General features: G+C 39.3%; 58 protein-coding genes and 1 tRNA gene (2 of these 59 running past the window's edge). 41 read left to right on the top strand and 18 right to left on the bottom strand.

The genetic code is table 11. The annotated features are described in order from the left end of the window. Both IV514_RS06680 and queF read right to left on the bottom strand, forming a co-directional pair. Positions 1 to 292, bottom strand: partial view of a GGDEF domain-containing protein gene (locus IV514_RS06680; protein WP_206484190.1) — the start only. The gene continues 1292 nt to the left of window position 1, outside the view; 292 of the gene's 1584 nt are visible here — the first part of the coding sequence; the start codon lies at positions 290 to 292; its stop codon lies off the left edge, out of view. Between the two features lie 195 nt (positions 293 to 487). After that, entirely contained in the window at positions 488 to 1333 is an 846-nt protein-coding gene (gene queF / locus IV514_RS06675; RefSeq protein WP_206484189.1) for an NADPH-dependent 7-cyano-7-deazaguanine reductase QueF, read from the bottom strand. A 64-nt stretch (positions 1334 to 1397) separates the two neighbouring features. On the opposite strand from queF, the gene syd reads away from it, so the two are divergent. Beyond that, complete coding sequence (gene syd, locus IV514_RS06670; protein WP_206484188.1) at positions 1398 to 1970, top strand: SecY-interacting protein; 573 nt, start codon at positions 1398 to 1400, stop codon at positions 1968 to 1970. Between the two features lie 6 nt (positions 1971 to 1976). Here syd and IV514_RS06665 read toward each other — a convergent pair whose 3' ends face one another. Beyond that, on the bottom strand, positions 1977 to 2297 hold the full coding sequence (locus tag IV514_RS06665; RefSeq protein WP_206484187.1) for a hypothetical protein: 321 nt from the start codon (positions 2295 to 2297) through the stop codon (positions 1977 to 1979). A 173-nt stretch (positions 2298 to 2470) separates the two neighbouring features. Between IV514_RS06665 and IV514_RS06660 the strand changes: the two genes are divergently transcribed. Beyond that, positions 2471 to 2851 carry a DUF3192 domain-containing protein gene (locus IV514_RS06660; RefSeq protein ID WP_206484186.1) on the top strand — a complete coding sequence of 127 codons (381 nt, stop codon included), beginning with the start codon at positions 2471 to 2473 and terminating at the stop codon, positions 2849 to 2851. 69 nt (positions 2852 to 2920) lie between these two features. Here IV514_RS06660 and yhbY read toward each other — a convergent pair whose 3' ends face one another. After that, positions 2921 to 3217, bottom strand: a complete 297-nt coding sequence (yhbY, locus tag IV514_RS06655; RefSeq protein ID WP_206484185.1) for a ribosome assembly RNA-binding protein YhbY — start codon at positions 3215 to 3217, stop codon at positions 2921 to 2923. 125 nt (positions 3218 to 3342) lie between these two features. Between yhbY and rlmE the strand changes: the two genes are divergently transcribed. From rlmE to IV514_RS06620, 7 genes are all read left to right on the top strand, one after another. Beyond that, entirely contained in the window at positions 3343 to 3972 is a 630-nt protein-coding gene (gene rlmE / locus IV514_RS06650; RefSeq protein ID WP_206484184.1) for a 23S rRNA (uridine(2552)-2'-O)-methyltransferase RlmE, read from the top strand. A gap of 99 nt (positions 3973 to 4071) precedes the next feature. Beyond that, positions 4072 to 5997 carry an ATP-dependent zinc metalloprotease FtsH gene (ftsH, locus tag IV514_RS06645; protein WP_241242235.1) on the top strand — a complete coding sequence of 642 codons (1926 nt, stop codon included), beginning with the start codon at positions 4072 to 4074 and terminating at the stop codon, positions 5995 to 5997. A 134-nt stretch (positions 5998 to 6131) separates the two neighbouring features. After that, complete coding sequence (folP, locus tag IV514_RS06640; RefSeq protein ID WP_206485266.1) at positions 6132 to 6941, top strand: dihydropteroate synthase; 810 nt, start codon at positions 6132 to 6134, stop codon at positions 6939 to 6941. A 7-nt stretch (positions 6942 to 6948) separates the two neighbouring features. After that, entirely contained in the window at positions 6949 to 8289 is a 1341-nt protein-coding gene (glmM, locus tag IV514_RS06635; protein WP_206484182.1) for a phosphoglucosamine mutase, read from the top strand. 97 nt (positions 8290 to 8386) lie between these two features. Then, on the top strand, positions 8387 to 9160 hold the full coding sequence (gene tpiA / locus IV514_RS06630; protein ID WP_206484181.1) for a triose-phosphate isomerase: 774 nt from the start codon (positions 8387 to 8389) through the stop codon (positions 9158 to 9160). Further along, positions 9160 to 9555, top strand: coding sequence for a preprotein translocase subunit SecG (secG, locus tag IV514_RS06625; RefSeq protein WP_206484180.1), 396 nt, complete (start codon positions 9160 to 9162; stop codon positions 9553 to 9555). The genes tpiA and secG overlap by 1 nt, the downstream gene beginning before the upstream one ends. Positions 9556 to 9574: 19 nt before the next feature. Then, a tRNA-Leu gene (locus IV514_RS06620) sits at positions 9575 to 9659 on the top strand. A gap of 66 nt (positions 9660 to 9725) precedes the next feature. Here the strand turns inward: IV514_RS06620 and IV514_RS06615 are convergent. Then, positions 9726 to 10220, bottom strand: a complete 495-nt coding sequence (locus IV514_RS06615) for a GFA family protein (protein ID WP_206484179.1) — start codon at positions 10218 to 10220, stop codon at positions 9726 to 9728. 165 nt (positions 10221 to 10385) lie between these two features. Here IV514_RS06615 and IV514_RS06610 point away from each other — a divergent pair, with 165 nt between their 5' ends. The 10 genes from IV514_RS06610 to IV514_RS06565 all read left to right on the top strand — a co-directional run bounded on the left by IV514_RS06610 (position 10386) and on the right by IV514_RS06565 (position 22468). Further along, positions 10386 to 11372, top strand: coding sequence for an AraC family transcriptional regulator (locus IV514_RS06610; RefSeq protein ID WP_206484178.1), 987 nt, complete (start codon positions 10386 to 10388; stop codon positions 11370 to 11372). A 108-nt stretch (positions 11373 to 11480) separates the two neighbouring features. Next, on the top strand, positions 11481 to 12401 hold the full coding sequence (locus IV514_RS06605; RefSeq protein ID WP_206484177.1) for a bile acid:sodium symporter: 921 nt from the start codon (positions 11481 to 11483) through the stop codon (positions 12399 to 12401). Next, positions 12398 to 13360, top strand: coding sequence for an NAD-dependent epimerase/dehydratase family protein (locus tag IV514_RS06600; RefSeq protein ID WP_206484176.1), 963 nt, complete (start codon positions 12398 to 12400; stop codon positions 13358 to 13360). The genes IV514_RS06605 and IV514_RS06600 overlap by 4 nt, the downstream gene beginning before the upstream one ends. Continuing rightward, positions 13353 to 15185: a hypothetical protein gene (locus IV514_RS06595; protein WP_206484175.1), complete on the top strand. Its 1833-nt coding sequence runs from the start codon at positions 13353 to 13355 to the stop codon at positions 15183 to 15185. The genes IV514_RS06600 and IV514_RS06595 overlap by 8 nt, the downstream gene beginning before the upstream one ends. Position 15186: 1 nt before the next feature. After that, complete coding sequence (locus tag IV514_RS06590; protein WP_206484174.1) at positions 15187 to 16377, top strand: MFS transporter; 1191 nt, start codon at positions 15187 to 15189, stop codon at positions 16375 to 16377. After that, complete coding sequence (locus IV514_RS06585) at positions 16370 to 17152, top strand: SDR family oxidoreductase (RefSeq protein WP_206484173.1); 783 nt, start codon at positions 16370 to 16372, stop codon at positions 17150 to 17152. The genes IV514_RS06590 and IV514_RS06585 overlap by 8 nt, the downstream gene beginning before the upstream one ends. Before the next feature lie 108 nt (positions 17153 to 17260). Then, positions 17261 to 19861 (top strand): TonB-dependent receptor, encoded by a 2601-nt coding sequence (locus IV514_RS06580; RefSeq protein ID WP_206484172.1) that lies wholly within the window; start codon positions 17261 to 17263, stop codon positions 19859 to 19861. Between the two features lie 37 nt (positions 19862 to 19898). Then, entirely contained in the window at positions 19899 to 21368 is a 1470-nt protein-coding gene (locus tag IV514_RS06575; RefSeq protein ID WP_206484171.1) for a serine hydrolase, read from the top strand. 162 nt (positions 21369 to 21530) lie between these two features. After that, entirely contained in the window at positions 21531 to 21815 is a 285-nt protein-coding gene (locus tag IV514_RS06570) for an autorepressor SdpR family transcription factor (RefSeq protein WP_206484170.1), read from the top strand. After that, entirely contained in the window at positions 21812 to 22468 is a 657-nt protein-coding gene (locus tag IV514_RS06565; protein WP_206484169.1) for an SdpI family protein, read from the top strand. The genes IV514_RS06570 and IV514_RS06565 overlap by 4 nt, the downstream gene beginning before the upstream one ends. Before the next feature lie 65 nt (positions 22469 to 22533). Here IV514_RS06565 and IV514_RS06560 read toward each other — a convergent pair whose 3' ends face one another. Next, positions 22534 to 22962 carry an Lrp/AsnC family transcriptional regulator gene (locus IV514_RS06560; protein WP_206484168.1) on the bottom strand — a complete coding sequence of 143 codons (429 nt, stop codon included), beginning with the start codon at positions 22960 to 22962 and terminating at the stop codon, positions 22534 to 22536. Between the two features lie 165 nt (positions 22963 to 23127). Between IV514_RS06560 and IV514_RS06555 the strand changes: the two genes are divergently transcribed. From IV514_RS06555 to IV514_RS06525, 7 genes are all read left to right on the top strand, one after another. Beyond that, positions 23128 to 24321, top strand: a complete 1194-nt coding sequence (locus tag IV514_RS06555; RefSeq protein ID WP_206484167.1) for a glycine C-acetyltransferase — start codon at positions 23128 to 23130, stop codon at positions 24319 to 24321. Continuing rightward, positions 24322 to 25350: an L-threonine 3-dehydrogenase gene (gene tdh, locus IV514_RS06550; protein WP_206484166.1), complete on the top strand. Its 1029-nt coding sequence runs from the start codon at positions 24322 to 24324 to the stop codon at positions 25348 to 25350. It begins immediately after the preceding gene. A gap of 413 nt (positions 25351 to 25763) precedes the next feature. After that, positions 25764 to 26447 (top strand): ABC transporter ATP-binding protein, encoded by a 684-nt coding sequence (locus IV514_RS06545; protein WP_206484165.1) that lies wholly within the window; start codon positions 25764 to 25766, stop codon positions 26445 to 26447. Then, entirely contained in the window at positions 26432 to 27391 is a 960-nt protein-coding gene (locus tag IV514_RS06540) for an HlyD family efflux transporter periplasmic adaptor subunit (RefSeq protein WP_206484164.1), read from the top strand. The genes IV514_RS06545 and IV514_RS06540 overlap by 16 nt, the downstream gene beginning before the upstream one ends. Then, the gene (locus IV514_RS06535; protein WP_206484163.1) at positions 27384 to 28520 is read left to right on the top strand and encodes an HlyD family efflux transporter periplasmic adaptor subunit; all 1137 of its coding nucleotides are present in this window, start codon (positions 27384 to 27386) and stop codon (positions 28518 to 28520) included. Before IV514_RS06540 ends, IV514_RS06535 begins: the two co-directional genes overlap by 8 nt. Then, entirely contained in the window at positions 28517 to 29698 is a 1182-nt protein-coding gene (locus IV514_RS06530; protein WP_206484162.1) for an HlyD family efflux transporter periplasmic adaptor subunit, read from the top strand. Before IV514_RS06535 ends, IV514_RS06530 begins: the two co-directional genes overlap by 4 nt. Further along, positions 29699 to 30934: an ABC transporter permease gene (locus tag IV514_RS06525; RefSeq protein WP_206484161.1), complete on the top strand. Its 1236-nt coding sequence runs from the start codon at positions 29699 to 29701 to the stop codon at positions 30932 to 30934. Positions 30935 to 31118: 184 nt separating this feature from the next. Here IV514_RS06525 and IV514_RS06520 read toward each other — a convergent pair whose 3' ends face one another. After that, positions 31119 to 32459 (bottom strand): dicarboxylate/amino acid:cation symporter, encoded by a 1341-nt coding sequence (locus tag IV514_RS06520; RefSeq protein ID WP_206484160.1) that lies wholly within the window; start codon positions 32457 to 32459, stop codon positions 31119 to 31121. Between the two features lie 202 nt (positions 32460 to 32661). On the opposite strand from IV514_RS06520, the gene IV514_RS06515 reads away from it, so the two are divergent. Then, a complete protein-coding gene (locus IV514_RS06515; protein WP_241242234.1) occupies positions 32662 to 34728 on the top strand; it encodes a hypothetical protein in 2067 nt (688 codons plus the stop codon). Positions 34729 to 34818: 90 nt separating this feature from the next. Here IV514_RS06515 and IV514_RS06510 read toward each other — a convergent pair whose 3' ends face one another. Beyond that, entirely contained in the window at positions 34819 to 35922 is a 1104-nt protein-coding gene (locus tag IV514_RS06510) for an arginase family protein (protein WP_206484158.1), read from the bottom strand. 411 nt (positions 35923 to 36333) lie between these two features. Here IV514_RS06510 and topA point away from each other — a divergent pair, with 411 nt between their 5' ends. Continuing rightward, a complete protein-coding gene (gene topA, locus IV514_RS06505) occupies positions 36334 to 39000 on the top strand; it encodes a type I DNA topoisomerase (protein ID WP_206484157.1) in 2667 nt (888 codons plus the stop codon). 72 nt (positions 39001 to 39072) lie between these two features. Here topA and IV514_RS06500 read toward each other — a convergent pair whose 3' ends face one another. Continuing rightward, positions 39073 to 39444 (bottom strand): ribosome recycling factor family protein, encoded by a 372-nt coding sequence (locus IV514_RS06500; protein ID WP_206484156.1) that lies wholly within the window; start codon positions 39442 to 39444, stop codon positions 39073 to 39075. Between the two features lie 318 nt (positions 39445 to 39762). Between IV514_RS06500 and IV514_RS06495 the strand changes: the two genes are divergently transcribed. Then, the gene (locus IV514_RS06495) at positions 39763 to 40488 is read left to right on the top strand and encodes an AzlC family ABC transporter permease (protein ID WP_206484155.1); all 726 of its coding nucleotides are present in this window, start codon (positions 39763 to 39765) and stop codon (positions 40486 to 40488) included. Continuing rightward, positions 40489 to 40803: an AzlD domain-containing protein gene (locus tag IV514_RS06490; RefSeq protein WP_206484154.1), complete on the top strand. Its 315-nt coding sequence runs from the start codon at positions 40489 to 40491 to the stop codon at positions 40801 to 40803. It begins immediately after the preceding gene. Here the strand turns inward: IV514_RS06490 and IV514_RS06485 are convergent. Continuing rightward, positions 40800 to 41729, bottom strand: a complete 930-nt coding sequence (locus IV514_RS06485) for a hypothetical protein (RefSeq protein WP_206484153.1) — start codon at positions 41727 to 41729, stop codon at positions 40800 to 40802. The two genes, IV514_RS06490 and IV514_RS06485, sit on opposite strands and share 4 nt — an antisense overlap. Positions 41730 to 41862: 133 nt before the next feature. Between IV514_RS06485 and IV514_RS06480 the strand changes: the two genes are divergently transcribed. Continuing rightward, a complete protein-coding gene (locus IV514_RS06480) occupies positions 41863 to 43296 on the top strand; it encodes a hypothetical protein (RefSeq protein ID WP_206484152.1) in 1434 nt (477 codons plus the stop codon). A 175-nt stretch (positions 43297 to 43471) separates the two neighbouring features. Here the strand turns inward: IV514_RS06480 and IV514_RS06475 are convergent, their stop codons facing one another. The 3 genes from IV514_RS06475 to IV514_RS06465 form a co-directional block, all read right to left on the bottom strand. Beyond that, positions 43472 to 44317 carry an HDOD domain-containing protein gene (locus tag IV514_RS06475; protein ID WP_206484151.1) on the bottom strand — a complete coding sequence of 282 codons (846 nt, stop codon included), beginning with the start codon at positions 44315 to 44317 and terminating at the stop codon, positions 43472 to 43474. Positions 44318 to 44389: 72 nt separating this feature from the next. Continuing rightward, on the bottom strand, positions 44390 to 45499 hold the full coding sequence (locus tag IV514_RS06470) for a 1-acyl-sn-glycerol-3-phosphate acyltransferase (RefSeq protein ID WP_206484150.1): 1110 nt from the start codon (positions 45497 to 45499) through the stop codon (positions 44390 to 44392). Positions 45500 to 45665: 166 nt separating this feature from the next. Continuing rightward, a complete protein-coding gene (locus IV514_RS06465) occupies positions 45666 to 45995 on the bottom strand; it encodes a DUF3718 domain-containing protein (RefSeq protein WP_206484149.1) in 330 nt (109 codons plus the stop codon). A gap of 203 nt (positions 45996 to 46198) precedes the next feature. Here IV514_RS06465 and IV514_RS06460 point away from each other — a divergent pair, with 203 nt between their 5' ends. The 5 genes from IV514_RS06460 to IV514_RS06440 all read left to right on the top strand — a co-directional run bounded on the left by IV514_RS06460 (position 46199) and on the right by IV514_RS06440 (position 49305). Then, positions 46199 to 46708, top strand: coding sequence for a GNAT family N-acetyltransferase (locus IV514_RS06460; RefSeq protein WP_206484148.1), 510 nt, complete (start codon positions 46199 to 46201; stop codon positions 46706 to 46708). Between the two features lie 138 nt (positions 46709 to 46846). Next, positions 46847 to 47203 carry a ribosome-associated translation inhibitor RaiA gene (gene raiA, locus IV514_RS06455; protein ID WP_206484147.1) on the top strand — a complete coding sequence of 119 codons (357 nt, stop codon included), beginning with the start codon at positions 46847 to 46849 and terminating at the stop codon, positions 47201 to 47203. A gap of 56 nt (positions 47204 to 47259) precedes the next feature. Then, complete coding sequence (arfB, locus tag IV514_RS06450; protein ID WP_206484146.1) at positions 47260 to 47685, top strand: alternative ribosome rescue aminoacyl-tRNA hydrolase ArfB; 426 nt, start codon at positions 47260 to 47262, stop codon at positions 47683 to 47685. Positions 47686 to 47809: 124 nt separating this feature from the next. Continuing rightward, on the top strand, positions 47810 to 48781 hold the full coding sequence (nudC, locus tag IV514_RS06445; protein WP_206484145.1) for an NAD(+) diphosphatase: 972 nt from the start codon (positions 47810 to 47812) through the stop codon (positions 48779 to 48781). Between the two features lie 77 nt (positions 48782 to 48858). Continuing rightward, the gene (locus IV514_RS06440) at positions 48859 to 49305 is read left to right on the top strand and encodes a GNAT family N-acetyltransferase (RefSeq protein ID WP_206484144.1); all 447 of its coding nucleotides are present in this window, start codon (positions 48859 to 48861) and stop codon (positions 49303 to 49305) included. A gap of 71 nt (positions 49306 to 49376) precedes the next feature. Here IV514_RS06440 and fur read toward each other — a convergent pair whose 3' ends face one another. The 5 genes from fur to IV514_RS06415 form a co-directional block, all read right to left on the bottom strand. After that, positions 49377 to 49820 (bottom strand): ferric iron uptake transcriptional regulator, encoded by a 444-nt coding sequence (gene fur / locus IV514_RS06435; RefSeq protein WP_206484143.1) that lies wholly within the window; start codon positions 49818 to 49820, stop codon positions 49377 to 49379. A gap of 226 nt (positions 49821 to 50046) precedes the next feature. Next, complete coding sequence (gene fldA, locus IV514_RS06430; protein ID WP_206484142.1) at positions 50047 to 50574, bottom strand: flavodoxin FldA; 528 nt, start codon at positions 50572 to 50574, stop codon at positions 50047 to 50049. Positions 50575 to 50595: 21 nt separating this feature from the next. Next, positions 50596 to 50877, bottom strand: a complete 282-nt coding sequence (ybfE, locus tag IV514_RS06425) for a LexA regulated protein (protein ID WP_206484141.1) — start codon at positions 50875 to 50877, stop codon at positions 50596 to 50598. A gap of 2 nt (positions 50878 to 50879) precedes the next feature. Then, on the bottom strand, positions 50880 to 51101 hold the full coding sequence (locus tag IV514_RS06420) for a DUF2788 domain-containing protein (RefSeq protein ID WP_206484140.1): 222 nt from the start codon (positions 51099 to 51101) through the stop codon (positions 50880 to 50882). A gap of 131 nt (positions 51102 to 51232) precedes the next feature. Further along, positions 51233 to 52042 (bottom strand): alpha/beta fold hydrolase, encoded by an 810-nt coding sequence (locus tag IV514_RS06415; protein WP_206484139.1) that lies wholly within the window; start codon positions 52040 to 52042, stop codon positions 51233 to 51235. 127 nt (positions 52043 to 52169) lie between these two features. On the opposite strand from IV514_RS06415, the gene seqA reads away from it, so the two are divergent. The 5 genes from seqA to IV514_RS06390 form a co-directional block, all read left to right on the top strand. Next, positions 52170 to 52712, top strand: coding sequence for a replication initiation negative regulator SeqA (seqA, locus tag IV514_RS06410; RefSeq protein ID WP_206484138.1), 543 nt, complete (start codon positions 52170 to 52172; stop codon positions 52710 to 52712). 12 nt (positions 52713 to 52724) lie between these two features. After that, positions 52725 to 54371, top strand: coding sequence for a phosphoglucomutase (alpha-D-glucose-1,6-bisphosphate-dependent) (gene pgm, locus IV514_RS06405; protein ID WP_206484137.1), 1647 nt, complete (start codon positions 52725 to 52727; stop codon positions 54369 to 54371). 79 nt (positions 54372 to 54450) lie between these two features. Further along, the gene (locus IV514_RS06400; RefSeq protein WP_206484136.1) at positions 54451 to 55185 is read left to right on the top strand and encodes a GGDEF domain-containing protein; all 735 of its coding nucleotides are present in this window, start codon (positions 54451 to 54453) and stop codon (positions 55183 to 55185) included. A 147-nt stretch (positions 55186 to 55332) separates the two neighbouring features. Next, positions 55333 to 56400: a succinylglutamate desuccinylase gene (astE, locus tag IV514_RS06395; protein ID WP_241242233.1), complete on the top strand. Its 1068-nt coding sequence runs from the start codon at positions 55333 to 55335 to the stop codon at positions 56398 to 56400. Positions 56401 to 56693: 293 nt separating this feature from the next. Further along, positions 56694 to 57671, top strand: partial view of a thiamine pyrophosphate-dependent dehydrogenase E1 component subunit alpha gene (locus tag IV514_RS06390; protein ID WP_206484135.1) — the 5' portion only. It continues 207 nt past the right edge of the window; the window shows 978 of its 1185 coding nt (coding positions 1-978); the start codon lies at positions 56694 to 56696; its stop codon lies off the right edge, out of view.

The raw sequence follows: 57671 nt of genomic DNA, 5'->3' as shown, positions 1-57671 counted from the left end.
CATGATCGTTTTTCGATGAAAACTTTTGTAATTGCAATGAGATCTCTTTGGTAAGTTTCTCGACCTCATCAATTGAAGCAGACTTAACAAACAGTGTTCTAAGTTTTGCTAATTTATTATCAAGAGCAATATCAATTCCTTTACAGGTTTGACTTAATTTAATAATAAATTCAGTGAACAATGTATTTTGATGTTTCAATTGTTCATCAATGGTTGAGCGGGATTCAATTGCGCAATCCAACTTACGCTTTAATGCAATCAGTTCTCTATCAGCTGTAGCGTTATTAGCCATGAAAAATCAAAATCCTTGTCAGCCTTAGCTCATTTATTTTCGCTAGTTATGTTTAATAGTAGGCTATTAACAATAAAATAATAGTCATTAATAGCTAAATATTCATCATATACACCTGAAATAAAATTGTCAGTATAGAAAGTTAATATCTGATTAATAAATGTAAACTTTCGTAATGATTGCTTGAATTTTGAACTATTGCCTTAACGTTCTGGCATGAGGAGGCTTATTTGTGGTTGAACTTCGATAAGGGTTGATATCTAAACCTCCACGGCGAGTGTATCGAGCAAACACTGTTAATGATTCTGGTTGGCATTGCTGCTGGATATCGCAAAATATTCGTTCAACACATTGTTCATGGAACTCATTGTGTTGGCGAAATGAGATCAAATATTTTAATAATGAGCTCTTATCAATTGCTTGGCCTGAATAATTAATATAAATACTCGCCCAGTCAGGTTGGTTAGTGATCAGGCAGTTAGATTTTAATAAATGTGACGATAAGCTTTCAGTGACAACGGCCTTATTGTTAGAAAGCTGCAACAGTTCAGGTTGTAACTCATAAGAGCTAATTTCAATATCTATGTCATCTATGCACTCGGCTTCTGGGTGATTAATCATTAATGCTGGGCAATCAGTTACGGGAAATAGCGTGACTGTTGCTTGTGCTCCGCAGGTGCTTGACAGATCTTGGGTTAAGCGTTGAGTGACTTCTTCAGTACTAGAAAACTTGGTTTGATTAAAACTATTTAAGTAGAGTTTGAATGATTTAGACTCTACAATGTTTGGACTATCGGCTGGAAAAGTGAATTCTGCCACAACAACGATGGGTTTACCTTTAGCATTTAACCAAGACAATTCGTAGCCGTACCAGACATCAGCACCGTTAAACGGTAAGTTATCGTTTGATAAATTCAATTCACTTCGATTTAAACTTCTGGGCACAGCTTGTAACAAGCTATTATCATATGTTGAGGAATAACTCGTTGCTTTACCAAGTGTTAATGTATTTAATTCTGAAGCGTTGTTGTAGTGGCTCATGGCTAGCTGTTGTGATGCTCTATAGTCGTCAAATTAGTAATATTTTAAAGGATTTTTACCCGAGATGAAATCATCAAACAGTGACTTAGCCGAATCAATTGTTCGGTTGAGTCAATCATATGTTCAACAGTATCAAGCTGCATTAGGGCATTTGCCGCTGGTTGAAGTTGATGAACAATGGCCTTCTCCCTGCTTACAGGGCCAATTTGATCATCAATTCATGCAGTGGTTGCCGGTGCCGTTAACACAAAAACTTTCTTTTGAAAATGTAGAGAACGCCTTAGGGCTCAGCTTACATCCTTCTTATAAAGCATATTTTAACGTGATTTTAAGTGAAAGCTTACCGGTTACTTGTGAGCATGGTCATCTACAACTGTTATTCGCCTGGAGTGAAGATGATTTTGCAAGACTGCAACAAAATATTATTGGTCATGTGTTAATGAAACAGAAACTCAAACAAGATATTACGTTGTTTTTTGCGGTGACTGATGACGATAATATTATGTTATCTATCGATAATAATACTGGCGCTGTTTGGGCAGAAAAAGCTGGCTGTCAACCACATAAGAAAATTGCTAACTCTTTAATTGAATTTATTCAAATGGTGCAACCTGATATTTACCTCGAGGCGGAATAAGACTCATTAGCTGTTTTTATCAAGTAATTGCTGGATAAGTGCTTTAAGTTCATTGATTTCTGCTTTTAATGGTAAAATAGCTTGTTCAATCTGTTGTTGAACTTCCTGTTCTGATGGGGTTTTATCATGTCCTTGCTTCACCACTGTTTTAGCGTCTTTCTCTAAAGCGGTAAAGTCAGGCTGATGTTGCCATGATTTTAATACCCCAATGATTTGAGGCAAAGGTATACTTTGGGAAAGTTTAGTTTTGATCAAGGCTACCGTTGGTTTTTGCCCTTGATTAGCGAGTTGATTGGCTGCGATTAAAATTTCGTCTTTGATGGTCATATTGGTTAATTCACTTTTGCAATTAAGCTATATTTTAGCGAATAATACAAAACATGTCTTGTGTAAATTGCAGCTAATCTAAACTAAATGCATATAAAACAATTGATTAACGTTTTTGGATTAACTTTTGCTTATTCAGTTGCAGAACAATAATTTTCACAAATGGAAAGCATATGAAAAAATCTCTATTAACTCTTTTAGTTGTTGCACCTATGGCATTATCGTTAACTGGTTGTGTGGTCTCGGTAGGTGGTGATGATGATCATTTTGTCTCGAGTGATTATGATGACAGAGAATATCTTAATCGTAAGAAAATAGCGCGTATACCGCTTCAGTCTAGTTATACTGATGTAACGAGCCAACTAGGTGTCTCCGATTTTACCGAAAGCTATCTCAAAGATGGTCAGCGTATACAAGTATTATTTTATCGCACGCATCGCGTACACAAAGATGGTTTAACCACTCGAGATGAATGTACCTATTTATATTTTGTCGATGGTGCGTTACAAGATACGGGCCGTGGTGGTGATTTTTCTCGTAATATAGGTAGCTAACTATTTGAGCGTTTGATGAAAAAAAGCCGACAGATGTTTATTTCTGTCGGCTTTTTTGTGAAGTTGCCATTATAATTTCGGGATAGAAATTTTCTTTTCTTCTGACTGGCGATAAAGTATTAGCGTTTTACCAATTACTTGTACTTTTGTTGCTTCGGTTTCACGACATATCGCATCAACAATAAGTTGTTTGGTTTCTCTATCGTCGGTAGGAATTTTAATTTTGATTAATTCGTGATGATTTAAGGCAAAATCTATTTCTGCGACAACGGCTTCAGTTAAGCCATTGTTACCTAACAGTACAATAGGTTTGAGTGAGTGGGCCAGACCTTTAAGGTACTGAATTTGTTTTTTATTTAGACTCATAGATAAATTTCGTTACAAGTTAGCTTGAATTCATCTATTTTACCCTCATCTTGTTTGTAATACTAATAAAACCTGCGTATAAGACCAGCGTTTTGTGTTGTTTTGAGTCTTGAGTTATTGAATAAATGAGTAAAAAGAAGTTAAGCAATAGTAGTCATAAGTGGATGCAAGAGCACTTTGAAGATGAGTATGTTAAAAAGGCTCAAAAGTTAGGTCTACGTTCGCGTGCTGTTTTTAAAATTGAAGAAATTAACAATAAAGACAAGCTGATCAAGCCGGGTATGAAAGTGGTCGACTTAGGGGCCGCTCCTGGTGGGTGGTCTGAATATGCGGTGAAGGCGGTTGGTGATAAAGGCCAAGTTGTCGCCTGTGATATTTTATCGATGGATCCTATTGCTGGTGTCGATTTTTTACAAGGTGATTTTAGAGAAGAAGCGGTACTGGAGGCATTATTAACTCGTATCGACGGTAAAAATATAGATGTGGTAATGTCAGACATGGCGGCTAACTTTACCGGCAATGATAGTGCAGATTCTGCTCGTAGCATGTATTTAGTTGAATTAGCTCTGGATATGTGTCATCAGGTATTGAAGAAAAATGGTGCTTTTGTTGTTAAAGTGTTTCAAGGTGAAGGTTTTGAACAATTTATGAAAGAAGTTAGGTCTGTATTTAAAGTAGTGAAAACCCGTAAACCTAATTCTTCTCGTGCACGATCAAGAGAAGTATATCTAGTGGCTACTGGGTTCAAATTGTAGTAAATTAGGTAAGTAGTATTTTAAGTGCGTAAAATTAAACGGTAATGCTCGGTTTAATTAATATGCAAAATTTATCAAGAGGTCATTAAGTTGAGCGATATGGCAAAAAATCTTATTTTATGGTTAGTAATAGCCGTAGTATTAATGTCAGTATTTCAGAGTTTTACTCCGGGTGGTGGCAATGAGCAACAGTTGGATTACACGCGTTTTATTCAGGATGTGCGTCAAGGTCAAGTACGAGAAGTTAGTGTTGATCGTAATGGTGTCATCAGTGGTGTCAAACGCAGTGGCGAAAACTTTGTTGCAGTTATCCCTGGCGGTTATGATCGCGATTTAATTAATGACCTTGTTAAGCAAGGTGTCAATGCTTCGGGGGAGTTGCCTGAAGAAACTAGCTTCTTAACCACTATTTTTATCTCTTGGTTCCCAATGATTTTACTTATTGGCGTATGGATCTTCTTTATGCGTCAAATGCAAGGTGGCGGCGGAAAAGGTGCCATGTCTTTTGGTAAGTCTAAAGCGCGCTTGTTAAGTGAAGACCAAGTTAAAACCACGTTTGCTGATGTAGCAGGTTGCGATGAAGCAAAAGAAGAAGTGTCTGAGTTAGTTGATTACCTTAAAGATCCATCAAGGTTTCAAAAACTGGGCGGTCGTATTCCTTCTGGTGTACTAATGGTGGGTCAACCTGGTACAGGTAAAACGCTCTTAGCGAAAGCGATCGCTGGTGAAGCGAAAGTGCCATTTTTCACTATCTCTGGTTCTGATTTCGTTGAAATGTTTGTTGGTGTTGGTGCGTCACGTGTACGTGATATGTTTGAACAAGCAAAAAAATCAGCGCCTTGTATTATTTTCATAGATGAGATAGATGCTGTTGGCCGTCAACGTGGTGCTGGTTTAGGTGGTGGTCATGACGAGCGAGAACAAACACTCAACCAAATGTTAGTTGAAATGGATGGTTTTGAAGGTAATGAAGGAGTGATTGTCATTGCTGCAACAAACCGCCCAGACGTATTAGATCCCGCATTACTTCGTCCTGGACGTTTTGACCGTCAAGTGACGGTAGGACTACCCGATATTCGTGGTCGTGAGCAGATTTTAAAAGTGCATATGCGCAAAGTGCCATTAGGTGATGATGTTAAAGCATCGGTGATTGCTCGTGGTACGCCTGGTTTTTCGGGTGCTGATTTAGCTAACTTAGTTAATGAGGCTGCATTATTTGCGGCACGTTCTTCACGTCGACTAGTCTCAATGGAAGAATTTGAAAAAGCAAAAGATAAGATCTTGATGGGTGCTGAACGTAAATCCATGGTGATGAGCGATGAAGAAAAAGAAATGACTGCCTATCATGAAGCAGGTCACGCCATTGTTGGTCGCTTAGTGCCAGAGCATGATCCTGTTTATAAAGTGTCTATTATTCCGCGTGGACGTGCGTTAGGTGTGACTATGTACTTGCCGGAGCAAGATAGGTTCAGCCACTCTAAGCAGCATTTAGAAAGTAATATCTCTTCGTTATACGGTGGTCGTATTGCCGAAGAAATTATTTATGGACCTGATAAAGTATCGACAGGCGCTTCAAATGATATTGAACGTGCGACTAACTTAGCGCGTAAGATGGTAACGCAATGGGGCTTATCTGAAAAAATGGGTCCGATGTTGTTTGCTGAAGAAGAAGGCGAAGTGTTTTTAGGTCGTACTTCTGCTAAATCATTGCATATGTCTGATGAAACCGCGCAAGCGATTGATGAAGAAATTAAAGAATTTATCAACCGTAACTATCAACGTGCAGAGAAGATCCTTAAAGATAATATGGATATTTTGCATGCGATGAAAGACGCCTTGATGCATTATGAAACCATTGACGCGTTACAAATTGATGATTTAATGGCGCGTCGTGAAGTTCGTCCACCAGCAGATTTTCATGGTGATAACTCAGACTCTAATGAGCCACCTAAAGCAGGGGCAACAAAAGACGATAAAGAGGTTGAGCCTGATTTGAATAAGCCGAACGATATGCCGGCTAAGTAACTACCTAATAAAGCCTCGAAATTCGGGGCTTTATTTTATCTCTTCCTGTTTGATAGAAAAATAATAATAATCGTATTGTGAATATTTTAACTAGCCCAAGCCAAGTGTCTTTAAATCCTACTGATATTCAAATCATGGGAATATTAAATGTCACTCCCGACTCTTTTTCTGACGGTGGGAAGTTTTTCCACTTAGGTGATGCTTTATTCCAAGTAGAGCAAATGATCATTGATGGTGCCAGTATTGTCGATATTGGCGGCGAATCAACTCGGCCTGGAGCAGCAGACGTTGTTCTAAAGGATGAACTTGAACGCACAATGCCTATTATTGAAGCGATCAAGCAACGTTTTGATGTTGCCGTATCAATTGATACCAGTAAAGCTGGTGTCATGAAAGAGGCTATTGCCCATGGGGTTGATTTAATTAATGATGTCAGAGCGTTACAAAACGAAGGGTGTTTAGATGTTGTGGCGCAATCAAATTTGCCAGTGTGTTTAATGCATATGCAGGGCTTGCCTCGTACAATGCAAACAAACCCGCAATACGATGATGTGATTAATGATGTGCTGCAATTTTTTACTGAACGTATCGAAACGTGCCAGCGGGCAGGTATAGCAAAAGAGCGGTTAATTCTTGATCCTGGTTTTGGTTTTGGTAAAACATTAGCACAGAACTATCAGCTGCTCGCACGTTTGAATGATTTTCAAGCCTTAGGGCTACCCATTTTATCGGGCACATCACGAAAATCTATGATAGGTAATTTATTAAACAGAGAAGTGGCAGAGCGATTAACCGGAAGCATTACCACAGCTATTTTAGCTGTGCAGCATGGCGCTTCAATTATTCGAGTGCATGACGTTAAAGAAACTATGGATGCGTTAAAAGTATTAAGTTTCACTGAAGCATGCCGCTCAGATGATAATAAAATAAGTAAAAAAGGATAAATTCAACATGGCTGAACGAAAGTATTTTGGTACCGATGGGGTTCGAGGATTAGTAGGACAATACCCGATAACGCCAGAATTTGTGATGAGATTAGGTTTTGCCGCGGGTAAGGTGTTGGCTGCTCAAGGCACTAAAAAAGTCTTAATAGGCAAAGATACTCGAATTTCCGGTTATATGCTTGAATCTGCACTTGAAGCTGGCTTTTCTGCTGCGGGTGTTGATATTGGTTTATTAGGGCCTATGCCTACGCCAGGTATTGCTTATTTAACTAAGACCTTTAGAGCGGAAGCGGGCATTGTGATCAGTGCATCGCATAATCCTTATTTTGATAATGGCATCAAGTTTTTCTCTCAAGATGGTCAAAAATTACCAGATGAAGTGGAATTAGCTATTGAGGCTGAGCTCGATAAAAATATGGGCTGTGTTGAATCCGCACAGTTGGGGAAAGCCAATCGTATTGATGATGCTGCTGGTCGTTATATTGAATTTTGTAAAAGTAATTTTCCCAGCCAGTATTCATTAACTGGTATTAAAATAGTGGTCGATTGTGCTCATGGCGCAACCTATCATATTGCGCCGAATGTGTTTAGAGAGTTAGGTGCTGAAGTTATCGAAATAGGTACATCCCCTAATGGTACTAATATTAATGATGGCTGTGGCGCAACTTCAATGCAAGCGATCAGTGAAGCGGTGGTTGAGCATCAAGCGGATCTTGGTATTGCATTAGACGGTGATGGTGATCGTTTAATGATGGTCGATCATACTGGCTATGTGGTTGATGGTGATGAATGTGTGTATGTCATCGCACAAAATGATTTAAAATCAGGCACGATACGAGGCGGTGTTGTTGGCACCTTAATGAGTAATATGGGCTTAGAATTGGCATTAGCCGATATGGGTATACCATTTGCTCGCAGCAAAGTTGGCGATCGCTATGTCATGGAAATGTTAAAGCAAAATGGTTGGCAATTAGGTGCTGAAAACTCAGGTCACGTGATCAACCTTAATCATACTTCTACCGGTGACGGTATCATTGCGGCCTTAAATGTATTAACGGCAATTTGTGCCAACAAAAAAACTTTATATGAATTGCGTCAAGGCATGACTAAGTTACCGCAAGTATTAGTAAACGTGCGTTTTTCAGGTGACAATGATCCATTATCAGCAGACAATGTTATGTCATCAGTCCACGCGGTTAATGAAAAACTTACTGGGCGAGGTCGTGTGCTGTTAAGAAAGTCTGGGACTGAACCGTTAATTCGTGTGATGGTAGAAGGTCCGGATGAACAAGAAGTGACAAATCTTGCGCATGAAATTGCTGATGCGGTTAAAAAAGCATGCGAATAGGCTGAATATTGAGCAAATGATTCATAACTTTGGCGAAACACTTGTATCTTTAGCACAGGTTAGTTAATATCTCGCCGCTTTGATTTAGGAAAGATAAATGAAAAGACAATCTATAATTGCAGCAAATTGGAAGATGAACGGCAGTTTGTCTCTAATAAGCGAAATGGTGAGTGGATTGAATCAAGTACAACTCGCTGATAATGTTAACGTTGTTGTTTGTCCTAGCTTTCCTTTTTTAACTGCATTTACCTATGCAGCGCAAGATGAAAACTTACAAAGTAGGATTCAACTTGGCGCCCAAAATGTAAGTGAACATCAAAGTGGTGCATATACAGGTGAAGTTTCAACACAAATGTTGAAAGAAAGTGGCGTAAATTATGTTATTATTGGCCATTCTGAACGTCGTAGCTATTACAATGAAACATCAACACTTGTTGCACAGAAAGTAGCTGTTGCGCTTGAAGCAGACTTGACGCCAATTATTTGTATTGGTGAGAGCGAGTCTGAGCGAGAAAGTGGTCAAACCAATCAGGTGTTGTCTGCTCAGTTACAGCCAGTGATAGATGAAATTGGCATAGAAAAATTTTTAGATGTTGTTATTGCTTATGAACCCGTGTGGGCGATTGGTACAGGTAAAACAGCATCTCCGGAAATGGCGCAAGAAACACATCAGTTTATTCGTGAATTTTTAGCGATGAAGCAAACCGATGTGGCGAATAAAGTGCCATTATTATATGGCGGTAGTATGAATGCCGCTAATTGTGAACAATTGCTTGCACAAGCGGATATTGACGGTGGGTTAATTGGCGGTGCGAGTTTAAAGGTCGACGAATTTAAAGTGATTTGTTCGACAGCTAAAGGGTATCAATAATGTTGTATCAAGTATTAATTGTCGTATATTTAATTGTTGCGTTGTGTTTGATCGGTTTAGTGCTGATCCAACAAGGCAAGGGCGCTGATATGGGCGCTTCATTTGGCGCAGGTTCGTCAGCAACAATTTTTGGTTCTAGTGGTTCGGGTAACTTTTTAACCAAGGCAACAACTTGGTTAGCAATTGCATTTTTTGTGATTAGCTTAGTGTTAGGTAACCTGACAGCTAATCGCGTGAAATCTGGCAATGAATTTGATGATTTATCTGTTCCTGTTGAGCAAAGCATTCCTGCTGAAGTGCCTGCAGCAACAAGCGCAGAACCAGCTTCAGAAAATACTGATGTACCAGCATCAACGGAAACTAAGCCAAAATCAGAGGGTGATGTACCTAACTAATTTGGCGAGATAAAAATTTGCGGAAGTGGTGGAATTGGTAGACACGCCATCTTGAGGGGGTGGTGGCTTCGGCCGTGCGGGTTCAAGTCCCGCTTTCCGCACCAACTATAAAAAAGGGCTGTAGAGATACAGCCCTTTTTTCTGTTATTTTAGGAAGGTAAGTGTATTAATTACTTCACTTTCGCCAACATTGCTTTTCTCACGGCATTATTTTCTTTGCTCCATACCTTTTCAAAGTCATAAAACCGTTCAAAAATAGCGGCAGAGTCAGGCAGTTGTACCCAAGGCTGTTTAGTTGAAGTATATATATGAACATCTGGTGGAAGTTGGTCGGGCTCATCTAAGGTGCCGACACGGATAAACCGAATGCCTTGTTTGATGCCACCCATAAAGTAGTTACTCCATAGCGCAATATGACATTTTGGACACCTAGCAATGTTTTGTCCTCTCCCGCTAGGTGAGTCTGTCATGATCTCTTCAACCGACCCTTCTAGTAAGCTTACTTTATTTGCGTCAAATAAAGCATTTAACGCAAAGGCGGTACCCGTTTGTCGCTGGCAGTAGCGACAATGGCAGCAATGGGTGATCAAAGGCTCTTGAGCGATTTGATAACGTATATAACCACAGGAACATCCCCCTTGGCGTTGAACATTAGATTCAGTCATATTTTTTCCACTTTGTTAGTTATTTCTTATAGCGATATTATCGGCTAATCGTACTCGCATAATTTCAGCACACTAAAATGGCGTACACTAGGTTTTTAATGTTTTTACTTCACTGCAGACATCATCTTATAATGAAGCTCTATTTATTCTCATTGCTCAAATGATATGGCTAAAGTTTCTGTTGATACCGTTAAATCCTTGATTAATTTTTTGACTAAACAAGGGATGGATCGTGTCACGTTATTAGCGCAGGTTCATTTATCTGAGTCACAATTAAATTTAGCCAATAAGTTAATTAATACCAGTGAATATGAGCGTTTATATCATTATGCGGAAAAATCATTGCACAAACGTGCCATTGGGTTTGAGTTTGGCCAAGCGATAGAACCAGATCGCTGGGGCATATTAGGTTATATTGCTTATACATCACCGACGTTAAAAGCTGCCTTGTTAAATCAGCGAAAGTTTCAGGGCTTAGTGGGAAATTTAGGCACGCCTTTGCAGGAATTCAAACAAGACGTCATGGTCTTAAAATGGTTGCCTGCCTATCGCTGCAGTCATCATACTGTGGAAGAAATTATCACTGGCTGGGCAACCATGGCTCAGCAGTTATGTAATCAGAGCTTTCGTCCGCGTTGTATTTATTTTAGTCATAGCTGTCAAACAGAGCTAAGTGCTTATCAAAGATATTTTAATTGTGATGTGGTGTTTGACAGTGATTTTGATGGGATTGAAGTAGAGCTGTCTGTGCTAGATATTCCTTTAACTAAATACAACCCTGAAGTGAATGATTTATTGTGTGCACATGCTGCGAAAACAGTAAATAGCTTAATTGAATCATCACCCGTTGAAATTATTACCGAATTTATTCGGAATCAACTTCCATTAGGGGTGCCTGAAATTGAAGATGCTGCGCAATCGTTGCAAATGAGTGTGAGAACTTTGCAAAGAAAATTAAGCGATCATCAGTTAACGTTTAGTAGTCTGGTTGATACGATTCGAAAAGAGCTTGCCATTAGTTACTTAACTAACACTAACACTAAAATTATTTACATTTCACAAATGCTGGGCTTTTCAGAGCAAAGTTCGTTTCAACGAGCGTTTAAACGTTGGCTTGGTCAAACACCTAAACAATATCGAGAGCAGCACTAATAACATTTGTTATTAACTTCATGTGCCAATTTATTTGGCATCTAGTGTCATTACTTTTGCTATTAGCTACTCTAAATTAGTAGTAGTTAAATAATTGATGGCGAGTTTATGGAAGTTGGGCAAGTTTATTATGATGCAAACAGTCAATGGTTGCTAAGTCTCGTACTAGCAAGCATGATTTTAGGGGTTGCGCTCGATATTCAATGGCGTGATTTTAAAGCTGTTTTAAAAATGCCTAAAGCTATTGTTGCTGGGTTATTAGCTCAGTTTATTGCCTTGCCAGCAACCACTGCCATGATCACTTTAGTGCTAGATCTACCTGCGGGGATTGAATTAGGCATGATTTTAGTAGCCTCATGTCCCGGAGGTGCAATATCAAATTTTGTTACCCATTTGTCCAAAGGTAATACGGCATTATCAATCTCTATGACTGCTGCTGCTAGTGCGCTTGCTACCTTTATGTTGCCAGTTAATTTTGTTTTTTGGTCATCGATTAATCCTAATACCTCAGCCTTAATGACGGCAATTGATGTCAGCGCTACCGCGTTATTTATTAATTTAGTGCTGATATTAGCCTTGCCGTTATTGTTAGGGCTGACGATGAAACAGTTAGCACCTAAGTTTGCTAAACCATTACATAAGCTTTTGAAAGTCACTAGTCTCTTAGCATTATTTGCATTTGTTTTTGTCGCTATTTATCGAAATCAAGACGCTTTTATGAGTCACTTTGGCTTAATTTTTACCTTAGTGCTGATCCATAACGCGATTGCTTTTTTGCTTGGTTTTTCTGCCGGTAAGTACGCCAAGCTTAAGGTGCGTGATATTAAAGCCACGACGATAGAAGTTGGTATGCAAAATTCGTCTTTAGCAATTGCTATTGTTTTTACACAATTTAATGCGGAGCCTGGCATGGCGCTTATTTGTGCATTTTGGGGTACTTGGCATATTGCTTCAGGCCTTGTTGTTGCCTTGTTATTTAATGGGTGGAAAGAGCCTACCAACCCTACTATTTGTAAGAGTTATTCATGAGAGTATTAGTTACAGGAGCAGCAGGAAGCCTAGGTTGCAAGTTAATTGAAAAGTTAGCGTTAGACCCAAAGATTAAACTTTTCGCCACGGATATCAAAGACTCGCCGTTTCACTTGTTAGAGGCTAGTCAGCAAGTCACTTATCAAATGATGGATATTAGCACGCCCGACTTTATTCAATGGGTTGAGCAAATTAAACCAAACAAAGTCATCCATTTAGCCTCAATCTTACAAATTTCGGCGCAACTGCCTCGGGAAAAGGCGTATCAAATTGATGTCGTCGCAACTGAAAAGTTGCTTGAAGCCAGTGTTGGTATTGGTGTCGAGAAATTTATTGTTACCACCAGTGGCGCTGCTTATGGCTATTATCCTGAAAATATTCATGAAATTTCAGAGACTCGCCCCACTATGGGCAATAATGATTATTTTTATTCCGCACATAAAGCGAAGGTTGAAGCGATTATGGCGAAATATCGTCAACAGCATCCCGAGCTTAAGCAAATTGTTTTTCGTCCCGGTACCATATTAGGTCCTGATTTTTCTGGTCCTATCGTTGATTTTTTTAACCAAAAAATGCTCACCGGTGTTTTGGGTTATCCAGGCCCTTTTAATTTTATTTGGTCAGAAGATGTGGTTGATTATCTAATCGAAGGGCTTAATTCTGATCTGATCGGTGAATTCAATATTGCGGGTGATGGCACGCTGAGTGTCAAAGAAATTGCCAATATTTTAGATAAAACATATTTACCGTTACCCGCATTCTTAATACAAGCGGTGCTGGCTGTTGCCAAACCTTTGGGTTTAACCCAATACGGCCCTGAACAAGTCAAGTTTATTAAATACCGTCCCGTGTTAGCGAATAATAAAATTAAATCAACGTTTAAACATCAGCCCAGATACACTTCGTTGCAAGCGTTGGCGGCGTTTATTGCACATCAACAGGAAGCTGAACATGAGTAAGTTCTTACCACTAATGCTGGTATTTTTATGCGGTATTAATACGCTATCAGCTAAAACCATTACCGTTACCAATGCCGCGGGTAAGCCATTAGCGAATGTGATGGTGATGCAAACTCCTGTGCAGGGGCATACCTTAGACAGATCTGATCAAGGTTATCCGCCAGAGCACATTGTCAATATTTCTGATGCCAGCTTTACCTTATTTACCGATGAGCAAGGGCAGGTAACCTTTGAGCAATATCATGAACAAGCCGTACGTGTCAGGTTACGTAAACCAGAGTATCGGGATGTAACTTTTGTTCTAGCGCAAGGTGAGAATAAAACTATCGCGATGCATTTGTTTAACGATGTATTAGCTCGTGCAGAGTCAAGACCCGCAAATACTTGGTTGGCGGCGCTAAACTTAAATAATGATGAGAAACTCAAGCAAAGTTATATTATGCAATGTGGTTTTTGTCACCAACAAGGCTCGCACTTTTTCCGTCGTCCACGGCCAACAGAGCAGTGGGAAAAAGTGATTTATCGTATGATTGGTTATGGTTCAAGATTACATGACGAGGCACAAGAGCAGTTGCCTCAATTGTTATCTGATGAATATGGACGTTTGTATAACAATCCTGAGTTGATCCCTAAAGGCACTCCGTGGAAAAAGCATTTACAGCATACAGCAATGACCGAATGGCCCCTCGGTGATGCGTTTTCCCAGATGCATGACTTACTTTATCACTCTAATGGCTTAGTGTATGTCGGCGATAACTTACAAGATCGTTTGTATGAAATTAATCCTAATACGGGTGAATTTGTTGTTTATAAATTAAAACGAGAACAATCCGATAAACATGGTGGCTTGATGGGGAAGCGGTTAAGTGATTTTCCTAAGCATGAAGCTTTTGCAGGCGTTCACTCTTTTGCTGAATCACCGATAGATGGCCATATTTTTATTACTACCTCTTATCAACAACGATTAGTGGAGTTTGATCCGGTCACTAAAACGTTCACTAATCACCCTATGGATGAAGGTTATTATCCACATACTTTACGGGTGGATAAGCAAGATCGTGTCTGGTTTACCATGGCATTATCTAATCAAGTCGCGATGTTCGATCGTAAAGCGCAACGCTTTACTATGTTCGATTTACCCAATCGAAGTACCCGAGAAAAGCTGACGGTGTCAGGGATGGGCATTATTTTAAAATTAATGGATTGGGGCTTACCACTGGCTAACTGGTTTTCAATTGACGAAAAATCAACCGGCGTACCATTACCTTATGGAATTGATCTCACGCCTAATGGCGATGTTTGGTTTGCCCGTTTACATGCCGACTCTATTGGGAAAATTGATCATAAAACCTTAAAAGTTACTATGTATGACACGCCATTTATTGGGCCTAGACGCTTAAGAAGCGATTCAAAAGGCAATTTGTGGATTGCCGCATTTCCTGAATCGATGATCGTTAAGTTTGATCCTAATACTGAAACTTTTACTCAATATCCATTGCCGGTTTATCCTGCGGGTAGTGAGACGCCATATTCACTTAATGTTGACAAAAAACGCGATATTGTTTGGGTAAACGGTAATACCTCTGATGCTCTGTATAGTTATGAAATTGATAAACAAAAGTGGACACATTATCCCTTACCTAAACGGGTATCCTTTACTCGTGATGTTGAAATTGCACCTTCTGGAGAGGTTTTTACCACTAATTCAAGTTTTCCCAGTTGGCATATTGAAGACGCCCAGCCGACACTGATCCGCATTCGACCTAATGTTGATTCAGACAAAGATCGCAATGATCGCTTAACTCACAATAAACACGCTAATTAATATGCCATTATATAGCTTTTTAATTTCGTGCTTACTGGCGTTTATTGCTGGGCACATGGTCAATTATTCGATCATTTTTTTAGCGCTTGAGTGGTTTGACTCTAGTGCGCTTGCAGGCATTGGCTATGGATTATGTTTTGGTCCACCATTGATTTTAGGGTGGTTTGCTGGTGCTTATTGCGATCGTTATTCGCCGCGAAAAGTACTCCTTGTTGCTCAGAACAGCTTTTTTATTAGCATTGCTATTTTAGCATTTGCTGCCAATAGTGAATTAGCCATCAGGCAATCATTATTATTGATGGCGGCATTATTTTCTGGCATTGGTTGGTCGTTTGTCGCCCCAGCTCGTTTTGCTACTTTACCTTATTATGTTAAGGGAAAAAAATTAGCGGGGGCATCGATAGCACTGAATTTAATGGTGATGTCGGGTTTTGGTTTAGCCCCTATGTTACTTCAACAAGTGAAAGTAAATTTTGATTGGCAAGCAGTGTTTATGTGTGCAGGGGCGTTATTTGCATTGTCATCATTAATCCTTATCCCTTTAAAGATTGCTCATCAGGCTAAGGTCACTCAAGGGGTGTTCAAAGAAGTTGCTCATACCTTAGAGATTGTTAAAGCATCGTCATTAACCGCGCCTTTTCTTGTACTTGCGATGGTAACTTATTTACTGATGGGGCCGATGCAAGTGTTACTGCCGTCGATTGCGAAAAACCAACTAGGCTTAAGTGAAATAGCACAAGGCTATTATTTAAGTTTAATTGCTATCGCGTTGATTGTTGGTGGCGTCATCGCAATGGGTATTAAAGATAAAGGGCATTTAGGTAAAACCTTGATGTTTGCTATTTTTATTGCCGGTAGTGGTGTTGCCTATTTAGGTGTTACGGAACAGTTAGCTTTCTCTGTGATCACCTTACTGATTTCTGGCGCATGCGGAGGCATTGCGGTGAGTTTTATTGTCGCAGGCTTGCAACATTACTCACCTGAGTTCCATCGAGGCCGGATCATGAGTTTTTACAGTATTATCAGTCAATGTGTGCCGGCGCTTAGCGGTATCTTAGCCGGAGGGATTGCACAAGTGTATTCGCCAAGTATTGCACTGCAAGTGATGGCATTAATTATTGTCTTGAGTGCGCTTAGTTGTTTTTACTTGCTCACAGCTATCAGGCAGTTACAAGGATTTGAACATGCATAAACACTTTTCGGGCAAAACGGTTGTGATCACCGGTGGTGCAGGTGGTTTAGCTGCTGCACTCATTGAACAGTTACTTGCAACAGGCGCTAACATAGCCGCATTAGATTTACACATTGAGGGCTTATTAGCCAATAAGCAATTGTTACCGTTACAAGTTGATATTACTGATAACTCGGCGCTGTCAGCGGCAGTCACACAAGTTATTGAGACCTTCGGCGCAATTGATGTGTTAATTAATAATGCCGGTATCACTCATATGAGTACCTTTGAACAGCTTGGTGCACAAACCTTTAACACTATTATGGCCGTCAATTTTACTGCTAGTGTTGAACTCACACGTATGTGCTTGCCATATTTATTGAAAACTAAAGGGCAAATTGTCGCGATATCCAGTGTCGCTGGTTACGCACCTTTGTATGGTCGCTCAGCTTATAGTGCCAGTAAACACGCAATGGAAGGTTTTTTTCTATCACTTGAAAGTGAATTGTCAGATGTGTCTGTGACAGTTGTTTGTCCATCATTTGTTAAATCCAGACCTGAGCTCACCGCACAAGTCAATAGCGGTATTTCATCGCCTGGCGCCATGAAAAAGCAAACCAATGGTGAGCAAATTGCGCCCAATATTGCCGCAGAAAAAATACTCAAAGCAACGGCGAAAAAACAGCGAAAACTTTATCTGGGTAAGGTAGCCAAAATAGCGTATTGGCTGAATGCATTGGTGCCTAGTATTTATTTGAAATTGATGACCAAAAGCGCTAAACAAGAATTTACTTAATGATGAGTAGCTAGGGCGAGTAAGCATATTGCCAACAATACACATAAAATAATGACAACATGATAAAAACAACGATAAGTATTAATGAGAGTTAGGGGAGCTAATGTTATGTATAGCAAATCAAATAAGACACAAAACAAGGTATCACTGAATGTGATCACTAAAGCGATATTAGCTGGCACGTTAGTTATGCCTGTCGCTGCAATTGCACAACAAGCGGATAATACTGAAGCAGAATCTAGTGTGGAAGTCGTGACAGTTACTGCGCAAAAGCGTGTGCAAAACGTATTAAAAGTGCCGGTTACCGTGGGTACGGTGAGCGCTGAATTAGTCGAAGAAAGTGGTTCTGTGTTATTAAGTGAAGTGGATAAGTTTATTCCAGGCTTTGAATTTGGTGACGGTACCATGACGCAGGATGGGGTTAAGATGCGTGGTATCGAAAGTTCAACGATAAGTGTCGGTGGTGATCCATCATCCGCTTCTTTTTTTGATGATGTCTACATGCCGCAAGCTGCTCATAATGTGATGTTTTCTGATATTTCTCGTATTGAAGTGTTAAAAGGCCCTCAAGGTACGCTGTTTGGTCGTAATGCGGCGATGGGGGTCGTCAATGTATTGCCTAATGCACCTCATGAAGAATTTGAGGGCTTTGTAAAAGGCACGTTTGGTAAAGATAATTTGCAACGTTATGAAGCCATGGTTAACCTTCCAGCAAGTGATAATGTTTTTGTTAGAGCAAACTATATCACCACATCACAAGACGGCATTGTTGATAATATTGCCAAGCCTGCGTGGAATCAGTCGGATAAGATATGGGACTTAGGCGAAGTTCATCATGAATCTGCCCGCATTGCCATGTTATGGGATATTTCGCCAAGTACACATTTTCAACTCTCCTATGATTGGGATAACCTTAATCAAGCACCATCAATGGCCGTTGGTATCAGTGAATATTCATATAGCAAGGGCGATCCTTTTAAGTCAAAAGCTGAAAATGATGTTGATGATGGCAAAGAAACGCGTGATATGACGGGAGTTATTGCCAAGTTAACGCATGACTTTAATAATGAACTGTCGATGAAATATATTGTAAGTTATCGAGAGTGGCAAACTTTTAATCGTCAGGATGAAGATGGCACAGCGGATATCACTCGCTATTTTGACACTATTAATCATGAAGATTCTGACATCCTATACTCAGAGCTCCAGTTTAACTACCTGACCAATGATATTAATGCGGTTGCTGGCTTTTCATACTCGAAAGAGAAAGTGAAACAAGTCACGCATTTAACGGTAACGGCTGACAGTGCAGCAAGGTTGATCACTGGAGAATTAAATAATCAGATCAAAATGGGAATTGGAGAACAGGTTGCCAACACTATAGGTGGTAATACTGATGCCCATGCCGCAGCAGCTTTTGGCCCTGGAGTTACCTTCGCTGGCGCCGTTGATACTTTTTATCAATTAAATGGTTTTCCTTTAAACCATTTATGGAACAGTGGTGAATGGGCCAATGCATTGAATGTTCTGGGCTTTGGTAGTGATATTATGGCTGCTATTGGTATGCCGGGTGCGCCTTTATCTGGTGATATTGTCGATGCAACTGGTGATTTAACCTATGACATAGTGGCGCAAGCGATGGGTTTTCCTGAAGTTTTTGGTCCAAGTTACTCGGGACAGTTTTGGCGTGAAACAATTACCAACACCGGTGATTTTACTAACTGGGGCGTCTACGCTGATGTTGATTATTCACTCAGTGATAAGTGGCATTTAATTGGTGGCTTACGCTACTCCAATGATGAGAAAGACTTTAGTTGGTTTATACCTCAAACAGATTTTGCGCAAGTACGTCCTGGGGTTAATAATATTATCTTCCCGCAAGTAGATTTAGCAGCGAAAGATTCTTGGGGGCAGGTAACGGGGCGTCTAGTCTCAAGTTATCAGTTAGATGATGATCAAATGATCTTTGCCTCATATTCAACTGGCTATAAATCGGGTGGTTTTGATTCACTGACGCCGAGCAAGCAGCCATTTGAGCCGGAAGAAACCACTAACTATGAAATTGGTTATAAAGCGGTACTTTGGGATCAAGTCGTGGCTAATGTCAGTGGTTATTATCTAGAGCTTGATAACTTACAACATCCTATTTCATCAAAAACGCCTGATAGTTTACAAGCGGTGCCAACCATTATTAATGAAGATCGTGAAATTACAGGGCTTGAGTTTGATATTCGTTGGAATGTGACGCCAAACCTTCGCTTAGGTGTAGTCTCTGAAATTAGAAGTACCGACACCTTTACACCTGACTTTTATAACGGTGAAGGTGAGCTAATTCAAGCGCAGAAAACTTCAATTGATGCGGCAACTAATTATACCGCGACAATAAACTGGATCCCTGATTTAGGCTTAGGTAATACCAACTTACATGTCGATTTTGTTTTTGTCGAAAATGTTAATGATAAACAAGCAGGTTTGGAAGAGTATAAAAAATCGATAGATGCTTACTTTATTGATCGTGAAGATTTAAATGCGCGTTTTTCTTGGACCTCTCAAGACGACAGTTTAGAAATAGGCATTTGGGGTAAAAACTTATTAGATAAGCGTTATATGATGTCGATTGGTGGTTATGCTGCCGATGTTTTAGGAGTACCGCATGGCCGGATCAACCGGGGTATCGAAGGTGGTATTGATGTTAAATACTCTTTTTAATATAGAGCATTAGACGTTAACTATTAAGGCTTGAATAATGCAAATTATTCAAGCCTTTGCTTTATTCAATCATTTACTCACAATAATAACTATGTTTAAAAAAACGTTAATCACGATTGCGATTAGTGTTGCGGTGATCGCGATACTAGCGCCATATACTTTAGGCTTTTCTTTATGGCATACCGGCCATGCTATAAAAGTGGCTACCAGCTTAACGGCAAAATTGGCCTGCTCAGCGCGTTATATCAGTGGCTTTTCCACACAACAGATAGCGGAGGATTTAGCCAGCTATTCGCCGGTCACGCGCTGGGTGAATTTACACTATGACGATGAGTTAAAATTTACTCAGGCGAATTTATTCACTATGGCTCCCGTAAAAGCGCAATATACTCAGGCGAAAGGTTGTAGCTTAGTGAATGGAAAAAATAATACATCAAATAGCGCCGAAAAATCGTTAGTGTCATTAACTGCGCCGCCATTGTCTGATTCAACAAAACCTTGGCCTGAAGGAAGTAGTGTCGAGACCATAGCGCCAACTATGCAACAGGTACTTAAACAGTTACTTGCACAAGATAATGCTAATGAGTTGAATACTCGCGCCATGGTCATTGTAAAAAATGGAGAAATCATTGCAGAAGCGTATAGCGATGGTATTTTTCCATCAACACCGCTATTGGGATGGTCAATGACAAAAAGTGTCACGGCGATGTTACTGGGGCGAATGGCACAATTAGGAATGGTGTCGATGGATCGCGATAATTTGTTTCAAGAGTGGCAACAAGATCGTCGCAAGCAGATTAGTTTGCAGGACTTATTACAAATGAGCTCGGGGCTCGCATTTGATGAAACCTATGCGCCAGGCAGTGATGCGACCCATATGTTATTTACCGCAGACAGCGCTTCAGAGGTTGCAATGGCAAGCCCAGTTATTGAACCAAAAGGAGAGCATTTTTCATATTCTTCAGGTACCACAAATTTACTTGCGCGCTTTATCCATCAGCAGTTTGGTCATTCAACACAAAGTGCGATTAACTTTTTATTTAATGAGCTTTTTATTCCGTTAGGGTTGCAAAACAGTGTGTTAGAAACCGATGCAAGTGGTGTTTTTGTTGGTAGTTCGTATTTGTATGGTTCAGCAAGAGATTGGGCGCGCTTAGGTTTACTCATGTTAAATCAAGGAAGTGTTAATCAGGGCAAAGCGAATCAGCAGAGGTTGTTAACCAAAGAGTGGATAAGGAATGCCACAACGCCTAATCGCAGTAATAATGATAAACGCTATGGTTATCAGTTTTGGTTAAACTACGGTGAAGTTGATTCACGTTGGCCATCTTTGCCAAGAGACGCTTATGCGATGAACGGCAATAGAGGACAGTCTGTGATGATCATCCCTTCTGAGCAAGTGGTCTTTGTTCGCCTAGGCTGGACGAAAGGAAATTATCCCAAAGGAGAGAATTTTTCATATCTGTTGGGTCAGTTAAACAGCCTCAAGATGAAAGACAGTAGGTAACGGCTTTACCTATTTTTATTGATATCAGTTGTATCTTCAATTCTCATATCTCACTTATTCACACGCTAGTTACGCCTTATTTCGTATAATTACGAAATAAGGCTTGAATTAATTTCGTAAATTCGCTAAATTACGAAATAAGGTGGGAAGGAGGAGGATAGTATGTCAGATGTATTTCAAGCATTGTCCAGTCCAGTTCGGCGTGAAATTCTTGCACTATTAAAAGAGAAAGACATGTCAGCAGGAGAAATTTCTGAACAAATCGACGTGGCAAAATCGACATTATCGGGGCATTTCAACGTATTAAAATCAGCGGATTTAGTGTTTACCGTAAAGCAAGGGACAACCATTACTTATTCGTTAAATACCAGTGTTGTTGAAGATTTGATGAGTGGTTTGTTCAACCTTTTTGGTAAGCAACCACAATCTGATAAGGAGTCATTATGAATATATTTAAATTAAGTTTGCTTATTGGTGTTATCTTACTTGTGGTTTCTGGTGTGGTGATTGTTAATCTTCCGCAAGGGCTTGAACTACCTATACACTGGAATATTGATGGTGAAGTGGATCGCATGGTGAATGCCGATCTCGCGTTGTTAGCTCCTCCGTTAATGATTTTTTTTATCATTGGCTTATTAGCTATTTTAAAATATATCGAACCAAGAAAGACAAATTTAGCACATTCCACTAAGGCGATTAATGCGGTGTGTATGACCATAGTGCTACTTGCTTCTGTGATGGAAGGAGGCTATTTGGCATTGTTGGCTGGGCTGTCATTTTCCATGCACCTGTTGGTGATATTTACCGTAGGCTTAGCATTGATGATCATCGGTAACTACTTAAGCAAAGCAAGAAGTAACTTTTTTATCGGGATCAGAACACCTTGGACCTTGAGCAGTGAAAATGTATGGCGCAAAACTCACCGTTTAGGCGGGCGCTTAATTACCATTGCCGGTGCAATAACTGCACTACTATGTTGGTTTATCCCTAATGATGCATTAGGGTATTTAATTACTGCGGTTGTGTTGCCAGCAGCTATTTTTCCAACGATTTATTCCTGGTGGCTTTGGCGAAATGAACAGCTAGATCATCACTCTTAATCTATATTTCTAACGCCAAGCTTGTTCATGGCAAGCTTGGTGAAATGTATCTTATACCAATGCAATTAACGTTTAAAAATCGTATCTAAGATAATTGACGAATTTGTTCTTTCCACACCAGGTAAACTACAAATCTGCTCTAAAATATCACTCAACTGCGCCAGCGTTTGTACGGCTATGGTCATCAATAAATCATAATCGCCACTAATCGAGTAGATATACTCAATTTGATGTATTTTTCTTAAGGCAATACAAACATTATTGCGTTTATTGGGTTTTACTTTCAATGATACATTCACATTCACTAAGTCTTGGGTGTAATTTTGACCTAGCTCTACGGTATACGATTTAATGATGCCGTTATTTTCTAATTTACTGATGCGCTTTTGGATGGCAGTACGAGAAACATTAAGGGCTTTAGCGATATCTGAAACACTTGCTCTTGCATTGCATCGCAGTATCGATAACAACTCTTCGTCTTTTTCATTGAGCATTTTATCCCCTTATTATTGCCTGTTTCGCATTTGACTGGTTGCGTTATGATATCAATTGGTGTGAATTTGATTATTATATTTGCTTAATAAGTAATTAGGAAACTGTTTGTTTCATAATTTAAGGGTAATAATGAGAATACTCTATCTACTTTTGGTGAAATAGTTATGACGACTAACTTCTACTCTCATTTACAAAATGAAATTGAACAAGTAAAACAAGATGGCTTATATAAAGCTGAACGTGTGATCACAACGGCGCAACAAGCGGAAATTGCAGTCAACACAGGTGAAGAAGTCATTAATTTTTGTGCGAATAATTACCTTGGCCTCGCCAATCATCCCTCATTGATTGAAGCAGCAAAGTCTGGCTTAGATGAGCATGGTTTTGGTATGGCGTCGGTGCGTTTTATTTGTGGTACACAAGATATTCATAAAACACTTGAGCAAAAGTTATCTGAATTTCTAGGGATGGAAGATACTATTTTGTATTCTTCTTGTTTTGATGCCAACGCAGGTTTATTTGAAACCTTGCTAGGGCCTGAAGATGCCATTATCAGTGATGCGCTTAATCACGCTTCAATTATTGATGGTGTTCGCCTATGTAAAGCAAAACGTTTTCGTTATGCCAATAATGACATGGCAGAACTAGAAGCGCGTTTAATTGAAGCGAATGAGGCAGGGGCTCGATTTAAATTAATTGCGACTGACGGTGTGTTTTCAATGGATGGTGTGATCGCTAATTTATCTGCGGTATGTGACTTAGCCGATAAGTATGGCGCATTGGTGATGGTGGATGACTCTCATGCCGTTGGTTTTGTTGGTGATAAAGGACGTGGTAGTCATGAATACTGTGATGTGATGGGACGCGTTGATATTATCACTGGTACCTTAGGTAAAGCCATGGGCGGTGCCTCGGGCGGTTATACCTCAGCTAAGAAAGAAGTTGTTGAATGGTTGCGTCAACGTTCTCGCCCTTATTTATTCTCAAACTCTTTAGCCCCAGCGATTGTCAATGCATCAATCAAAGTTTTAGATTTATTAGCCCAAGGTGACGATTTACGCCAAACGTTAAAAGATAATGCGGCGTATTTTCGCACTCAAATGGAAGCAGCAGGCTTTACTTGTGCCGGTGCCGACCACGCTATTGTGCCAGTGATGCTTGGTGATGCAAAAGTGGCAAGTGAAATGGCTAATAAACTGTTAGCACAAGGTATTTATGTGATTGGTTTCTCTTTCCCTGTAGTACCAAAAGGGCAAGCGCGCATTCGTACTCAGATTTCTGCGGCGCATACTAAGGCGCAATTAGATAAAGCGATTGCTGCCTTTACGACTATTGGTAAGGAAATGGGAGTCATTTAGATGAAATCATTAGCAAAGCTTCATGCAAAAGAAGGTATTTGGATGACTCGTACCGAGCGTCCAAAGCTTGGTCATAATGATCTACTGATCAAAATTAACAAAACGGCGATTTGTGGTACAGATATTCATATTTACAATTGGGATGAATGGTCACAAAAAACTATCCCAGTGCCTATGGTTGTTGGTCATGAATATGCGGGCGAAGTTGTCGGTATCGGTCAAGAAGTTAAAGGCTTTGAAATTGGTGATAGAGTCTCTGGTGAAGGGCATATCACTTGTGGGCATTGTCGTAACTGTCGAGGAGGCCGTACACACTTATGCCGCAATACTGTTGGTGTTGGCGTTGATCGTCCTGGTTGTTTTGCTGAGTATTTGGTTATTCCTGCGTACAATGCCTTTAAACTACCGGATGAAATCTCTGATGACTTAGCCGCAATATTTGATCCTTTTGGTAATGCCGTACATACCGCACTTTCGTTTGATTTAGTCGGTGAGGATGTGCTGATCACAGGTGCAGGGCCTATTGGTATTATGGCGGCAGCGGTGGCTAAACATGTTGGTGCGCGTCATGTGGTGATCACTGATGTGAATGAATACCGTTTAGAACTAGCGCGAAAAATGGGAGCGACACGCGCGGTTAATGTCAGTAAAGAAAAATTAACTGATGTGATGGATGAACTGGGCATGGCAGAAGGTTTTGATGTTGGCCTTGAAATGTCAGGCGTGCCAATGGCGTTCCAAGATATGTTAGCCAACATGAATAATGGCGGTAAAATTGCTATGTTGGGTATTCCAGGCAAAGACATGGCAATTGACTGGAGCCAAGTGATTTTTAAAGGGCTAACCATTAAAGGCATTTACGGTCGTGAAATGTTTGAAACCTGGTATAAAATGGCAAGCTTGATCCAATCTGGCTTAGATTTAACACCAATCATTACCCACCATTATGCCGTTGATGACTTCCAGCAAGGTTTTGATGTGATGCGCTCGGGACAATCGGGCAAAGTGATTTTAGATTGGACAAAGTAACCTGTTTATATTGCCCTGATGAGGTTGGTTAGCCGTCTGAGCTTCGTTAATTCTTTACTCGCTATGGGCATATCTCTTGCCCATAGCGTAAACATTAAGCGTTAATTATTTTAAATGAGCAACCTGCGATAATTTAAAAAGTTTTATTTCAGTCGCTTATGTGGCTGAAATAGTCTAAATTTCGCTTGCGTTTTGACTTATTCATTTCAACTTAACACCTTGCTAGCAAGGTAGTTACCATCTGAGAAATAGCAAAGAATGAATAAAGCCAGTAGTATCTCTTTACTAGTCTGACTATTTGTTGTTATTTTATTTAAATTCAAACAATATAAAATTTATGATATTCAATATTTTATATTGCCTTTGTCTTATGATTTAATAACCACACAAAATGTGTAGAAAAGGAAGGTTTCGTGATAAGGATTAAACATATCACCCGTACTTATGGCTCGGGTGACATTACAGTCAATGCCCTCGCCAATGTTTCATTAGAAATTAAAGAAAATGAATTTGTTGCCATTATGGGAACTTCTGGTTCTGGCAAATCCACCTTAATGAATATTCTCGGATGTTTAGATACACCAACCAGTGGTGAATATTGGCTTTCAGGAACTTCTGTTAAAGACATAGATGACGAAAGCTTATCGAAAATTCGTAATGAAAAAATAGGTTTTATTTTTCAAACCTTTCATTTGTTACCACGTCTAACTGCGGTGCAAAATGTTGCGTTACCCCTTCGCTATAGCAAGGTTTCATCTGAAGAAGCACAGCAGCGCGGTAAAGCGATGCTAGCTCAAGTAGGTTTGGCTGATCGCGGACATCATAAGCCGTTTGAAATGTCAGGTGGTCAACGCCAACGAGTGGCCATTGCAAGAGCATTGGTCAATAACCCTAAGGTTATTTTTGCGGATGAGCCTACTGGTAATCTTGATACTAAAACGTCTTATGAAATTATGGATTTGTTGTGTCAGCTTCATAAACAGGGGCAAACCATCGTGATGGTCACCCATGAAGAAGATATTGCTGCTTATGCAGACCGTATTATTCGTATGAAGGATGGCAAAATTATTGAGGAGCAATTATGCGTAGTTGCTTAACGTTTTTTTTATTGCTCTTAGCAGCGAATGTCTATGCTACTCCTTCTTATTTTATTTTGTCTGGTCAAATCAAAGCAAGTGAGAACCAAGCATTCTATGCCCCTAAAACAGATACTTGGCGTGTGCAAGTACAATGGATGATACCTGAAGGAGAGGTAGCCAATAAAGGCGATCTGGTGGTGGTATTTGATAGTGGTTCTATGCAAAGTCTGATCGAGCAAGAAGAAGTAAGTTTAATTGCTGCCAAAGAAGAACTACATCGCCTAGAACGAAGTCATGGTCAGTCAATATTAGAAGCGACATATAAACAGAAAAAAACTGCCCTGTTATTAGAAAAAGCGCGCATTGATGCGGGTATTTCTAGTGAGCATTTAAGTCAATATGATTTTGAAAAGAACCAGTTAGAGCTTGAAAAAGCGGTAGTGAATAACAGCAAGGCCATTGAAAACTTAAAACAGGTGAAAGTAGCCGCGACCGTTGCAAAGAAGAAACAAGAGTTAAAGATTTTACAACACCAGAATAAACTAACGTATCACCAGAATAAGCTTAAGAATATGAGTTTACGGGCACAGCGAACTGGCCCTGTTCTATATGGCAATCATCCATGGAATGGCGAGAAAGTATTTGTTGGAATGACTGCACAGCCATCATGGAAAATAGCGGAAATACCTTCCATGAATGGTTTGTTTATTGAAGCTTGGGTGCATGAAGTTGACTACAAAAATTTACAGTTAAACCAAGTAGCGAAGTTAAGCTTTGATGCTTTCCCAGATATCGAACTGACGGCCGAGTTGGTTGAAATATCGACCCAACCGGAAAAGAAAAAAGAATGGGGGAAAGGCGTTTACTATCGTACCGTATTTGACTTTGAAGTGAACGAGAAAATGACATTATTACCAGGGATGAGTGCCCAATTAGAATTTGCAGGAGCAGCAGATGAATAAATTTATTCTTATATGTGCAGTGCTATGCTTACAAGCTTGCCAAAGTGAGCCATTAGAAACACTGACCAAAGATAATACAGATACTGTGGTGACTGCCAGCGGCGAATTAGAATCAGAAAAAACCGCTATGATTGCACCGCCATCTATCTCGCGCATGTGGCAATATCAAATCAAGTTTCTCATACCTGAAAACAGTGAAGTGAAAAAAGGGGATTTACTGGTTTCTTTTGATGATAAGAAAGTCACAGATAAGTTAGTCGATAAACAAGCTGAACTCGCTCGTGCACAAAAGGAATTAGAAAACAAAAAGATCAAAGAAGTTGAAGAAGAGCAAAAACTTATTTTACTTGTGGCTGAAAAAGAAATGGCTTTTGATAAAGCAAAGCGTAAAGCTGAAATTGTCGATAATAGCCGTTCTGACAATGATAGAAAAAAGGCTGAAATTGACTTTACGATTGCAGAAAATGAGTTGTTTTTAGCGAAAGAAAAATTGAAATTTCAGCGAAGTAATAAAGCGTTAAACCTTAAATTAGCACAAGGTAAAGTTGAACGATTGACCTCAGAAGTGAATAATTTTAATCGAGATATAGCACGCTTAAAAGTCAAAGCAACTATGGATGGTATGGTGATCTATAAAACAAACTGGCAAGGGGAAAAACCAGCGGTTGGGGAAACCATTCAGTTTGGTCAACCTGTTATAGAGCTAGCCGTTCGAGAGAAAATGCAGGTAAAAGCACAAATTGAAGAACCTGATAGCGGAAAAATTAACGTTGGCCAAAAAGTAAAAATCATCTTAGATGGAACACAAGAGCTCGTACTCGAAGGAAAAATTGCCAGTCTTGGGCGGGTATTTAGAGATAAATCTTACCAAGATAAACGCAGGGTGCTCGATGTTATTATCACTTTTGATCAAGTTGATGTCGCTGTGATGCGACCAGGAATGACCGCTCGTGTGGAAGTTTTCGTTGAAGCTGATGAAGATGTAGTGTCCTTACCAACAGCGAATGAGCAAATCATGACAGCGAAGAGCGTCTTGTTAGCTCGAGAGAGAAAACGTTCAACATCTTGTGAAAATAAACAATGCTTAGTCAGCACTTCGTTTCCATTTGACGTGGAGGTGGTGCAATGAAAAAACTGATAGTCGTTTGCTTGGTTATTTTATCTCTTGGTTGTGAACAGCAAAGAACACCAATGCTTTATCAAGTACAAGAGCAACCCTTTGCGATAACAGTACCCGCTAAAGGAGAATTGTTTGCTGCCAAAGCTACGGTGATAAGTTCACCCGTTTCTCGGGGCGGCGTTCAAAATATAGCGTGGTTAGCTCCAGAATATTCAATGGTTAAAAAAGGTGATGTGATTGCGCGCTTTGATGGTGAAGCCATGATGATAAAAAGCGAGAAAAAACAAAATGAAGCTGCAATTATTGCTCAAGATATTGTCGAAAAATCAGGGGCGCTTAATAAAGATTTATACGCCATTAATAAAGATATCTTGGTAGTAGGGCAAGAAAAAACATTTGCTGAAAACTTCTCCATCGATGATGTTCGTATACGTTCTAAGCTTGAAATTATCGATTCAATGCAAAATACCGCTTACTTGGGGGTAAAACAAGATTATTTGCATTGGAAAAGTGAGAGTTTTAGTGAAAGCTCCATGGGGGATATGAGCTTGTTAGAAATGAAGCAAAAGCAAGCGAAAAGTAAACTGGCACAATTATCTGAAAGTCTTGAACAGCTGGAAATAAAAGCGCCTCACGATGGCCTACTTGTTTATAAAGCAAACTGGCGAGGTGAAAAACCACGCGCAGGTCAGAGCGTTTGGCCTGGACAAAAAATAGCACAATTACCAAATATTAATGAGATGAAAGCTAAGCTTTTTGTGATGGAAAGTGAAGCGATCGGCTTAGTGAATGATAAAGTAGTGAATTTACATTTACTTGCCCATGTTGATCAGCCTTTTACCGGCCGGATTAGTTCTGTTGCACCATTTCCTAAATCTATTAAACGTGGTGATCCTCAAAAGTACTTTGAAGTTGAAGTGAGCCTCGATAAACAAAACACTGAGCTGTTTGTCCCGGGTCGAAAACTACAAGCACAAATCATTGTTGATAAGGTGAAACCTAAGTTAGTTGTACCGCTGCAATCGGTTTTTACTCAAGGTCAGCGTAGCTTTGTCTATTTATATCAGCATGGGAACTATACCCAAGCAGAGGTTGAATTAGGCAAAGCCAATTTGAGTCATGTTGAAGTGGTGTCAGGACTGAGAGCCGGCCAGCGTATTTCATTAATCGATCAGGAGCAAAGCTAAGTGGATAAGGTTGAAATATTTAAAGATACTTTTGCTGAATTAGCTCAACATAAGTTACGCACGTTATTAACGTTATTAGGTATGATTTTTGGTGTTGGGGCAGTGATCGCCATGCTAAATATTGGTGAAGGTGCAGAACGTGAAGCCCTGAAAATGATTGATACTATGGGATTACATAACTTGATCATTAACGGCAAAAGCTTTGAAGAAAAAGAGCTAAAAGAGCAACGAAAACACTCCTCAGGCTTAACCATTAGAGATGGTGAGGTGAGTGTGAAATCATTGCCGTTTGTCGATGCTTTTAGTGCACAAAAAGTCGTGGATACTTACAGCATTTTTAGTGCTGAAGGTAAGAGTGACGGCCAAGCGTTAGGGGTTAGTTCAAGTTTTTTTGAACTCTCAAAATTTACCTTAGCTCAGGGCAGGTTTCTTAATGAACAAGACAACGTTAATTTTTCACAAGTGGTGATACTTGGCTCAAGTACCGCTAGGCAATTATTTCCGTTTGGGGAATCGTTAGGTAAGAATATTAAAATTAACCATATTTGGTTTAAAGTGGTAGGGGTTTTACAAGCGCCATACCTTAAAAAAGAAGAATTTCAAGGCATTAAACTTGGCGGAGAGCAGCATAAGGTATTCATTCCTCTAAACGCTGCATTGCATAAGTTTCCAAGTAAAGAATTAGTCAGTGAAGTTGATAGTTTACGACTAAAATTAGATGGCGTTGTTGATCCTGTCGAAGCGGCGAAAGCGGTGAGTCACCTACTCAAACGTCGACACAACGAGGTTGATGATTTTGATATTGTCGTGCCAGCGGCATTGCTTGCTCAACAGAAGCAAACGCAGCAAATTTTTAATATCGTGATGTCGTGTGTTGCGGGGATTTCTTTACTTGTAGGTGGCATTGGTATTATGAATATTATGCTAGCCACTGTATTAGAAAGAACTAAAGAGATTGGTTTACTTCGAGCTATCGGTGCCACTCAAAAAAATATTCAACAGCAGTTTATAGCTGAAAGTTTTACCATATCAATCCTTGGTGGTATTTTAGGTGTATTCTTTGGTATTTTATTGTCAGAGCTGATCTCAATTTACTCCCAATGGGCTGTGTCTTGGTCCTTAACGGCTATTGTTCTCTCGTTTAGCATTTGTGCAATGGTGGGGCTTGTTTTTGGGGTTTACCCTGCAATAAAAGCGTCAAAATTAGATCCTATTGATGCACTACAAAGTGATTAAGCAACTAAGTGATTATCATGAGCTATTAAGAATAAGTAACTGCGCTGGCTTTTTTAGCGCTATATGAAAATGCTCGTATGTAACCCATAAAAAACGCCTGATAAATTTATCAGGCGTTTTCATTGAATTATTGCCAACCAGAACTAAAAAGCACAGTTGGCTGTTGTCATATCAGGCAGCTAAATTATTTGTTCTCATTGAGGTGATGAAAATCGATTTCTTCGATTTTCTTACCTGCATCCTCATCTTCAAAGATATCTTTATTGAGTTGGTTTTCAGATTTAGCCACTACGGTTGTTACCATACAGTCGCCAGTGACATTGACCGCGGTTCTTGTCATATCAAGCAATCGGTCTACACCAATAATCATGGCAATGCCTTCTACCGGTAAACCCACTTGTTCAAGCACCATGGCTAACATGATCAAACCAACGCCAGGAACTCCCGCAGTACCGATAGAAGCTAATGTGGCGGTCAGTATCACCATTAGAAAATCAGAGATAGAGAGGTCGACATTAAATACTTGAGCGATAAATACGGTAGCTACCCCTTGCATAATCGCGGTGCCGTCCATGTTAATTGTGGCACCAAGTGGCACCGTAAATGAAGCAATGGAGTTATTTACGCCGATTTTCTTCGTTGCCGTTTCCATGGTGACTGGGATGGTGGCATTACTACTGGCAGTGGAGAAGGCAAATAACACAGCATCTCTCATTTTTTTAATAAATATCACAGGATTTAAGCCTGTTAATAGTTTTAAGATCACTGGATAGGTCACTGTTGCGTGAACGATCAATGCAACAAAGACTACACCAAAATACATACCAAGGTTTTTAATGGTTGCAATATCTAAATCGGTGAATAAGCTGGCAAGTAAACAAAAGACCCCATAAGGCGCTAAATTCATCAAGATAGTGACTAAGCGCATGATGACAACATTTAAGTCTTCAAATAAAGCAGCAATACGTTCACCTGGCTGTCCTGATAGGGCAATGGCAATACCAAAGAGTAAAGCAAAAATGATAACCTGTAGCATATTTCCTTGGGCGAATGCTGCGAATGGGTTGCTAGGAAACATTTGAATTAACACTTGCGCAAGAGACGGTGCTTCTTTAGCGACAAATGTACTATTGCTTGTCATATTAACCCCTTCACCCGGGCTAAGTAACATAGCCATACTCATGGCAAAGCTAATAGCAATGGCGGTAGTGATCAAGTAAAGACCTATGGCTTTACCACCAATTCTTCCTAATTTTGAGGTGTCTTTTAACGAGCATGTACCGCAAATAAGCGAGACAAAAACTAAAGGCACGACCAGCATTTTTAAACTGGCGACAAATATTTGCCCACCCACTTCAAAAATACCATCAACAAAGAGTCCTCGAACGGATATCTCAAAAAAACCGAGAGGAATGGTAAAGTCAGAGCCATTTGGCATTAATTGTTGTAATAAAAAACCAAGTAAAATACCGGAAACCATGCCGATAACAATACGAGTGGTTAAGCTAGAAGTTGTTGTTGTCATATTATTATGTGTATATTTAGGTGAAAAGAATAATACATGATAGGTTATCAGTATTTGATTTGATTAAAAACCTTACTAACTTGGGTTTTTTTTATAAGTTAGTGACCTTTTTCTTTTTTTTCAGTTAATATTATAAAGTTGACAACAAAAACATCATCAGGGAGATGCTTTTATGGCGCTAATAAGACGCTTAAGTTTCATAATGTTTTTCATTGGTCTCGTTGGCTGCGGCGGCGGGGATGGCGGTTTATCCAGTGGAGGGACTTCAACACCTGGCACAGGCTCAGGAGGTACAACTGAGGATATTGTGATCACCTTAACTATTTCTAATGAACTGGTTACAGAACAGTCACCTGCGACAATTACTGCAACAGTTATGCAAGGTGATTCAGCAATCGGAAGCAAGGTTGTTACTTTCACAACGACTTTAGGTAACTTTAACCCTGAATCAGGAACGGCATTAACTGATAGCTCAGGTGTTGCAACTATTGTACTTAATTCGGGTGATATTGCAGGTGCAGGCACGGTTACAGCGTCTATTGATTCAGGCGAAGAACAAACAATTGGCTTTACTACTCAAGGGAAAAGTGAAACGGTTGTTAGATTAGGTAGTGGCACCTCTGATAGTTTTAGTGAAGGAACCATTGATTTATCTTTACAGCAAATTTCTGCAGGTAGCACAACTACCGTCTCGGTTATTTTGGTGGATGATACGGGAGCGTTATATACCGAATCAGTTGACGTCAATTTTACTTCGGTATGTGCTGAAGAAGCGATACCAACAGCAGAAATAGATAGTGTCGTTAAAACCTCAAGTGGTCAAGCTAGTGCAAACTATTTAGCAAAAGGCTGTGTTGGTGATGATCCTATTACAGTGAATGCTATTGTAAATGGTCAGAATTTATCGGCGACAGGCACTGTTAATGTTTTACCTGCGGATATTGGCAGTATTGAGTTTGTTTCAGCTACACCAGAAACCATTGGCATTATAGGTACTGGTGCTGTTGGCGGTTCGGAAAGTTCGACTATAGTGTTTAAGGTCTTAGATACCAATGGCAACCCGGTTAATAATCAGGATGTTGATTTTGCGTTAAGCACCCAAACAGGCGGCGTTAATCTTATTCCTGCAAGAGCTACAACTAACAGTCAAGGTCTTGCACAAACGGTTGTCAATTCAGGTTCGGTGGCTACTAGTGTGAGAGTTACGGCATCTGTGGTGGGTAGTGAGCCGTTAATAGCATCACAGTCAAGTGTATTGGTCATTTCTACCGGCATACCAGATCAAGATAGTTTTAGTCTTTCAGCAGAATACCTTAACCCTGAAGGTTGGAGTCGAGATGGTACGGAAGTGATGATTGTTGCTCGATTAGCTGATGCATACAATAACCCGGTGCCAGATGGTACAGCAGTGAGCTTTACCACTGAAGGTGGTTCTATCGAACCTTCTTGTACTACAGTTGATGGTGCATGTACGGTAAAATGGACCAGCCAATATCCTCGACCAGAAGGGCATGTACTTGGGGATGCTAATAATCCTTCGCACTTACCTGAAGAACAAAATACCATGGGGCAAAAATATGGTGGTAGAGCCACGATTGTTGCAACTGCGATAGGTGAAGAGTCATTTCCTGATTTAAATGGTAATGGTCGCTTTGATGAAAGTGAAATGTCGGCATTTTTGGGTACCGATGTCTCTGGTCAGCCATATGACTTAAAAGAAGCGTACGCTGATTACAATGAAGATGGTTTTTTTAACCCTGGTGAAACGAATGCTGCTGAACAATCTGGTGGTGAATTAGAAGAGTTTTATGACTTTAACGATGATGGTGTTTTTAGCCTAAATGATGGCAAGTATAACGGAGTCCTGTGCTCTATACCTGCTCATAGTGGTTGCTCGACTGAGCAAAAATCGATAAATGTTCGGGGGCAAATCACCTTAGTAATGTCGGGTAGTACAGCTCATGTTGTGTCGTTAACACCTGTTATCAATATTGCCGGTGAAGGTTCTGCTACCGGGAGCATTATTGTTTCAGACTTACATAATCAACCGATGCCATATGGCACTGAAATAAAATTCAGTACCACAGTGGGGAGTATAGTTGCTGGTGGTACTGCGTCATGGGGCAGCGATAACCATAATGGTGGTCAGCAGTTTAATGTGGCTATTAAAGGGGAAAAAGAACCTAAGACCGGCACTTTGTATGCTGAAATTTCTTCACCTTTTGGCTCTGGAATTGTCTTTAGTGTTGCGACGGTTAATATTAATTAGCTGCATGCAGAGTAAGATAAAAAATGCCGCTCAATTGAGCGGCATTTTTGTTTTAAATATTTCGGATTTTAATAAAGCAATGCAAGTGAATTACTTATTCATCTGCTCAATTAAAAATGCTGAAATATCAGCTCCTGCTTTTAACGTCGTTTTTGCACTTTCTGCTCCTTTACCAGAACTGTCGGTAAAAGGGGCTATTTCCATCATATCTGCGCCGGTGATCGGATACTGAGCTGCAAGAGATGTAAGAATTTCCATCGCTTCATCAGGGGTTAAACCGTCAGGCTCTGGTGTTCCTGTAGCCGAAGCAAAAGCATCATCGAGCGCGTCAATATCAAAACTCACGTACAGTTCATCAATGGCTTGTTCTTTTAATTGCGTCAATATGCTTGTTATTACCGGTGCTACGCCATGTTCTCTAATTTCGTGAGCCCAATGTTGTTTAACGCCAAAAGTGCTCTCCCAATGCTCTTTTGGTTTACCACTTGAGCGAATACCAATTTGGATCAAATGGTTTGGCTCATGTAAATCATCAAGAATATGGGTACACCAAGAACCAAAGCATAAATCGATTCCTAAACGTTCCACTAATAAATCGGTATGGGCATCAAAGTGAATAATCGCTGCCCGTTTGCCTTGAGCTTTTTTCGCTTGTAAGTAGGTTTTGGTCAGTGGATAACTGATAGAATGATCACCGCCAATGCCAAAAATCCCTTTCTCTGGATAGAGCGCATAAAAATCGTGCAACACGTCTTCGGTAATGGTTAAAGGGCTTACAGCAAGTTCACTATTTGCATCTTGATACAAGGCTTTACGACAGTTGCTAATGGTAGGATCATTTAAATACTTATCATGTAATAAATGCGGAATAACTCGAACATCCCCCATATCAAAAGCATTAAGGGTATTAAATTGTTGTAATAAGGTAGAGCGAACAAACAAAGGCCCCCAGTTCGCACCACGTAAAATACCACCACCGCAATCAGACGCGATGCCTAAAATGACTGCTTTAGAGGATGACGATAACTGAGTTAAACTTTCGTTCCATAGCTGTTCGATATTGTCGGTTTGTCCGTATAAAGCCTGATGAAGAGCGGCTTTTCTTTCTTTGGCTGTATTGACAGTGAACACACCATTACCTGGTGGACACAGACTTTGTTGTATTTTTTCTATGAACTGAGATTGCGTTGTCATAATAACTCTCTTTGGTGTTATTGATTCTAGGAACTTTACTCGCTTTTATCGGAGTTGTGTGGTTCATTCTTATCTGTATATCTAAGTGGACAGAGGTCTACTTATCAAAAATTAGTGTAATAACTCTTAATTTCTCATGAAAACTCGACTATGATACGCCGAAAAATAACTAGATCTAGTATAACCAAAAGTGATTAATAGGTTAATTTAAAAAAAATAATTGCTTGTCAGCTTGCTAAATTACAGATATATCTAATAGTAATTTGAGAAATTAATTAAATTTTAACGTGTCGAATGGCTATTTCGACGAATAAATACTCGCTTGTATCGTTGTTTTGCAAATTTAGTTACAGATAAACGATATTGCATGCTGACTCAGTTTGTCAGCCAAAAGTAGGATTGAAAAAATATATGTCAAAATCTCTGGTAATTGTCGAGTCACCTGCAAAAGCTAAGACAATTAACAAATATCTCGGTAAAAACTTTGTGGTTAAGTCGAGTGTTGGTCATGTTCGCGATCTCCCCACCGGCAGTACTGGAAAAAAGGCTGCAACTAAATCGCCCGCTGAAGTACGAAAAATGGCGCCTGAAGAAAAAGCAAAATATAAGGCGAAACGTGATAAACAAGCATTAGTTAACCGTATGGGGATTGACCCTGATAAAGATTGGCAAGCGGATTATCAAATTCTTCCTGGTAAAGAAAAGGTTGTTGCTGAACTGAAAAAGCTCGCTGAAAAAGCTGACACTGTCTATCTCGCGACCGATTTGGACCGTGAGGGAGAAGCCATTGCTTGGCACTTAAAAGAAATTATCGGCGGTGAAGAAGATAAATATAAACGCGTTGTCTTTAATGAAATCACCGAAAATGCGATCCAACAAGCATTCTCAGCACCAAGTGAATTAAGTATGCCTGGGGTCAATGCCCAGCAAGCGCGTCGATTTTTAGATCGAGTAGTGGGCTTTATGGTCAGCCCATTGTTGTGGAAAAAAGTAGCCCGAGGCTTATCTGCTGGTCGCGTGCAATCAGTAGCCGTGAAGCTCGTCGTTGAAAAAGAGCGTGAAATTAAAGCGTTTGATCCGCAAGAGTTTTGGGAAATTAGTGCCGAGACGACAACAAAGGATAAGCAGCCATTAATTTTAGATGTTACCCATCAAGACGGTAAAGCATTTAAACCAAAGAATGAAGCTCAAGCCACCGCGGCGGTTAAATTATTGCAACCTGCTGATTACGTGGTCAGTAAACGTGATGATAAACCGTCAAAGAGTTCTCCTTCTGCACCTTTTATTACTTCTACTTTGCAACAGGCAGCGAGTACAAAATTAGGTTACGGTGTTAAACGTACCATGGGGTTAGCCCAGAAGCTGTATGAAGCGGGGCATATTACTTATATGCGAACCGATTCAACTAATTTAAGTAAAGATGCTATCGAGATGTGCCGGGAGTACATCAGTGAAAATTTTGGTGATAATTATTTGCCTGAAAAAGCAAAAACTTATGGTAGTAAAGCCAATGCGCAGGAGGCGCATGAGGCAATTCGTCCTTCAAATGTGAAATTAGAAGCGGCATTTATTGATAAATTAGACCCTGATTGTAAAAAGCTTTATGAACTTATTTGGCGACAGTTTGTTGCTTGTCAAATGACGGCTGCTCGTTATACCGTTAGTACGATTACCGTTGGTGCGGCTGGTTTTGATTTAAAAGCTAAAGGCCGGGTGATGCAATTTGATGGTTGGACAAAAGTTCACCCTCAAATGTCAAAAGGTGATAAAGATACTCATCTGCCTGACTTAGCCGTAGGGGAAAAACTGAGTTTAGAAAAGTTAGATCCAACGCAACACTTTACTAAGCCGCCAGCACGTTATGGTGAAGCCTCTTTAGTTAAAGAACTTGAAAAGCGTTCTATCGGCCGTCCATCAACCTATGCTTCTATTATTTCAACCATTCAGGATCGGGGCTATGTCCGTTTAGATAAAAAACGCTTTTACGCCGAGAAAATGGGTGAAATTGTCACCGATAGTTTATCAACAAGTTTTGAAAACTTAATGAGTTATAACTTTACTGCAGAAATGGAACAAGAGCTTGATGAAATTGCTGAAGGCCATGTTCCGTGGAAGGATGTACTTAATGAGTTTTATAAGAATTTTACTAAACAACTAGCCAATGCCGATAAACCTTCAGAAGAAGGGGGAATGCGCAGTAATCAACCGGTAATAACGGATATAGATTGCCCAAGTTGTGGTCGAAAAATGGGAATAAGAACGGCATCAACAGGCGTGTTTCTTGGTTGCTCTGGCTATGCTTTACCACCAAAAGAGCGTTGTACCACCACCATGAATTTAACGCCGGGTGAAGAAGCGGTAAGCGTGTTAGCAGAAGACCAGGAAACAGAAGCATTAAGAGCCATGCATCGTTGCCCTAAATGTTCTACTGCAATGGACAGCTATTTAATTGATGAAAAGCGTAAGTTACATGTTTGTGGTAATAACCCTGTCTGTGATGGTTATGAATTAGAGCAGGGCAGTTTTAAGATCAAAGGTTATGATGGCCCTGTGCTTGAATGTGATCGTTGTCATGCGGATATGGAATTGAAAAATGGTCGTTTTGGTAAGTACTTTGACTGTACTAATAGTGATTGTAAAAATACTCGTAAGCTATTAGCAAACGGTGAAGCTGCGCCACCTAAAGAAGATCCGGTGCAGTTACCTGAATTATTATGTGAAAAATCTGATGCACACTTTGTTTTAAGAGATGGTGCTGCAGGTATTTTCCTCGCCGCGAGTACTTTTCCTCGTTCGAGAGAAACAAGAGCGCCGAAAGTGGCTGAGTTAAAGCGTTTTCGTGATCGTATCTCGCCAAAATTTCATTATTTGGCGGATGCTCCAGAGCAAGATCCTGAAGGTAATTTAGCGATTGTGCGCTATAGCCGAAAAAATAAGTCTCAATATGTGATGACGGAAGTGGAAGGTAAAGCAACCGGTTGGACAGCGGTTTATCAAGACGGTAAGTGGGTTGAAACCTTAGCCAAGAAAAAAGCGACTAAGGCGAAAGCCAAGCCAAAGGCTAAAAAGAAAGCTTAAAGTTCTACACACTAAGACAAACAAAAAAGCACCATCAAGGTGCTTTTTTATTAAAGCTATTTTACCGGGGGGTTACTCATCTAACCATTCAACTTCATCAATTACTTTTCTTGCCTCAATGACGGTACAGTCGGTTTTAGCAACTAATTCATTAATGGTGATGCCATCATTTTTTTTGGCAATACCAAGTAAGTGCTGATGGCTGAGCTTTTGATTATCTTGTTTCAGTTTTTTTGCTACCCATTGCCAAGAATCTTCGTTAGTCTGTTCAATTAAATTGATGACCTCATTGATCTGCTCCGGTGAAGCAATCAGTTGCCAGTTTCTTGAACGTCCTATGCGGGTTAGCTCACAGCCATGCTCACGAATATGCGCCTTTAATGCATAAGCGCGTAATACGCGTCTTAAAAAAGAAGGAAGTATAATGGTTACTTGCTTTAGCATAATGGGTTTAAGGATCGGATGAGCAAATAAAAGTCCTTATTTTAGTCAGTTATTAGGCTATATTCAACGGTCAGCAATTTTTTGCTGCACCTTCTATTAAGGGACACATTATATGGTAGCTTGGTGGTTCAATAAACTATTTAAAGCCTACTGTTATTGAAAGTGGTTGCTGTGACACTTTTAATAATAAGAGCTACAATAGGCTGATTTATTTAATCAATCATTTGGTACTATGGAACAGTTAGGTGTGATGTTTCAATAGATTCATCATTGTGACGGAAATATCGACTTTTTAAGACATTCTTTAAAGAGATAAGCATGCAAGCGCTAGCAATAAAAAAAGCTTTAATGAAAGGCTTTATGGATATGTTACCTTTGAATTTAGCGGTCATCCCCTGGGGGATTTTATGCGGTTCACTGGCCATTCAAAGGGATTTTAGTGTATTAGAAGCGCTGTTGATGCCAATGATAGTATTTGCAGGCTCCGCTCAACTGGTAGCAACTGAGCTCATAGGAGCGAATGCTTCGTTGGCAACAATTTTATTTACCACCTTCATTATTAGTTCTCGGCATTTTTTATACGGTTTGGCAATGCGTGATAAAATGAAAAACCTTGCTGGTTCTTGGCGCTATCCTTTAGGATTCTTATTAACGGATGAATTATTTGCATTATCACATCATCACCGTGCTTTTAAAGGCACTGTCAGGTTATGTTATGCCTTAGCAGCAGGAGGGAGTTTTTATGTCTGCTGGCTGGTGTGGAATGTTATCGGTATTTTTGCAGGTAGCTTCTTACCTGATTTAACTAATTTGGGCTTAGACTTTGCTATTGCTGTGACATTTATTGCTTTAGTGGTGCCGACGATAACTAATTTACCTGTGTTAGTAACGGTGATTGTTTCAGGGGGATTGTCAGTAGTTTTTAAGTTATATCAGTTGGAATTAGATTTAGTGCTGGCTGCGTTATTAGGTATGTATGGTGGTTATTTAACAGATAGAATACAAAAACGTCGTCAAATACAGCGCCACGCAGGGGGAAATTAGATGACATTAGTGACTATCATGCTTATGGCGTTGATATCATTTACTACGCGCTATTTATTTATTCATCCTAAATTGCCAATTCGGTTAGGTGCTAAAATGGTTAGTTTTTTAAGCTTTAGTGCGCCTGCTGTATTAACAGCTATCTGGCTGCCGATCATCTTAATACAAGATAATCAGCTAGCATTAAGCGTCACCAATCCCTACTTAATTGCTGCAACAATTGCTTTATTGGTTGCAGCAAAAACTAAAAGTATATACCTGACTTTATTTAGCAGTGTTGCTGTGTTTGTCGCTCTACGCTTACTGATGAATTAGCTTGTCTTCAGTTGCACTTTCGCCAAAAATATTGAGGATTTATTTGCTTGGTGTTCGGAGTAATAACTGACAATTAATTGCGTATCCTTGATCAGTAGACCTGGGTAGCTTGTGTCTCCAGTTGAAGGTAATGTTAATAGTTTTTCCACTTGATTATTTTGTAAGTTTACCTGCCAAAGGCAGGTCTTACAGCCATGCGCTGAGGAAAATGATCGACCCGCTACTATGACTTGATCATTATATCTGATCAGGGCCGGCCCGCCGATATATTGTTTTAAATCAAACCATTGCCATTGTGTGTAAGGATATTTACTTCGCCCTAATTGTGCTGTGCAGGTATCTGCATCTCTTCTTAAAATAGCGAGTGCACTATTATCTGGCAGAAACACAATATCGCTTTCATTTGGGTAGCCTTTACCATAGCGTTGTTTTGAAAATAAATTATCGTCTATACAATCTAAAGTACCATTTGGCTGACCTTTATATAACATGGTTTTTTGCTCACCATAGCTAATGCCATAAGCTTGTCCTTGATGCCAAGATAATCGCCACAACCATTGACTCTGTTTAGCGATTAACTTACTTGCTGACCAAGTGATCCCATTAGTAGATTGACAAAATGCGCTTTGTAAAAATGTTGTTTTATGTTTGTTTCGTTGTACTTTCCCATAAAGTAACCCAAGTTTGCCTGATGGAGTAACCGAAAGTTTCGGATCTCGCAAGTCGAAATTGTTTTCTCTAACTGTGCTAGAGAGGCGCCAGTCGGTAAGATTATCTGAGACCAGTACTTGAATGATACCATCACTACTGACATGTTTTTGAGCTTGACGAAAGCAGCAAAAATACTGACCGTTATATTCACATAAATCGGTAAATGCATTGTGGGCACCTTTATTCCATATACAAGAGCTGGTTATCAGTTTCATCTATTATTCCTTTGAAAATCTATTTTATCTCTATATTTAGTCAATTAATCGTATATAAGCCAATTTGACTTGTCATCGCTGGCTAATAGCTTTTATCATTATTGTGAGTCTTTTCAAGAGAAATAATAACCCTATGAAATTTAGAACAACTCTTACAAATATTGCCATTATTAGTGCATTATCGTTTTCATCACTGAGCAATGCCACTGAATCGGTAGATACAAAGAAAAAGCATGAATCTAGCTGGTTAACCCTATCAAAAAAACAACTGCAGCAGGTTGAAGCTTATGCTCAAAACTATAAAGAATTTATTTATCGTGCGCCAACTGAATTAACCTTTGTTAAAGAAACCATCAAGCGTGTTGAAAAACAGGGTTTTAAACGTTTAACGGATAATAGCAAGTTAACACCAGGTGCACGCTTTTATGATGTTAACCGTGATCGCACTATTTCACTGATTGTTATTGGTAAACAAGCGCTTGAAAAAGGTGCTCGTATCGTGGGGGCTCATATTGATTCACCACGACTTGAGTTAAAAGGTCGTCCTCTTTACGAAAAACAACAGTTTGCCTTATTTCAAACCTATGTACACGGTGGTATTAAAACGTATCAATGGGTCAACATTCCTTTAGCACTTGTTGGTCGTGTTGATAAAAAAGATGGTTCTGTGGTCAATATTTCCGTTGGTTTTGATGAAAATGATCCTGTTTTAATGGTGCCAGACCTTGCACCTCATGTTGATCATCCAAACCGTAAAAGAACCAGCCGTGACGTGATCAAAAAAGAAGAGCTTGATGTTATCATTGCATCAAAACCAGATTTTGAGAAAAAAATTAAAGATGTGGTATCTGACTATTTAGCGCAGCAGTACGATATCAGTGAAGAAGACTTAGTCTCAGCCGAGTTAGCCTTAGTACCTGCGACTAAGCCACGTGATGTTGGTTTAGATCGCAGTATGATCGCAGCTTATGGTCATGATGATAAAGCATCTTCAATTGCCGCTGTGTATGCCATTATGGAACAAGATACGCCAGAATATACCTCTATCGCATATTTAGTTGATAATGAAGAAGTAGGGAATATCAATAATACCGGTGCCAGCTCAAGTTATTTAGTTGATTTAATGAGCTCACTTTTATATCACGACAAAGGTGATAACTATAACGATTATTTCCTACGAAAAATGCTGAGAAATACTAAAGTGATTTCTGCTGATGTTAACCCTGGTGTTAATCCAAGTTGGGCAGGCGTTTGGGAATTAGGTAATGCTCCTCGACTAGGCCAAGGGGTGAACCTTAAGCTGTATGGTGGCGGGTTTAATGCGAACTCTGAATATATGGCGTGGACGCGTAATTATTTAGATAACAGCAATATCCAGTGGCAGACCTCTACCTATAAAGGTAAAGCATCTGGTGGCACTATAGGTAGTGATTTATCAAATGATAATATGGAAGTGATTGATTTTGGTGTGCCTATTTTATCAATTCACTCACCGTATGCGGTTGGCTCAAAAGTCGATTTATATTCACTGTATCAAGCGATGTCAGTATTTTATCGTCACCAGTAAGGTAATTGTCTGATAAGCGAATTGATTAATATAGGCACTCCTTCACAGCCATGTTATCGTGACACTGCTTACATGGATGTAGATAGTTAGTTTTTGTCTGGAATATAAAAACTGACCGTACATCTTGTAGATAAAAAACCGCCTAACGGCGGTTTTTTATGTTTTCCTGGCGGTATTATTTTACTTCATTAAAAAGATCGACAAAGTCATCTTCTATATCGGCAAAGTCAACTTCTGAATAGCCAACGGTATCGAGCACGAATTCTTTTATCTCAGGCCAATCATATGACTCATGATGACGTTTAGCTTTAGCTACCAACTCTTCAGCCGCTTTTAGTACAGCTAAACTGAGAGCTAGCTGACTGTCTTGCTCACTTTTCATTGCTTGAAAATCGTGATGGATTAAGATCATCTGACAAAGTTTTGTCGGTAAGTTCCAAGAAGCTGCGACAAAGTAACCAAGTACTGCATGATTGGTTTGGTATTTTTCTTCTTCAAGTGCAATAGAGTTAACTTGGGTATTATTTGCTTCAATAAGAGTATTTTTGTAATCGCTATATTTTAAGGCTAACAGGGCAATGCCACAATTATGAAAGAGCCCTAGTGTGTAAAGTTCGTCAGGAGGGAGTTCACTTTTGACTTTTTGACCAAGGAATAACATAGCGTTAGCAACATCCATAGAGTCATCCCAAAAGCGTTCAAGTGAAATTGACGCTTGCCCTTTAAAGGACTCCTTTAATGAGAGTGCCATGACTAAGCTATTAATTGTGGTTAGGCCAAGCATCATGACTGCTTGTTTTATATCAGATATTCTTCTGTTCATCCCGTAAAATGGAGAATTAATAATTTTTAATATGGTGGATGACATACCAACATCATTGGCAATGAGCTGTGAAATTTGAGCGATATCGGGCTCTTCTTCATTCATTAACTCTTGAATACTGGTTAAGATGTCAGGCTTAATGGGGACTTGGAAGCTTGAGACAACTTTTTGCATTTGTTGTGTATCTAGATTTAGCATCCGCACTCCTTTATTTTATATTTACATTTAGTATATAAATATTTTAGAAAAAAGAATTGTTTTATATCAAACTTATTGTTGCTCTAATGTTTTCTTGGCAATAACAGGGTTGGCATACATAGTTAATAACCAATGTTGTTGTTCTTTGTTTAGTTGTGACATTCTTGTAGTGATTTGTTCAAGTGATGACTGCTGTTGATCACTATTTTTGCTCAGTTGTTGGTAAGCACTGAGGTTACTTTCATATAACTGATAATGATTGATTATTTGCTTATCAATTGCTGAAGCAATTGCTTTACTATCGGCAAAATCACCAGTAATCGCGGGACAAAATGATAAATGAACCTTACCTTTATAGCCTAGCATACCTTGGGTGATACTTTTAAGATCTTCATGCTCTTGTTTTTCGTATCGACCAGTTGCTTCTTTTTCTGCTAACTCTTTGGCTTTATCATGATCACAGGGATCATATTCATAGGAAATCGCCACAGGGATGATATTGAGTTGATTAAGGTAATCGCTAATAGCGGTATCTTTAGCTTTGTTTAATAACAACATAGAGATCAGCGCTGCATTGGTTTTATCGATGCCATCTTTGGCTCGGCCTTCCTTTTGTGCTATCCAAATATGTTGGTTTTTCTCCGTTAGGCTGTGATAGATATATGCTGATAATTGCTTAGATGCATTAAGCATGGCTCGTTTAGTTTTTTCACTGCGCTTAACAATAAAGCTTTTGTTGATACGCATTAAATCAGCAACCCAGCTCTTGCTCAGTAGGTTATCGCCAACAGCAGCTTCAACAGTATCAAAATGACTTTGATGCAGTGCATAGTTTACCAGAGCGACATCCAGTACAATATCACGGTGATTACTGATAAATAAGCACGGCTTATCTGTGCTGACATTTTCTATGCCATCAAAAGTAAAACCATCGGTGGTTTGTTTAATGATTTTATTAACGTATTTGGCAACTTCTTGCTGAATATCATTGATAGTATGTAAGTGTTTGACACGCTTTTTTAATGAATATTTGACTAAAAAATTAGCCAAACTAGGCCAAAATTTCTTGATCTTTGGCATGGAAAATTGCGCGATAGAAGATTGTAGTTCAACCTCATTAATGAGTTGATTAACTATTTGATTGACCTCATCATCGTGATAAGGACGTATGTCATCGAACATTCTGTTATTTCTCAGGAAAATTAGCACTTACTTGTCGTTATTATAACGTTAAAGCTTTTAGTGATGGAATGGTTTATCTGTGAGAATTTGCTTATTGCTAAAGAAAAAACAGCCAGATAATCTGGCTGTATAAAATAACAGAGAAAATATGATTAAATAAATTGGGTTATAATGCGGCGATATCGGTGATACTTACTTTACCAAAATGTCGCCCTTGATTGATTAATTTGAGCATTTTTTCCGGTGATTGACTGTGTTGTGCAACAAAGTCAGTAATGTTTTTATCATTACACTTTATGTTGTAAACAACAAATTGTTTACTGTAACCTGAGCTTTTTACCGCAGAGGCAAAAGCAGCAAGGTTGCCAGATGCTGCTTTCATGCACAATTGTGTCGCGGGCGAATGATCATTGGCGGTGAAAGTAGCTGCATTTGCGATGCCTGCAAATGTTAATGTGATTGCACTAGTGGTTAAAATTTTAGTCATAAGTTTCATGGTTGTACTCCTATCTATGCTTCACAGTAGCTATAGCAGTGATAATGCCAAACTTTAAATGTTTATATAAAACAAATGGTTAATAATTTTTATCTATGAATAAAAAAGTTAGACTATTTGAGGGTGTCTCCATATTTAGTCAAAATCACTAAGTTTTAGTGTTTTTTATTTTGGTCAATGATGAATGTAATTGGGAGTAGTGAGTGAATACTATTGAAACGCAAAGAATGTACTTAAGGTTACTCACACATAATGATGCCCAGATGATATTAGCGTTATTAAACGAACCTGCGTTTTTGACTAATATAGGAGATAAAGGTGTTAGAAATTTGTCCAATGCCATTAACTATATCGACTCAGGTCCTTTAGCAATGCAAAGCACCCTAGGTTATAGTTTGTATTGTTGTGTACGAAAAGATAACGACCAAGCGATTGGTTTATCGGGTTTAATTAAACGTGACGGTATCATGCATCCAGAATTGGGTTTTGCTTTTTTAACTCAGTATTGTAAGCAAGGCTTTGGATACGAATCTTCAGTAGCGGTGTTAAAACACGCTCATGAGCAATTAGGGATAACGCATTTACAAGCTATTTGTCATCCAAACAATAAGGCATCAATTGGCTTATTAACTAAACTCGGTTTTTCTTACCAGCAGAATATCAGTTTGCCCACGCAACAAGAGTCAGTGAAGTTATTCGATTTAGCGTTCTAGTTTGCTGGTTGTTTAAACTATTTTTGTTGTAAAAATAATCGCTTGATGATGTTCGTCAAAGTTTTTTCATATTTGACTTGCGTTTTTACTGTTTAACCCCAAGTCTTATACTGAGTAACAACAAAAAAAGGAACAACTATGAAAATTAATATTTCTGGTCACCATGTAGAAGTTACTGATTCAATTAGAGAGCATATTCAAGAAAAGTTTTCAAAAATAGCCACCCACTTTCCTACCCTGATTGCTTTAGAGGTTATTATAGCGAAAGAGCATGGTAAACACCGTATCGAACTTAGTACAAAATATGAAGGAGCAAAAGTTGCTGCTTCATCAACCGAAGAGATCATGTATCCAGCGATTGCAAGCGCAACAAAAAAACTAGACTCTGCGTTGAAACATCGAAAAGGACAATTAAAAGCAAACTTACATAGCAAACCGAATACTACATCACCTGAAATTGCCCATGAGAAAGTGCAGGCATTAAATTTAGGTTAAAGTAACCAAACTGATTGATAAAACAGGGGCCAGAGCCCCTGTTTTTGATCTTACCCATGATTAAGAGCAACATAACCGTGCAAGATGAATTTTTTTTTGACATAGATGAAGTAGAAATTACGGCGATCAGGTCACAAGGGGCTGGAGGTCAAAATGTTAATAAAGTGTCTTCAGCTATTCATTTACGATTTCATATTGCAAACTCAAGCTTAGCTGAGCCAATCAAACAACGGTTACTCGCGTTAAATGATCGCCGCATTAATAAACAAGGTGAGATCATCATCAAAGCACAGCAATACCGTACACAAGAGCAGAACCGTTTGGACGCCTTAACCCGTTTAAATGAATTGATTGCTGCTCATTCTAAGCCACCAAAAAAACGCAGAGTCACTAAACCTAGTAAATCATCGATACGTAGACGATTAGAAAAGAAATCGCAACATAGCCAAAAAAAATCAATGCGCTCAAAGTTAAAATACTAAAAAGTATAACGTGACAGTTTGAACAAATTTATACCATAAAGAACAACTTACCCTAATAAAGTATACGATAGTACATTAATTGTAGTAGGCTGAGTGATGTACAAAATTACAATAGGGAGAACGTATGACAGAGCAAGCGTTAGCATTAACTCATATGTCATTAGCACGAAATAATAGTGAACGAAAATCAAATGATTGGATCCGCGCGCAATTAGCTAATGACGCGAGTCGTTTTATTCCTATCTGGCAGGGCGATTATTTTTTTATTGCTCATGAAGCATTAACACTGTCTGCCTGTGAACTCAATTTTTCATTAAAGCAATTAATGAAAATTTGCTATTTTTTAGGCTGTGAAACCTTACATGATAGCCCTGTGTTTATTTGTGATTTATCACAACAGTTTACCGATATTGATAGCGCAACAAAGTTTTTACGTCAGCATTGCCTGCCAAACCCTATCACTGTTGAATATCACAACTTTCGTCATTTTGTTGCTCGCTTAGATAAATATCTAGCCGCTAATTTGGCGTATGGTAGAGCGCTTTCTCTTTGGCATCAGAGCGCGCTTTTTTGTGGCTGTTGTGGTCATGCAACACAAAGTGTTGAAGCAGGGCATAGCCGACAATGTCTTGATGAAAAATGTCAAAAGCCGGTGTTTCCTCGAACTGATCCCGCGGTTATCATGCTAGTGGAGTTAGTAAAACCTAATCAGCCGAAAAAGTGTTTGCTAGCTGCTCATCATCGTTTACCAGAAAATTTAGTGAGTACGCTTGCAGGATTTGTCGATCCAGGAGAGTCACTAGAACAAGCGGTGAAAAGAGAGGTTTTTGAAGAAGCTGGTATTGAAGTTGAGCAAGTCGAGTATATTGCATCTCAGCCTTGGCCATTTCCTCATTCGATCATGATAGGTTTTATCGCGAAAGCGGTAACTGATACCATTACGATTGATCCAAATGAATTGACAGACGCTCGTTGGTATACTGCACAAGAGGTTGAACAGTTTTCTGAATGGGGAGAGGATAATACTAATACACAAATGCCTCGGAAAGAGTCAATCGCTCGTCACTTAATAGATCTTTGGTTAGCAAGAAATTAACGATGATAGTGATGGAAAAACCATTAACTATTCTTGTACTATTTAATTTTATACTATGGTATCTCGCTATTTTTTAAATGAAAACGATCATTACCTTTCGCCGAGCACAACATGAAGATATTGCTTTTTTATTAAATTTGAGAAAGCAATCGATGGATAACCATTTAGCCAACGCTGGGCTTAATTTAACGGATCAGCAGCATAAAGATCGTATTATGGAGTTTTTTAATGATTCGTTTATTATCAATAAAAATGCACAACCAATAGGTTTGATCAAAATTGCTCATTTGGCAGAGCGGATCCATATTAGACAATTTCAACTTATGCCTGATTGTCACAATCAGGGAATTGGCGGCCAAGTCCTCAGTTTGCTTCAACAAAAAGCACAGGAACGTGATTTATTTATTACGCTAAACGTGTTGCTGAAAAACCCTGCATTACGGTTATACCAGCGTTATGGTTTTGTGGTTGAAGGGAAAAATGAGCTAGAATATCAAATGCGCTGGCAACCTGCTAATAGCTAGCAAAGTCGTTTAGAGAGATAATTACAGTTAATAAAAAGCGCCAGTAAAGGCGCTTAACAAATTATTTGCCGTTAATGATTGGACTGCCTAAATTCTTCACAGGCATTTTTGTCTTCACATTCCCCATATAAGTATAAACTGTGATTGGTTAACTTAATATTATGTGTATGAGCAATATCTTCTTGGCGTTGTTCAATGACTGAATCTTCAAATTCAACAACTTTGCCACATTTCAAACAAACTAAATGATCATGATGTTGCTTGTGGCTCAATTCAAAGACAGATTTACCACCTTCAAAGTGGTGGCGAGTGACAATACCGGCATCATCAAACTGGTTTAACACACGATAGACTGTTGCTAAACCAATCTCTTCATTTTGATCCAATAAAATTTTATAAACATCTTCAGCACTAATATGCTGGTTATCAGGATCTTGTAGAATGGTTAATATTTTTACTCTAGGCAGAGTAATTTTTAATCCAGCTCTTTTTAGCTCTTCATTTTGATCTGCCATACAGTGACTTCTCGTTTATCAACAATAGAATAAAAATTATAGGGGTATTTTGGATTGGTTGAAAGTCCTAATTGTAAAGAAAAGCGATTTAGGACAGCGATTAATGAAGATTGACCAATAAATGCGTATTAGCTAATCAGCTTATTGATTTTAGTTGATTTATTAGCGGCGTAAAAGTAAGAAAGCCCACATAAAATGTAGGCTTTCTTTGAGGTGTGAAAACGAGTTAGTCAGCTAATTCTGCTAAACACATTTCATCATAAATTTGGTTGACCCATTTATCTACGCGTTCTTCGGTCAGTTCCGGTTGGCGATCTTCATCGATACATAAACCAATAAAGGTATTTTCGTCTATCAATGCTTTAGATGCTTCAAACTCATAACCTTCGTTTGGCCAGTTACCCACAATAATTGCGCCTTTTGATTCACAAATATCACGAAGTGGTTCCATAGCATCACAAAAATACTCGGCATAGTCCTCTTGATCACCTAAGCCAAATATCGCGACTAATTTATCAGTGAAATTAATTTCTTCTAGTTCAGGCAAAAAGTCATCCCAATCACATTGGTTTTCACCGTAGTACCACGTGGGGATACCTAGAATAATAAGATCAAACTCTGCGATCTCTTCTTTAGTGCTTTTGGCGATGTCTTTCACATCAACCAGTTTTTTACCCAATTTCTTTTGGATCATTTTACTGACTGCTTCGGTATTGCCTGTATCACTACCGAAAAATAAACCTACAATTGCCATTGAGATATAACCTTTAATACTTTAATTTTCGTTTAATGCTAATGCTTTCACTAGCAGAGATTCAATTAACTCACTACGATTTGAATTCGTACGTTTAGCTAACGCATCTAATTGTTCGATCAGGTCTTGATGCATCTTAAATTCAACTCTTTTTAAGCCGTTGCTTTTATCGCGCTTTACCTGATTTCGCTTATTTATTTTGACCTGTACACTACGTGAGTGAGGATTGGTTCTTGGCCGCCCCGGTCGTTTGTCATCACTAAATAAATCGATGGTTGTTACATCTGATATTTGCTTCGCCATTGTTAACCTACACCTTGGCTTTCCCAAACAAATTGAATTATTCCTTTGGCGATAAATCCTGCACAACCAAGAAACAAGACAAAATACACAACGTATTGGCCAAGTTTAGGTACGTCATTTTTTTTCATGACATCATGAATAGATAAGCCTATGAAAATAAATATAAAAGCAAAAAATAGATTGAGTCCAATCGTTTCAATTAGTACAAAATGTTCTGCAAGCATAGTTCACCCAAAAAAATTCAGGCGGGACTATAGCATATTGCTTGCGCTGAAACACATAATTTTTACCTGTAAATGTATTGTATTTGAGGCAAATTGTATTGATTTTGATCACAATAAAATCAGTTTGCTTTCTATGACATGTTTTTTTCACGTTTTTCGCAGAAAATTGAACCCTGAGCGAGAAAATCATTCACTATTTTATTAAAGGCGACGGTTTTTTCTGCATGAAGCCAGTGACCAGCCCCTTGTATGATTTTCGCTTTACTGTGGGGAAATATTGCTTGTATAGCTGCCTGATGCTCACGAGTGATATAATTTGAGTCACCACCCTTTATAAACAGGCACGCTTTATTAAATACCTTATCTCCTTGATAAACTTGAACTATTTGATGATAACAGTGCGCGATATTAGCTAAGTTACATTTAAATTTTAGCTGACTTGAATCGGTTTTTTTCGTGATATTACGCAATAAAAATTGTCGTACTCCTGCCTCTTTAACATATGGTGCTAGTTGTTGGTCAGCTTGTTGCCGGGTGCTGATATTGTCAATATCTATTGCTAATAACCCCGCAATAATTTGGTTATGATGGGGCGGATAAGCCACCGGTGCAATATCAGCTACAATGAGCTTTTCAACGCGTTCTGGATAATCTAAGGCCATCTGCATGGCGATTTTTCCGCCCATTGAGTGGCCTAAAATCGCACAACTATCAATCGCTAAGTGATTTAAGGTATCGATAACATCTTGTGCAAGGACTGGGTATGCCATGTTATTTTCATGAAATGAAGCGCCATGATTTCTAACATCAATATTAATGACACGGTAGTTATCGGTGAGCCCTTTCGCCACCATGTTTAAATTTTCTAAGCTGCCAAACAATCCATGAATTAAGACAATAGGCTGACCAGAGCCTGATTGTTGGTAATGAAGCACTGCCATGGTTTTTCTACATTAAAGATTGGTGACGCTATTATACAAAAAATTTCATCCATTTTGATATAAGTCTAGAGACTTTGCTGTAAGCTCAGTATAATCTTGCGCGCAAAAGTAATTATTAGGTATATGAATGAAACATATAGAAATAGATGAAGAACTTTATCAATATCTAGCCTCTCAGACTCAATACATCGGCGAAAGTGCATCTTCCATACTCAGACGATTATTATCTCTGCCAGCTGAAAACAATAGCGCTAATAAAACCAAACCTAAACACATTGATACTGTTTTAGTTAGTAATACGCAGTCACAGGTAGCACAAGTCAAACAAGCATCAGGCTCTGTTTTTCATTATATTAACAAAGAAGAACTAGCAACACAGCGTGGCGTGGTTGGTCGATTTTTACTGATATTATCGGCATTACACCGGGTTCATAGTGACAGTTTTTCAGTGGTTATTGATATTCGTGGCCGTGATCGTTTGTATTTTGCTCGTTCTGAACAGGAATTAGCGGCAAGTGGTAGTAGCACTAAACCAAGACAAATCCCCGATAGCTCATACTGGGTGATGACCAATTCTAACACCACTCGTAAAAAAATGATGATCACTGAAGTGGCAAAAGCACTGGGTTATCAGCAAGCAGAAATAGAGCAAATTCGCGACTTATTATAAAAAGGAAACAATATGTCAGTACATCCTATGGCGGGAAAACTAGCAAGCGCTGAAGATAGGGAGAATATTCCTCAACTGGTGAGCCATTATTATCTTAAACAACCCGATATGATGGAAGTTAGCCAGCGAGTGACTTTTGGCACCTCGGGCCATCGTGGATGTGCATCAAAGTCGAGTTTTAATGAGCATCACATTGCAGCAATTTGTCAGGCCATAGCTGAATATCGTACTGAGCAAGGCTTTCAAGGCCCTTTATTTTTAGGAAAAGATACGCATGCGCTGTCAGAGCCGGCGTTTGCAACGGCATTAACGGTATTAATTGCCAATCATGTTACGGTGGCGATCCAATCAGACCAAGGTTTCACCCCAACACCTGTTATTTCACGCTTGATCATTGAGCATAATAAATCATCTGAGCAACAAGCTGATGGCATTATTATTACTCCGTCGCACAATCCACCTGCTGATGGTGGTATTAAATACAACCCTCCGCATGGCGGACCAGCAGAGGGTGAGGTCACAGCCATCATTGAGAAACGCGCCAATGATATTATTGCCCGAGGCATGTTGGATGTCAGGCAAGCAAGTTACTCGCAAGCGTTAGCGTCACCGCTGTTACAAAAACAGGACTTTATACAGTTTTATGTTGAACAACTGTCACAGGTTGTTGATATGGCAGCTATTGCAAAAGCTGGAGTAAAAATTGGTGTAGATCCACTTGGTGGTTCGGGTATTCATTATTGGCCTGAAATAGCAAAAACCTATCAAGTTGACTTACATATTGTCAATCAGGTGGTCGATCCAAGTTTTGCGTTTATGCCTTTAGACAAAGATGGCAAGATCCGTATGGATTGTTCTTCCCCTTATGCTATGTCTGGTTTAATTGCGATGAAGGATAAATTTGATGTTGCCGTGGGTAATGATCCTGATTTTGATCGCCATGGTATCGTGACGTCATCGGGTGGCTTAATGAATCCTAATCATTATTTAGCGGTAGCAATTCATTATTTGATGACGCATCGTTCTTGGCCTGCCACTTGTAAAATCGGCAAAACCTTAGTGTCTAGCTCATTGATTGATCGTGTCGCACAATTAATTGACAGTCCACTTGCTGAAGTACCTGTTGGTTTTAAATGGTTTGTTGAAGGTTTACATCAGGCAAGTTACGCCTTTGGGGGCGAAGAAAGTGCGGGCGCCTCATTTTTAGCAAAAGATGGAAGCTGTTGGACCACGGATAAAGATGGTTTTATTATGGCACTGTTAGCGGCTGAAATATTAGCCGTTACTGGTAAAGACCCACACCAATATTACCTTGAGTTAGTCGAGCAATTGGGACAACCTTATTATGGGCGTGTTGAAGCGGTTGCAACTTTGGAACAGAAGAAAGTGTTAACGTCTTTGTCTGCTGAAGATGTTACTCAGGAGCTGTTGGCTGGTGAGAAAATTGTGCACGTGCTTTCACATGCACCAGGTAATGGTGCGGCAATTGGCGGAGTTAAAGTGACCACTGAAAATGGCTGGTTTGCTGCACGTCCTTCTGGTACCGAAGATATTTATAAAATATATGCCGAAAGCTTTATTAGTGAAAGCCATTTACAGGCCATTATTACCGATGCAAAGCAGCTCATTGCTCAAGTGTTCAAACAAAGTAATTTGTAATAACCAGTAGAGAATTAGTAAAAAGGACAATTTGCTGCTAATTTAAGCAATTAATAAGATGATTAAATAATAATAAAAAATGCCACATAAAAAATATATTCATCGGCCTACGGTGCTTAAAGATCTCATTATTATTGTCGTAGTTAATGTCATATTGCTGATAGCTTTTGGCTACTTTGATACATTAGAATGGTTGTATCAGTCGTCACTTGATTACCAATACCTACAACTAGATGAGTTAGTGCCGTTAGGCTTAACGGTTTCCTTGAGTTTATTGGTGTTCTCTTATCGTCGAATTGTTGAATTAGGGCAAATGGCGGGAACATTAGAAAAAATGGCGCTGATTGATCCGCTCACCGGCTTACCTAATCGTCGTTCTGGACAAGTAAGGTTGATTGCTTGGTGTCAGAAAGCACAACGTAAAGGGCAAACCTTTGTGGTGTATCAATTAGATTTAGATGAATTTAAAAAGGTCAATGATCTATATGGGCAAATTGTAGGTGATGAAGTATTGAAACAAGTATCACAAATTTTAAATCAATTTTTGCCAATATCCTCATTACTTTGTCGTTGGCTTGATGATAATTTTTTAGTGGTTGTTAAGCTTGATACTATTGATAATCCTCACCAGTATGCACATGAAATCCAGTCAGAAGTCACCAAAAAAGTTATGGCAAATACTGCACCATTAACCATGTCTATTGGCTATAAAATATGGCAAAAAGATCAAACGGTTGAGGATATATTGCATGACGTTGAAGATGCGTTAATGCATGCAAAACATCTAGGAAAGCATCAGATTAAAGGTAATTAAGGTAAAGTGTTGAATTGTTACGGGGAAACTTTCAATAAGAGTACAGATTAATTTACGCTTTTGAGGGTAAAATAACGCTGCGCCCTACGAATTTTGCCGTTGATCTCGTACAATAAGACCAAATTCAATTTGGTCGAAAAAATAGCTTTGGAAACACTACAACAGCAATTACAGCGTACGGGTGATTTTTTGTCACTAACACGCAAGCATGAATGGTCATTAGCGAGCCAGTTTTCATTCAATGTGACACATCAAACAACTAATACTCACGCTAAAGTAACAGTACTTGATACTGGTATTATTGTCTTTGAACCGATTAACCGAGCAACACAAAAAGATATTGTTTTGTCTAGCGGTGTTCATGGTAATGAAACTGCACCAATTGAAATATGCGCCAAATTGGTACAGCAGCTTATTTTGGGAGAGCTGCCGTTAGCTGAGCGAGTGTTATTTTTATTTGGTAACCCTGCTGCGATGAATATTGGCGAGCGCTTTGTTGAAGAAAATATGAATCGTTTATTTTCTGGCGGCCACTCTATCGATCAAGGGCAAGGGGCTGGCTTGATAAATAAAGAGCGTCACCGTGCGTTGTTACTAGAAAATACCGTGCGTGATTTTTTTGAAGCGGGTGGTTCAGGTGAGCAGCGTCAGCGTTATCATTACGATTTACATACCGCTATTCGCGGAGCCAAATACGATAAATTTGCGGTTTACCCTCACACCCATGGTCAACCAAGAAAAAAACAACAGTTGCAGTTTTTAAAAGCCTGTGGCGTTAACACCATTTTATTATCAAATTCACCGACAACCACTTTTAGTTATTTTTCTGCACGACAGTTTGGCGCTGATGCCTTCACAGTAGAGCTTGGCAAAGTAAAACCTTTCGGTGAGAACGACATGACGCAATTTGTCGATGTTGAACAAACTTTGACGCGTTTTATTTCAGGCCAAGAAATTGAACTGGGAAACTACGATGCCAAGGATTTTAATATTTTTGTTATTTCACAAATCATTAATCGTACTCATGAAAACTTCAAATTAAACTTTGCTGATGACGTGAAAAACTTTACTGATTTTCCGGTCGGGGAAGTGCTAGCTTATGATGGTGATAATGTCATAAAAGCGGAACAACCGGGTGAAGCCATTATTTTCCCAAATGCCCATGTGGCTATTGGTCAAAGAGCCTTGCTAACTGTGATCCCGACAAGTATTTAATTATTAGTTTTTGGATAAATATTCGAAAAAAAGGCATAACTTTAGAGTGTCTTGTTAAGGCAAATTATCGCTAGCTACTTGTATTTCAGTTTACGTAAAGGTAAAGTTAGCGCATACAAATTAATACATACAACAACGTATCTCAAAGTAAGTAATACTTTCCGTTTGCATTAATGTGAAAGTTTTACTTACTTTAATAAAAAAACAAAGTTAATAGTCCTTATCAGTTGTCTATACTTGATAAGCCAAGCTTATTAACCCTTGCTTGCAAGGACAGTAATAAAGAGAATGCTATGAACACTGAAATATATAAAGAAAGTCCGGTTGTTCACCAACCCGCTTTCATTGATGGTCATTCAGTTGAAATCCCAATCCTCAAAATTTTAAAACAAGACGGTAACGTTTATGACGGTGCTGACTTACCTGAAATTGATCAAACCCATGCCACTAAAATTTATAAAGCGTTAGCCTTTCATCGTGTTTTAGATGAACGTATGGTCGCGGCACAACGCCAAGGTCGTATTAGTTTTTACATGGCGGCATTAGGTGAAGAAGCTACCAGTGTTGGTGGTGCAGCAGGGTTAGAGTCACAAGATATGATCATGGCACAGTATCGCGAACAAGGTGCACTGATATATCGTGGTTTCTCGTTAGAAAATTTTATGAATCAAATGTTTTCTAATGAAAAAGATTTAGGCAAAGGGCGTCAAATGCCGATTCATTACGGCAGTAATGAATTAAATTATATGACCATTTCTTCGCCGCTTGGTACGCAAATTCCACAGGCCGCCGGTTATGCCTACGGCCAAAAATTGCAAGGAAAAGATGCGGTCACTATTTGTTATTTTGGTGAAGGTGCTGCTTCTGAAGGGGATTTTCATGCCGGTTTAAACATGGCCGCAGTTCATAATGCGCCAGTGATCTTCTTCTGTCGCAACAATGGCTATGCAATCTCAACTCCTTCTGATGAACAATATGTGGGTAACGGTATTGCTGCTCGTGGTGTCGGTTATGGCATTAAGACCTTAAGAATTGATGGTAACGATATTTTAGCCGTTTTAAAAGCGGTGCAGTTTGCTCGTCAATACGCACTGAAAGAAAACAAACCTATCATTATCGAAGCGATGTCTTATCGACTTGGCGCACATTCAACCTCAGATGATCCGTCGGGTTATCGCACACGAGAAGAAGAAGCCAAATACCAAGCACATGATCCTATTTTACGTATGAAAAACTGGATGTTAGCGCAAAAGTGGTGGGATGAAACGCAA

It is taken from the genome of Thalassotalea sp. G2M2-11 (genome assembly GCF_017168195.1).
In the GTDB taxonomy this organism is placed as follows: domain Bacteria; phylum Pseudomonadota; class Gammaproteobacteria; order Enterobacterales; family Alteromonadaceae; genus Thalassotalea_E.
This window is presented reverse-complemented; position numbering and strand designations above follow the sequence as displayed.

Bases quoted from the DNA above. Each gene is read 5' to 3' on its own strand.
- IV514_RS06570 (WP_206484170.1), top strand. From the start codon at position 21,531: ATGTCAGATGTATTTCAAGCATTGTCCAGTCCAGTTCGGCGTGAAATT.
- secG (WP_206484180.1), top strand. From the start codon at position 9,160: ATGTTGTATCAAGTATTAATTGTCGTATATTTAATTGTTGCGTTGTGT.
- IV514_RS06535 (WP_206484163.1), top strand. From the start codon at position 27,384: ATGAATAAATTTATTCTTATATGTGCAGTGCTATGCTTACAAGCTTGC.
- ftsH (WP_241242235.1), top strand. From the start codon at position 4,072: ATGGCAAAAAATCTTATTTTATGGTTAGTAATAGCCGTAGTATTAATG.
- topA (WP_206484157.1), top strand. From the start codon at position 36,334: ATGTCAAAATCTCTGGTAATTGTCGAGTCACCTGCAAAAGCTAAGACA.
- IV514_RS06585 (WP_206484173.1), top strand. From the start codon at position 16,370: ATGCATAAACACTTTTCGGGCAAAACGGTTGTGATCACCGGTGGTGCA.
- IV514_RS06540 (WP_206484164.1), top strand. From the start codon at position 26,432: ATGCGTAGTTGCTTAACGTTTTTTTTATTGCTCTTAGCAGCGAATGTC.
- IV514_RS06600 (WP_206484176.1), top strand. From the start codon at position 12,398: ATGAGAGTATTAGTTACAGGAGCAGCAGGAAGCCTAGGTTGCAAGTTA.
- IV514_RS06615 (WP_206484179.1), bottom strand. From the start codon at position 10,220: ATGACTGAATCTAATGTTCAACGCCAAGGGGGATGTTCCTGTGGTTAT.
- IV514_RS06590 (WP_206484174.1), top strand. From the start codon at position 15,187: ATGCCATTATATAGCTTTTTAATTTCGTGCTTACTGGCGTTTATTGCT.
- IV514_RS06660 (WP_206484186.1), top strand. From the start codon at position 2,471: ATGAAAAAATCTCTATTAACTCTTTTAGTTGTTGCACCTATGGCATTA.
- IV514_RS06575 (WP_206484171.1), top strand. From the start codon at position 19,899: ATGCAAATTATTCAAGCCTTTGCTTTATTCAATCATTTACTCACAATA.
- IV514_RS06520 (WP_206484160.1), bottom strand. From the start codon at position 32,459: ATGACAACAACAACTTCTAGCTTAACCACTCGTATTGTTATCGGCATG.
- IV514_RS06495 (WP_206484155.1), top strand. From the start codon at position 39,763: ATGCAAGCGCTAGCAATAAAAAAAGCTTTAATGAAAGGCTTTATGGAT.
- IV514_RS06515 (WP_241242234.1), top strand. From the start codon at position 32,662: ATGTTTTTCATTGGTCTCGTTGGCTGCGGCGGCGGGGATGGCGGTTTA.
- syd (WP_206484188.1), top strand. From the start codon at position 1,398: ATGAAATCATCAAACAGTGACTTAGCCGAATCAATTGTTCGGTTGAGT.
- IV514_RS06465 (WP_206484149.1), bottom strand. From the start codon at position 45,995: ATGAAACTTATGACTAAAATTTTAACCACTAGTGCAATCACATTAACA.
- IV514_RS06480 (WP_206484152.1), top strand. From the start codon at position 41,863: ATGAAATTTAGAACAACTCTTACAAATATTGCCATTATTAGTGCATTA.
- yhbY (WP_206484185.1), bottom strand. From the start codon at position 3,217: ATGAGTCTAAATAAAAAACAAATTCAGTACCTTAAAGGTCTGGCCCAC.
- IV514_RS06500 (WP_206484156.1), bottom strand. From the start codon at position 39,444: ATGCTAAAGCAAGTAACCATTATACTTCCTTCTTTTTTAAGACGCGTA.
- IV514_RS06475 (WP_206484151.1), bottom strand. From the start codon at position 44,317: ATGCTAAATCTAGATACACAACAAATGCAAAAAGTTGTCTCAAGCTTC.
- IV514_RS06580 (WP_206484172.1), top strand. From the start codon at position 17,261: ATGTATAGCAAATCAAATAAGACACAAAACAAGGTATCACTGAATGTG.
- queF (WP_206484189.1), bottom strand. From the start codon at position 1,333: ATGAGCCACTACAACAACGCTTCAGAATTAAATACATTAACACTTGGT.
- glmM (WP_206484182.1), top strand. From the start codon at position 6,949: ATGGCTGAACGAAAGTATTTTGGTACCGATGGGGTTCGAGGATTAGTA.
- ybfE (WP_206484141.1), bottom strand. From the start codon at position 50,877: ATGGCGAAGCAAATATCAGATGTAACAACCATCGATTTATTTAGTGAT.
- IV514_RS06440 (WP_206484144.1), top strand. From the start codon at position 48,859: ATGAAAACGATCATTACCTTTCGCCGAGCACAACATGAAGATATTGCT.
- IV514_RS06485 (WP_206484153.1), bottom strand. From the start codon at position 41,729: ATGAAACTGATAACCAGCTCTTGTATATGGAATAAAGGTGCCCACAAT.
- folP (WP_206485266.1), top strand. From the start codon at position 6,132: ATGGGAATATTAAATGTCACTCCCGACTCTTTTTCTGACGGTGGGAAG.
- pgm (WP_206484137.1), top strand. From the start codon at position 52,725: ATGTCAGTACATCCTATGGCGGGAAAACTAGCAAGCGCTGAAGATAGG.
- arfB (WP_206484146.1), top strand. From the start codon at position 47,260: ATGATTAAGAGCAACATAACCGTGCAAGATGAATTTTTTTTTGACATA.
- IV514_RS06565 (WP_206484169.1), top strand. From the start codon at position 21,812: ATGAATATATTTAAATTAAGTTTGCTTATTGGTGTTATCTTACTTGTG.
- IV514_RS06510 (WP_206484158.1), bottom strand. From the start codon at position 35,922: ATGACAACGCAATCTCAGTTCATAGAAAAAATACAACAAAGTCTGTGT.
- seqA (WP_206484138.1), top strand. From the start codon at position 52,170: ATGAAACATATAGAAATAGATGAAGAACTTTATCAATATCTAGCCTCT.
- IV514_RS06560 (WP_206484168.1), bottom strand. From the start codon at position 22,962: ATGCTCAATGAAAAAGACGAAGAGTTGTTATCGATACTGCGATGCAAT.
- IV514_RS06400 (WP_206484136.1), top strand. From the start codon at position 54,451: ATGCCACATAAAAAATATATTCATCGGCCTACGGTGCTTAAAGATCTC.
- IV514_RS06605 (WP_206484177.1), top strand. From the start codon at position 11,481: ATGGAAGTTGGGCAAGTTTATTATGATGCAAACAGTCAATGGTTGCTA.
- IV514_RS06665 (WP_206484187.1), bottom strand. From the start codon at position 2,297: ATGACCATCAAAGACGAAATTTTAATCGCAGCCAATCAACTCGCTAAT.
- IV514_RS06470 (WP_206484150.1), bottom strand. From the start codon at position 45,499: ATGTTCGATGACATACGTCCTTATCACGATGATGAGGTCAATCAAATA.
- IV514_RS06595 (WP_206484175.1), top strand. From the start codon at position 13,353: ATGAGTAAGTTCTTACCACTAATGCTGGTATTTTTATGCGGTATTAAT.
- IV514_RS06555 (WP_206484167.1), top strand. From the start codon at position 23,128: ATGACGACTAACTTCTACTCTCATTTACAAAATGAAATTGAACAAGTA.
- IV514_RS06420 (WP_206484140.1), bottom strand. From the start codon at position 51,101: ATGCTTGCAGAACATTTTGTACTAATTGAAACGATTGGACTCAATCTA.
- fur (WP_206484143.1), bottom strand. From the start codon at position 49,820: ATGGCAGATCAAAATGAAGAGCTAAAAAGAGCTGGATTAAAAATTACT.
- nudC (WP_206484145.1), top strand. From the start codon at position 47,810: ATGACAGAGCAAGCGTTAGCATTAACTCATATGTCATTAGCACGAAAT.
- tdh (WP_206484166.1), top strand. From the start codon at position 24,322: ATGAAATCATTAGCAAAGCTTCATGCAAAAGAAGGTATTTGGATGACT.
- IV514_RS06490 (WP_206484154.1), top strand. From the start codon at position 40,489: ATGACATTAGTGACTATCATGCTTATGGCGTTGATATCATTTACTACG.
- IV514_RS06530 (WP_206484162.1), top strand. From the start codon at position 28,517: ATGAAAAAACTGATAGTCGTTTGCTTGGTTATTTTATCTCTTGGTTGT.
- tpiA (WP_206484181.1), top strand. From the start codon at position 8,387: ATGAAAAGACAATCTATAATTGCAGCAAATTGGAAGATGAACGGCAGT.
- rlmE (WP_206484184.1), top strand. From the start codon at position 3,343: ATGAGTAAAAAGAAGTTAAGCAATAGTAGTCATAAGTGGATGCAAGAG.
- IV514_RS06610 (WP_206484178.1), top strand. From the start codon at position 10,386: ATGGCTAAAGTTTCTGTTGATACCGTTAAATCCTTGATTAATTTTTTG.
- fldA (WP_206484142.1), bottom strand. From the start codon at position 50,574: ATGGCAATTGTAGGTTTATTTTTCGGTAGTGATACAGGCAATACCGAA.
- IV514_RS06415 (WP_206484139.1), bottom strand. From the start codon at position 52,042: ATGGCAGTGCTTCATTACCAACAATCAGGCTCTGGTCAGCCTATTGTC.
- raiA (WP_206484147.1), top strand. From the start codon at position 46,847: ATGAAAATTAATATTTCTGGTCACCATGTAGAAGTTACTGATTCAATT.